The organism is Falsiroseomonas sp. RANM36 (genome assembly GCF_056682175.1).
In genome coordinates this window covers 1,556,595-1,599,647 of sequence record NZ_JBWXTD010000003.1, presented here as the reverse complement: position 1 = coordinate 1,599,647, position 43,053 = coordinate 1,556,595, and the positions used below count along the sequence as shown (strand labels likewise).

The 43,053-nt window shown below is 71.6% G+C and carries 40 protein-coding genes; 11 read left to right on the top strand and 29 right to left on the bottom strand.

Annotated elements, in window-relative coordinates; translation table 11 throughout:
- The 14 genes from hemA to bchF all read right to left on the bottom strand — a co-directional run.
- Nucleotides 1–1,208, bottom strand: a 1,208-nt coding sequence (gene hemA / locus AC1MIR_RS12570; RefSeq protein WP_480028493.1) for a 5-aminolevulinate synthase, incomplete at its 3' end; no start/stop codon positions are given.
- A gap of 121 nt (nt 1,209–1,329) precedes the next feature.
- Nucleotides 1,330–2,124: a putative photosynthetic complex assembly protein PuhE gene (gene puhE / locus AC1MIR_RS12565; RefSeq protein ID WP_480028492.1), complete on the bottom strand. Its 795-nt coding sequence runs from the start codon at nt 2,122–2,124 to the stop codon at nt 1,330–1,332.
- A 15-nt stretch (nt 2,125–2,139) separates the two neighbouring features.
- Nucleotides 2,140–3,216, bottom strand: coding sequence for a magnesium-protoporphyrin IX monomethyl ester (oxidative) cyclase (gene acsF, locus AC1MIR_RS12560; protein ID WP_480028491.1), 1,077 nt, complete (start codon nt 3,214–3,216; stop codon nt 2,140–2,142).
- Complete coding sequence (locus AC1MIR_RS12555; RefSeq protein ID WP_480028490.1) at nt 3,213–3,533, bottom strand: hypothetical protein; 321 nt, start codon at nt 3,531–3,533, stop codon at nt 3,213–3,215. Before AC1MIR_RS12555 ends, acsF begins: the two co-directional genes overlap by 4 nt.
- Nucleotides 3,534–3,537: 4 nt before the next feature.
- Nucleotides 3,538–3,987, bottom strand: coding sequence for a photosynthetic complex assembly protein PuhC (puhC, locus tag AC1MIR_RS12550; RefSeq protein ID WP_480028489.1), 450 nt, complete (start codon nt 3,985–3,987; stop codon nt 3,538–3,540).
- A gap of 3 nt (nt 3,988–3,990) precedes the next feature.
- Nucleotides 3,991–4,665 carry a photosynthetic complex putative assembly protein PuhB gene (puhB, locus tag AC1MIR_RS12545; RefSeq protein ID WP_480028488.1) on the bottom strand — a complete coding sequence of 225 codons (675 nt, stop codon included), beginning with the start codon at nt 4,663–4,665 and terminating at the stop codon, nt 3,991–3,993.
- Nucleotides 4,662–5,447, bottom strand: a complete 786-nt coding sequence (gene puhA / locus AC1MIR_RS12540; RefSeq protein WP_480028487.1) for a photosynthetic reaction center subunit H — start codon at nt 5,445–5,447, stop codon at nt 4,662–4,664. The genes puhB and puhA overlap by 4 nt, the downstream gene beginning before the upstream one ends.
- A 20-nt stretch (nt 5,448–5,467) precedes the next feature.
- Complete coding sequence (locus AC1MIR_RS12535; RefSeq protein ID WP_480028486.1) at nt 5,468–6,904, bottom strand: BCD family MFS transporter; 1,437 nt, start codon at nt 6,902–6,904, stop codon at nt 5,468–5,470.
- The gene (gene bchM / locus AC1MIR_RS12530; RefSeq protein WP_480028485.1) at nt 6,901–7,602 is read right to left on the bottom strand and encodes a magnesium protoporphyrin IX methyltransferase; all 702 of its coding nucleotides are present in this window, start codon (nt 7,600–7,602) and stop codon (nt 6,901–6,903) included. The genes AC1MIR_RS12535 and bchM overlap by 4 nt, the downstream gene beginning before the upstream one ends.
- Nucleotides 7,602–8,513, bottom strand: a complete 912-nt coding sequence (bchL, locus tag AC1MIR_RS12525) for a ferredoxin:protochlorophyllide reductase (ATP-dependent) iron-sulfur ATP-binding protein (protein ID WP_480028484.1) — start codon at nt 8,511–8,513, stop codon at nt 7,602–7,604. Before bchL ends, bchM begins: the two co-directional genes overlap by 1 nt.
- Nucleotides 8,510–12,148, bottom strand: coding sequence for a magnesium chelatase subunit H (locus AC1MIR_RS12520; protein ID WP_480028483.1), 3,639 nt, complete (start codon nt 12,146–12,148; stop codon nt 8,510–8,512). The genes bchL and AC1MIR_RS12520 overlap by 4 nt, the downstream gene beginning before the upstream one ends.
- Nucleotides 12,123–13,706 carry a ferredoxin:protochlorophyllide reductase (ATP-dependent) subunit B gene (gene bchB / locus AC1MIR_RS12515; RefSeq protein WP_480028482.1) on the bottom strand — a complete coding sequence of 528 codons (1,584 nt, stop codon included), beginning with the start codon at nt 13,704–13,706 and terminating at the stop codon, nt 12,123–12,125. The genes AC1MIR_RS12520 and bchB overlap by 26 nt, the downstream gene beginning before the upstream one ends.
- 2 nt (nt 13,707–13,708) lie before the next feature.
- Nucleotides 13,709–15,016, bottom strand: coding sequence for a ferredoxin:protochlorophyllide reductase (ATP-dependent) subunit N (locus AC1MIR_RS12510; RefSeq protein ID WP_480028481.1), 1,308 nt, complete (start codon nt 15,014–15,016; stop codon nt 13,709–13,711).
- Nucleotides 15,013–15,594: a 2-vinyl bacteriochlorophyllide hydratase gene (bchF, locus tag AC1MIR_RS12505; RefSeq protein WP_480028480.1), complete on the bottom strand. Its 582-nt coding sequence runs from the start codon at nt 15,592–15,594 to the stop codon at nt 15,013–15,015. Before bchF ends, AC1MIR_RS12510 begins: the two co-directional genes overlap by 4 nt.
- Nucleotides 15,595–16,026: 432 nt before the next feature.
- Here bchF and AC1MIR_RS12500 point away from each other — a divergent pair, with 432 nt between their 5' ends.
- The 6 genes from AC1MIR_RS12500 to hemC all read left to right on the top strand — a co-directional run bounded on the left by AC1MIR_RS12500 (nt 16,027) and on the right by hemC (nt 22,836).
- Nucleotides 16,027–16,794 (top strand): cobalamin B12-binding domain-containing protein, encoded by a 768-nt coding sequence (locus AC1MIR_RS12500; RefSeq protein WP_480028479.1) that lies wholly within the window; start codon nt 16,027–16,029, stop codon nt 16,792–16,794.
- Between the two features lie 104 nt (nt 16,795–16,898).
- Nucleotides 16,899–18,329 (top strand): transcriptional regulator PpsR, encoded by a 1,431-nt coding sequence (gene ppsR, locus AC1MIR_RS12495; protein WP_480028478.1) that lies wholly within the window; start codon nt 16,899–16,901, stop codon nt 18,327–18,329.
- Nucleotides 18,330–18,335: 6 nt separating this feature from the next.
- Nucleotides 18,336–19,241, top strand: coding sequence for a chlorophyll synthase ChlG (gene chlG, locus AC1MIR_RS12490; protein WP_480028477.1), 906 nt, complete (start codon nt 18,336–18,338; stop codon nt 19,239–19,241).
- Nucleotides 19,238–20,560 (top strand): BCD family MFS transporter, encoded by a 1,323-nt coding sequence (locus AC1MIR_RS12485; RefSeq protein WP_480028476.1) that lies wholly within the window; start codon nt 19,238–19,240, stop codon nt 20,558–20,560. The genes chlG and AC1MIR_RS12485 overlap by 4 nt, the downstream gene beginning before the upstream one ends.
- A gap of 13 nt (nt 20,561–20,573) precedes the next feature.
- Entirely contained in the window at nt 20,574–21,776 is a 1,203-nt protein-coding gene (locus AC1MIR_RS12480; RefSeq protein ID WP_480028475.1) for a geranylgeranyl diphosphate reductase, read from the top strand.
- Between the two features lie 31 nt (nt 21,777–21,807).
- Nucleotides 21,808–22,836, top strand: coding sequence for a hydroxymethylbilane synthase (gene hemC, locus AC1MIR_RS12475; protein ID WP_480028474.1), 1,029 nt, complete (start codon nt 21,808–21,810; stop codon nt 22,834–22,836).
- A 7-nt stretch (nt 22,837–22,843) separates the two neighbouring features.
- Here hemC and AC1MIR_RS12470 read toward each other — a convergent pair whose 3' ends face one another.
- The 11 genes from AC1MIR_RS12470 to AC1MIR_RS12420 form a co-directional block, all read right to left on the bottom strand.
- Nucleotides 22,844–24,166 (bottom strand): sigma-54-dependent transcriptional regulator, encoded by a 1,323-nt coding sequence (locus AC1MIR_RS12470; protein WP_480028473.1) that lies wholly within the window; start codon nt 24,164–24,166, stop codon nt 22,844–22,846.
- Nucleotides 24,163–25,593, bottom strand: a complete 1,431-nt coding sequence (locus AC1MIR_RS12465; RefSeq protein ID WP_480028472.1) for a sensor histidine kinase — start codon at nt 25,591–25,593, stop codon at nt 24,163–24,165. The genes AC1MIR_RS12470 and AC1MIR_RS12465 overlap by 4 nt, the downstream gene beginning before the upstream one ends.
- A gap of 52 nt (nt 25,594–25,645) precedes the next feature.
- Nucleotides 25,646–26,959: a monovalent cation/H(+) antiporter subunit G gene (gene mnhG, locus AC1MIR_RS12460; RefSeq protein ID WP_480028471.1), complete on the bottom strand. Its 1,314-nt coding sequence runs from the start codon at nt 26,957–26,959 to the stop codon at nt 25,646–25,648.
- Nucleotides 26,956–27,252 (bottom strand): MrpF/PhaF family protein, encoded by a 297-nt coding sequence (locus tag AC1MIR_RS12455; RefSeq protein ID WP_480028470.1) that lies wholly within the window; start codon nt 27,250–27,252, stop codon nt 26,956–26,958. The genes mnhG and AC1MIR_RS12455 overlap by 4 nt, the downstream gene beginning before the upstream one ends.
- On the bottom strand, nt 27,249–27,575 hold the full coding sequence (locus tag AC1MIR_RS12450) for a Na+/H+ antiporter subunit E (RefSeq protein ID WP_480028469.1): 327 nt from the start codon (nt 27,573–27,575) through the stop codon (nt 27,249–27,251). Before AC1MIR_RS12450 ends, AC1MIR_RS12455 begins: the two co-directional genes overlap by 4 nt.
- A complete protein-coding gene (locus AC1MIR_RS12445) occupies nt 27,572–29,110 on the bottom strand; it encodes a Na+/H+ antiporter subunit D (RefSeq protein WP_480028468.1) in 1,539 nt (512 codons plus the stop codon). The genes AC1MIR_RS12450 and AC1MIR_RS12445 overlap by 4 nt, the downstream gene beginning before the upstream one ends.
- A complete protein-coding gene (locus AC1MIR_RS12440) occupies nt 29,110–29,556 on the bottom strand; it encodes an NADH-quinone oxidoreductase subunit K (RefSeq protein WP_480028467.1) in 447 nt (148 codons plus the stop codon). Before AC1MIR_RS12440 ends, AC1MIR_RS12445 begins: the two co-directional genes overlap by 1 nt.
- A gap of 4 nt (nt 29,557–29,560) precedes the next feature.
- Entirely contained in the window at nt 29,561–29,977 is a 417-nt protein-coding gene (locus AC1MIR_RS12435; protein ID WP_480028466.1) for an MnhB domain-containing protein, read from the bottom strand.
- A gap of 3 nt (nt 29,978–29,980) precedes the next feature.
- Nucleotides 29,981–32,296 carry a hydrogen gas-evolving membrane-bound hydrogenase subunit E gene (mbhE, locus tag AC1MIR_RS12430; RefSeq protein ID WP_480028465.1) on the bottom strand — a complete coding sequence of 772 codons (2,316 nt, stop codon included), beginning with the start codon at nt 32,294–32,296 and terminating at the stop codon, nt 29,981–29,983.
- A 155-nt stretch (nt 32,297–32,451) separates the two neighbouring features.
- Nucleotides 32,452–33,231, bottom strand: a complete 780-nt coding sequence (eutC, locus tag AC1MIR_RS12425; protein WP_480028464.1) for an ethanolamine ammonia-lyase subunit EutC — start codon at nt 33,229–33,231, stop codon at nt 32,452–32,454.
- Complete coding sequence (locus AC1MIR_RS12420; RefSeq protein ID WP_480028463.1) at nt 33,228–34,589, bottom strand: ethanolamine ammonia-lyase subunit EutB; 1,362 nt, start codon at nt 34,587–34,589, stop codon at nt 33,228–33,230. The genes eutC and AC1MIR_RS12420 overlap by 4 nt, the downstream gene beginning before the upstream one ends.
- Before the next feature lie 83 nt (nt 34,590–34,672).
- On the opposite strand from AC1MIR_RS12420, the gene AC1MIR_RS12415 reads away from it, so the two are divergent.
- From AC1MIR_RS12415 to AC1MIR_RS12405, 3 genes are read left to right on the top strand one after another with little or no spacing between them, the layout of a single operon-like run.
- Complete coding sequence (locus tag AC1MIR_RS12415) at nt 34,673–35,224, top strand: phosphonopyruvate decarboxylase (protein WP_480028462.1); 552 nt, start codon at nt 34,673–34,675, stop codon at nt 35,222–35,224.
- Between the two features lie 5 nt (nt 35,225–35,229).
- Nucleotides 35,230–35,814: a thiamine pyrophosphate-dependent enzyme gene (locus AC1MIR_RS12410; RefSeq protein WP_480028461.1), complete on the top strand. Its 585-nt coding sequence runs from the start codon at nt 35,230–35,232 to the stop codon at nt 35,812–35,814.
- Between the two features lie 10 nt (nt 35,815–35,824).
- Entirely contained in the window at nt 35,825–36,799 is a 975-nt protein-coding gene (locus tag AC1MIR_RS12405; RefSeq protein ID WP_480028460.1) for an NAD(P)-dependent oxidoreductase, read from the top strand.
- Here the strand turns inward: AC1MIR_RS12405 and AC1MIR_RS12400 are convergent.
- Nucleotides 36,796–37,572, bottom strand: coding sequence for an enoyl-CoA hydratase/isomerase family protein (locus tag AC1MIR_RS12400; protein WP_480028459.1), 777 nt, complete (start codon nt 37,570–37,572; stop codon nt 36,796–36,798). The two genes, AC1MIR_RS12405 and AC1MIR_RS12400, sit on opposite strands and share 4 nt — an antisense overlap.
- 78 nt (nt 37,573–37,650) lie before the next feature.
- Here AC1MIR_RS12400 and AC1MIR_RS12395 point away from each other — a divergent pair, with 78 nt between their 5' ends.
- Nucleotides 37,651–38,829, top strand: coding sequence for an enolase C-terminal domain-like protein (locus AC1MIR_RS12395; RefSeq protein WP_480028458.1), 1,179 nt, complete (start codon nt 37,651–37,653; stop codon nt 38,827–38,829).
- Here the strand turns inward: AC1MIR_RS12395 and AC1MIR_RS12390 are convergent.
- A complete protein-coding gene (locus AC1MIR_RS12390; protein WP_480028457.1) occupies nt 38,813–39,871 on the bottom strand; it encodes an alpha/beta fold hydrolase in 1,059 nt (352 codons plus the stop codon). The two genes, AC1MIR_RS12395 and AC1MIR_RS12390, sit on opposite strands and share 17 nt — an antisense overlap.
- Before the next feature lie 25 nt (nt 39,872–39,896).
- On the opposite strand from AC1MIR_RS12390, the gene AC1MIR_RS12385 reads away from it, so the two are divergent.
- On the top strand, nt 39,897–40,802 hold the full coding sequence (locus AC1MIR_RS12385) for an aldose 1-epimerase family protein (protein ID WP_480028456.1): 906 nt from the start codon (nt 39,897–39,899) through the stop codon (nt 40,800–40,802).
- Here AC1MIR_RS12385 and AC1MIR_RS12380 read toward each other — a convergent pair.
- Nucleotides 40,786–42,207, bottom strand: coding sequence for an AMP-binding protein (locus AC1MIR_RS12380; RefSeq protein ID WP_480028455.1), 1,422 nt, complete (start codon nt 42,205–42,207; stop codon nt 40,786–40,788). The genes AC1MIR_RS12385 and AC1MIR_RS12380 overlap by 17 nt on opposite strands.
- The coding region (locus AC1MIR_RS12375; protein ID WP_480028454.1) for an acyl-CoA dehydrogenase family protein at nt 42,207–43,053 on the bottom strand (847 nt) is incomplete at its 5' end. The genes AC1MIR_RS12380 and AC1MIR_RS12375, both read right to left, overlap by 1 nt.

Here is a 43,053-nt window from a genome sequence, read left to right as displayed (position 1 = left end):
GCCGCTGATCCTGCCCATCGCGCCCGACGACCGGGACGCGATCGCCGCCGCGGCCGGGGCGGCGCGCGCCGGCGACATGCTGGTGGCCACCGGCGGCGCCGCCGTCCCGGGCCGCGCGCCACGGTCGGGTAGTTGATGGGCTGGACATAGACGCCGTAGCGGTCGAGCAGGATGTCGCTGATCGCCTTGCACTGCACCGGGTCATAGACCATCACCGGCACGATGTGGCTGGGGTTCGCCAGATGCGGCACCTGGATCGCGTCCAACCGCCGGCGCAAGGTGCGCGCGCGTTCCTGCAGCGCCTCGCGTTCCGCGCCGCTCTGCTTCAGGTGGTTGATGGCGGCGCGGGCGCCGGCCGCGACGGCGGGCGGCAGCGCGGTGGAGAAGATGAAGCCGGAGGCGAAGCTGCGCACGAAGTCGCACATCGCCGTGCTGCCCGCGATGTAGCCCCCGATCACGCCGAAGGCCTTGGCGAGCGTGCCCTCGATGACGGTGACGCGGTGCGCCACGCCGTCGCGTTCCGTGATGCCGCCGCCGCGCGCGCCATAGAGGCCCGTGGCGTGGACCTCGTCGCAATAGGTCATGGCGCCGAATTCGTCGGCCACGTCGCAGATCTCGGCGATCGGGGCGATGTCGCCATCCATGCTGTAGACCGATTCGAAGGCGACGAGCTTCGGCGCATCCGCCGGCAGATCGGCCAGCACGCGGCGCAGGTCGGCCACGTCGTTGTGCAGGAACACGCGCCGCTCCGCCCGGGAGTGGCGCATGCCCTCGATCATCGAGGCGTGGTTCATCTCGTCCGAGACGATGACGCAGCCCGGCATGCGGGATGCTAGGGTCGAGAGCGTCGCCCAGTTGGACATGTAGCCGGAGTTGAACAGCAGTGCCGATTCCGTGCCGTGCAGGTCGGCAAGGTCATGCTCCAGCAGGACATGCTCGTGGTTGGTGCCGGAGATGTTGCGCGTGCCGCCCGCGCCCGCGCCGTAGCGGTCGAGCGCGTCATGCATCGCGGCGAGCACCTTCGGGTGCTGGCCCATGCCGAGATAGTCGTTGCTGCACCAGACCGTGACCTCCCGCGCGCGGCCGGCGTCGTGCCGGATCGCGCGTGGAAAGCTGCCCGCCTGGCGCTCGATGTCGGCGAAGACGCGGTAGCGCCCCTCGCGCCGGAGTCCATCGAGCTGCGCGCGGAAGAAGCTTTCGTAGTTCATCATGGCCCCCAGTCACGAATTGGCGCCGAGCGGCACTGGCCCTGGCGCGCCGGCGCGACGCGGCAGGAAGGCTGGCAGGCGCGCGGCGCGCCGGCGTTGATCGGGATCAAGCGCGATGCACTCACGCCGCGCGGGACGGTTGCGGCCGCCCCTCCCGCGTGCGCGACGCCAGGCCCCAGCGCCAGAGCGCGTCGGCCGGGATTGGCAGCACCATGAACACATGCTCGAGCAGGCCGAGCACGACGAGAGAGGCGAGCAACGTGAAGCCCACCGCCTCGTGCCGCGTCGCATCCGGCGACAGCGCCGCCAGCGCCAGCATGACCGCGGCGATCAGGCCAGCCACGACCGAGAAGGGAAACAGCAGGTTCATCGGACGGCGCGCGAAATAGCTTTCGAGATAGCGGAGATGCTCCGGCAGGAAGGATTCCGAAAGATTCCGCACGCCGAGGAACAGGTTGAGTTTGGCACTCTGTCGCATGGCCCAGAAGGCGAGGAAGGTCCAGGTGCCAATCTGGTTCGGCGCGCCCCATGTCAAGGCCAGGATCGCCGCCGCGATGGCGACGATCGCCAGCTCGTGCCAGAGGATCACGGCCACCGCCGCCCTGAAGCGCGGCCAGCCGCCGAGGTCGGGTGCGATCGCGGTGCGCCGCGGCCCCGTCACCACGCCGGTCAGGAAGGCGATCTCGATCCAGGCCCAGCACAGCACGCCGCAGACGAATCCGAGCCAGGCCGCGGTGACGCCGGTGTCGCGCGCCACGGCATGCAGCCCGAACAGCCCGGCGAGCAGCAGGGTGGTGGCGCCGAGCATGGTCCAGCGGAAGGTCTCGCGCCGCAACCCGTCCAGGTAGATGATCAAGCCGGTGCTCGACCACCAGACCAGGAGGGTGAAGAGGGCGGGAAGCCCGTGCTCGGCCATGTCGGCGCCCCTGCCCTACCAGGCCGGCGAAAGGCGCGCGTCGTCGGGCAGCGCATGCCGCCGCGGACGCATCAGGTAGAGCCGCGCGAAGACCGTGGCCGCCGCGGCGGAAAGGGCCGCCTGCTTGGCCTTGCCGACGACGCCGCCCTGGGCTTTCGCCCGCCCGAGCGCCTCCGCGATGCCGTTCAGCCGCTGCAGGTTGCGCAGGAAGGCGGGGTTGTCCACGTCGAGCGTGTCCGGGAAGACCTGGCGGCAGATCTCTTCCGTGATGCGGAAGACGCGCATGTCGTATTCCGTGGCGTCCATCCCCAGCGCCTTGTGGAATTCCGGCCGTGCATGATCGCGCACATACATGGTGGCGAAGACCGCAAGCTGGAAGAACCGCGCCCAGTAGCGATTGACGCCCTTCACCAGGTCCGGGTTGGCGCGCATCAGCAGGGCGAAGGCCTCGCCGTGACGGAACTCGTCGTTGCACCACTTCTCGAACCACTTGAAGATCGGGTGGATGCGCAGCTCGGGATGCCGCTCGAACTGGCGGAAGATGGTGATGTAGCGCGCGTAGCCGATCTTCTCGGACAGGTAGGTGGCGTAGAAGATGAACTTCGGCTGGAAGTAGTGGTATTTCTTCGCCTTCGTCAGGAAGCCCAGGTCCACGCCGACCTTCATGTCCTTCAGGGTGTCGTTGATGAAGCCGGCATGGCGCGATTCGTCGCGCGCCATCACGCCGAACAGGTCCTTCATGTCCGGGTTCGTCACGCGCTTCTTGATCTCGGCATAGAGCACGCAGCCGGAGAATTCGGCGGTCACGCTGCTGACCAGGAACTCGACGAATTCCTTCTGCAGCGGCACGGGCAGGCTCTCGATGTCGAATTCGTCGAACTCGGCCGTGCGGATGAAGTGGCCCTTGTTCGGATCGGCGTGGAACTCGGCCATCAGCTTGTCCCACTGCTCGCGCACCGGCTCGACGCTGATCGCGTCCATCGCGGCGAAGTCCGTGGTGTAGAAGCGCGGCGAGAGGACCGTCTCGGTCAGCGCCATCTTCGTGGTCTCGGAGGAGGAGGACGGGCGGCCCGCCGGCGTCATCGCGTTCATGCCGCGACCTCCTTCGGCTCGAAGCCGCAGTGATAGAGCTCGGTGATCTCGAACAGCGCCGACCAGCGGGTCCAGAACCGTTCCAGCGGGCCGGCCAGATAGACGGTGGCGGTGGTGGCGAAGGCGAGCTTCTCGCCGAAGTCGATATGGTCGGGTGCGCCGTGCACCAGCACGCGGTCCCCGGGCCGCAACTCGATCCCTTCCGGGATGGCGTTGGCGAAGAAGTAATCCGCCGTCCGCTCGATCTCCACTGTGCAAGGCACCTCGACGGTCTTTCCGCCGAAGATCGCCCGGCCCACTCCCCAGTGGTCCGTCATGGCTTCACTCCTCGGTTGCCAAGAGTTTCAGGAATGCCTCCGCATTGGTCCTGCCGAAGGCGTGCAGCTCCATCGTGTTGCCGTTCGCCGTGTCCAGCAGCGTGATGCGGCCGTCCGGCCAGGTGCTGAGGCGGAAGGGCAGGTCGGGACCGAGCCCGGCGATCCGGCGCTGCCGCCCGAGCCCGCGCATCGCGCCGCGCACGAAGCCCTCGCTGCCGCCCGGCAGCACCTCGATCACGGCGCCGGTGCGCGCATCGCTAACCACCACCGCGCCGTCGTCGCGATCGGCGAAGCGCAGGTCGCGCGTCGCGACCGGCCTTTCGCCCGTCACCGCAGGGTTCACCGGCGCCTGGTGCCCGAGCGAGGCGAGCAGCAGCGTGCCGCCCACCACGGCAACCGCTGCCAGCAGCATGCCGCGGGGCAGGAAGGCCGGGCGGGAGAGCGCCTGTGCCATGGCCTAGGCCATCGCCTCGGCCGGGCGGTCCGCCGCCTGGCCCGCCTTCCGGCCGGCGATCGGGCGCACCGGCATCGCCGCCGCGGAGGCCAGCGCCCGGCCCAGGATCTGGGCCACGCTGTCCGGCTGCGGTACGGCCCGCAGCATGGGCTGCGGCCGCATCACGCGGAAGGAACGGGTGTGCGGCCACAGCGCCAGCCAGGAGATGCGGTGCGGCGGCATCACCTGAAGCAGGATGTCGCCGGTGCCGTCCGCATGCTGGGCAAGGCCGGCGCTGCCGATCACGGCGAAGGGGATGTTGATCGTCATCGGCAGCGCGACGCCGGTGCGCACTACGATCCGCCGCGTGGTCACGGTGTAGATCGTGCTGCGCGCCGAGAACCAGGCGTAGGCGGCCAGCAACGCGATCGGCACGGCGCCCAGCAGCAGGATGAAGCCCATCCCCTGCGCGGCCTCGGCCATGCCTGCGCCGTCGGCCGATTGCAGCGCCGCGCGCCAGACGGCGAGCACCGCGAAGTAGATCGCGAGCGCGCGGAGATGCATGGCGCGGCGGGCAAGGCCGCGCCAGCTCGGGCTGCCTTGCCAGAGGATCGCTTCGCCGTCCGGCAGCGGCCCGGGCAGGCCGGGCACCGGCTCGCTGTCGTGCTCGCTGAAGGTGGGGCGAGGCGACGTGCTCATGCCAGCGGCTCGGCGCGCTCGGGCGTGGCGTAGAGCTCGCCGCCGCCGAAGTAGCCGCTGATGCGGTCCTCCTCGCGGAGCGTCACGCGCTCGGGGTGGGCGGTGGTCGGCGCCGCGGCGATCTGCGCGCAGGTCGCGGTGTCGCACTTCACCGGGCCGTCGCCCCACCAATGCACCAGGCCGAGCGGGATCAGCACGCGCTTGCCGCTGCCCACCACCTCCACCTCGACGTAGCGGAGCAGCACGTCGGACTTGTCCACCCAGAGATCCACCACCGTGCCGGCGATCCTGCCATCCAGGCCGAAGACCGGCCGGCCGCGGATCTCGGGATCGTCCTCGGCGATGTGCCAGCCCGGCGCGGCGCGCAGCGGCACGATCTTCGGCTCCTGCGTGTCCCAGGTGATGTCGGGCGTATCGGCGCGGAGCGAATAGGACGCGGCCCCGATGCCGGCCTGCATCGGTTCCGCCGTCGCGATCTGGGACGCGCCGGGGAACGGATCATAGGCCGTCATCAGCGGGTCCATGTCCCGCTCCTCCCTCGGGCCGGGCGCCATCACGTCGTGATGGCCGTGGGCCATGATGAACCGCTTCGGCTCCGGCGTCGCGGGGAACCCCTCGATCGGGGCGCGCAGCGGGCGGCCCGCCCGGTCGGAGATGAGCGGGTATCCCTCGCGCTTGCCCTCGCGGTGCAGCCAGAGCACCAGCAACAGAAAGAAGGCGAAGAAGAGATACAGCGAGAGTGCCGCAAGGTCTTGGAAGACCGATGTCGGGGCTGTCGTCATGGCGGACCTCCGTTGATCCTTCAGATCTGGGCGGACCCGGCGAGGCCGGATCCCGGATGCGGACGGGCGCTGACGCCCGTGCCGCGCACGAGCGGGCCGACCACGGCCACGGTGAGGAACAGAAGCAGGATCTCGATGCCATAGACGGCGAGGTAGCCGGTTGCCGGGCCGGCCATCGCCTCGCCCAGCGCACCCTGCAGCGCCAGGCCGTTCAGCACGTCGCGCAGGATGCCGCCCGACGCGATCGCAAGCCCCGCGGCCGTCGCCTGCACCGCGCCCCAGACGCCCAGAGCGAGGCCGATCTGGTTGGGGGGCGCGAAGCGCATGCAGGCCGTGAGCGTGGCGTGAGAAAACAGGCCGCCGCCCAGGCCGATCGCGAGCGCTCCGAGCGCGAAGGCGACAACCGACATGAGCGGGGCCGACACCATGACGAGGCCGAAGGCGAAGCAGCCGAGCAGCGCGCCATAGGCGGCTAGGCGATGCGCATCCGCGCCCCGGCCGAGCCAGCGCGCGCCGGCGACGAAGCCGATGGCGCCGCCGCCCGCCATCAGCGCCGTCAGGCCCGTGGTCGCACCGACGCCGAGGCCCAGGATCTGCCCGCCATAGGGCTCGAGCAGGACGTCCTGCATCGCGAAGCCGGCGAAGCCAAGCCCGGCGGCCAGAAGGCGGCGGCCCCAGGGGCCGGTGGCGCGCAGCGCACGCAGGCTCTCGGCGAATCCCGGCTCGCCTTCCTGCAGGCCTTGCGTCCGCTCCGGATTGCGCGGCTCCTGCTTCCACATCGCGATGAAGTTGATCACCAGCGTCGCCGCGGCGCAGCCCTGGATCACCTGGATCAGGCGCAACTGGCTGAAATTCGCCAGCAGCAGCCCGAACAGCACCGCCGCGACGACCATGCCCAGCAGCAGCATCAGCGACAGCACCGCCACGACATTGGGCTGCGCCTTCTTGGGCGACAGGTCGCAGGCCAGGGCGAGGCCCACCGTCTGCACGGTGTGCATGCCCGCGCCGACGCAGAGGAAGGCGACCGCGGCGGCAAGCTGTCCGGCCCAGGGCGGCGCCCAGGTGTCGCCGGAGAGCACGATCAGCGCGAAGGGCATCATCGCCAGGCCCGAGAACTGGGCGATCGTGCCGAACCAGATGTACGGCACGCGTCGCCAACCCAGAACGGATCGGTAGTTGTCCGACTTGAAGCCGATGAGCGCACGCAACGGCGCGAAGACAAGCGGCAGCGCCAGCATCGAGGCGACGAGGCCCGCCGGCACCTGCAGCTCCACGATCATCACGCGGTTCAGCGTGCCGATCAGCAGGACCGCCATCATCCCGCAGGAGACCTGGAACAGCGACAGCCGCAGCAGGCGCGACCAGGGCAATTCGTTCGAGACCGCGTCCGCGAAGGGCAGCATCTCGCTGCCGACCTTGGTCCAGATCCGCGCAAGCTTCGCCTCGACCCGGTTCATCGCCGGCACAGCTCCATCGCATGGGAGGTGTAGAAGCCGGTGGCGACGCGCCGGTCCCGGCCCGCCGCCCAGCCGCCGAGCGCCGGCTCGGCCGCAACCAGCCGGCGCAGGGCAGCCTCCGCCACCGGCACGATAGCCGGCGCGCGGTCACCGCGCGGGAAGAAGCGCCCCGCGGCGTGCATCGCCGCCAGCAGCGGCGTGCGCGGCGCGAAGGTGAAGAGCATCGAGCCCGAAACGCGTGCCGCCAGCCCGGCCAGCACGCGGACCGTGTCCTCCGGCCGATAGTGGATCAGGCTGTCCATCGCGACCATATGGTCGAAGCGTCCCAGCGCGGGATCGAGCAGGTCTCCGGTGCGGAAGTCGATCCGGTCCGCGACGCCGGCAGTCGCCGCACGGTTGCGCGCGAGTTCCACGAGCGCTGGGGCGATGTCCACCGCCAGCACCTCCGCCCCGCGCTGCGCGGCCTCGATGGAGAGCGCGCCGGTGCCGCAGCCGGCATCCAGGAGCCGGAGGCCACGCAGATCCGTGGGCAGCCACGACAGCAGCGCGCCGCGCATGGAATCGCGCCCCGCCCGCACCGTGGCGCGGATGCCGCTGACCGGCGCATCGGAGGTCAGCTTCTCCCACGCCCGCATCGCGGTGCGGTCGAAATACTCGTGCAGTTCGCCTCGGCGAGTCTCGTAGGTGAGGGTCGGCATCAGTCGAACCCCAGCAGGTCGAAGATCTCGCGATCCTTCAGCGGTGCTGCCTCGAGCGGCTGGACACCGGCGAGCAGCGAAGCGGCGAGACGGAGATACTCGTCCTGGGCCGCCCTCACATCCGGGATCGTGTCGTCCATCTGGAACAGGCTCTTCTTCGCCAGGCGCGAGCGCCGAATCACGTCGAGATCCGGAAAATGCGCCAGCGTCTTCATGCCGGACACGGCGTTGAACTTCTCGATCTGGTCGGTTTCCCTGGACCGGTTGGCGATGACGCCACCGAGCCGGACGCCGTAGTTCGCCGACTTCGCCTTGATCGCCGCGACGATGCGGTTCATCGCGAAGATGCTGTCGAAGTCGTTGGCCGCAACGATCAGGCCGCGGTCGGCATGCAGCAGCGGCGCCGCGAAGCCGCCGCAGACCACATCGCCCAGCACGTCGAAGATGACGATGTCCGTCTCCTCGAGCAGGTGGTGCTCCTTCAGGAGCTTCACCGTCTGCCCGACCACGTAGCCGCCGCAGCCCGTGCCGGCCGGCGGGCCGCCGGCCTCGATGCAGAGCACGCCGTTGTAGCCCTCGAACACGAAGTCCTCGGCGCGCAGCTCCTCGGCGTGGAAGCCGACGGAATCCAGCACGTCGATGACCGTCGGGATCATCCTGCCGGTGAGGGTGAAGGTGCTGTCGTGCTTGGGATCGCAACCGATCTGCAGCACCCGCTTGCCGAGCCTGGAGAAGGCGACGGACAGGTTCGAACTGGTGGTGGACTTGCCGATTCCGCCCTTGCCGTAGATGGCGAAGACGGTCGCGCCCTCGATCTTCGCGACGGCGTCCGTGTGCACCTGCACGCTGCCGTCGCCATCGCCGAGGCGCGAAAGGCTGGAACCCGGCGGCGGTCTCATGATCACGGTCACGCGGCCATCTCCACTGTTATTCCCTCGAGCCGGTCCTCGAGCTCCTCGCCGGCGCGGCGCAGCGCCTCGATCGTATCCTCGCTCGGCTGCCAGTAACTGCGCTCATGGGCCTCGATCAGGCGGTTCGCGATGCGCACGGAGGCCGTCGGGTTGAGCTTCGCGAGCCGCGCCCGCATCTCGGGATCCAGCATGTAGGTCTGCGCCAGCTGCTGGTAGATCCAGGGCGCGACCTGGCCGGTGGTCGCCGACCAGCCCATGGTGTTGGTCACCTGCGCCTCGATCTGGCGGACGCCTTCGTAGCCATGCGCGAGCAGCGCCTCGAACCACTTCGGATTGAGGGCGCGGGTGCGGGTCTCCAGCGCGACCTGCTCGGCCACGGTGCGGATCGTGCCTTCCCCGCGCGTCTGGTCGCCGACATAGACCGCCGCCTCCGCGCCGTTGCGCGCACGACGCACGGCGCGGCTGATGCCGCCCAACGTGTCGAAATACTGGTCGATGGTGGTCAGCCCGACCTCGACGCTGTCGAGGTTCTGGTAGGTGACCTCGACGCTGCCGAGCAGGTGACCCAGCACCTGGTCCTGCCGCGCCGGCTTGCCGTCCACGCCATAGGCGAAGCCCTTGCGCCGGACATAGGTCTCGGCCAATTCGTCCTCGTCGGTCCAGACGCCGGCGTCGATCATGCCGTTGACGTTGGCGCCATAGGCGCCCTCGGCATTGCCGAAGACGCGCAGCGCCGCCTGCTCGAGCCCGCCGCCATGGCGCGCCTGGAAGTCGAGCGCGTGATTGCGGATGTAGTTCAGCTCCGCCGGCTCCTCGGCCTGCGCGGCCAGCAGCGCGGCCTCGGCCAGCAGCTTCGTCTGCAGCGGCAGCAGATCGCGGAAGATTCCGGACAGCGTGACCATCACGTCGATCCGCGGGCGGCCGAGCCTCTCGAGCGGGATCAGCTTCGCACCGCAGACACGGCCGTAGCTGTCGTGCCGCGGCTCCGCGCCCATCAGCCAAAGAGCCTGCGCGATGGGGCCACCTTCGGTCTTCAGGTTGTCGGTGCCCCAGAGGACGATCGCCACCGTCTCCGGCAGTGCGCGGCCACCTTCGGCATGCCGGGCGAGCAGCCGGTCGGCCTGGCGCGCGCCGTCCTGGACGGCGAAGGCGGAGGGAATTTTGAAGGGGTCGAAGCCGTGCAGGTTGCGGCCCGTGGGCAGCACGGCGGTGGTGCGGAGCAGGTCGCCGCCCGGAGCGGGACGGATATAACCGGCATCGAGTGCGTGCAGGATCGCGGGCAGTTCTGGATCGGTCGCGAGCAGGCCCTCCAGCCGCGCGCGTTCGGCGGCGTCGGTGACGCCCGCGGCATCCAGCGTCTGCGCGCGCTGTTCCGGCGTCAGCACGCCGCCGATCACATGAAGGCCGTGGGGGATGAGGGTGTATTCCAGTTCCAGCAGCGCGTCGGTGAGCGCGACGACGCGCCCTTCCAGCTCGGCCGCCGTCCAGCCGGGCTCCGCCGGCGCCAGGTCCACCGCGGCCGCCTGCGCCTGCACCAGCTCCGCCAGCGAATCGCGCACGGCCGGGTCGCAATCGGGATCGAGGCCACGCCAACGGTCGAGCGACGCCTTGAGGTCCAGCAGGCCGCGATAGAGCCCGGCATTCGCCACGGGCGGCGTCAGGTAGGAGATCAGCGCCGCGCCCGCGCGCCGCTTCGCCAGCATCCCCTCGGAGGGGTTGTTGGAGGCATAGAGGTAGAAGTTCGGCAGTTCGCCGATCAGCCGGTCCGGCCAGCACTCGGCGGAGAGGCCGGCCTGCTTGCCCGGCATGAACTCCAGCGCGCCATGGGTGCCGAAATGCAGCACGGCATGGGCGCCGAAATCCTCGCGGATCCATCGGTAGAAGGCGCTGAAGGCGTGGGTCGGCGCGAAGCCACGCTCGAAGAGCAGGCGCATCGGGTCGCCTTCCCAGCCGAAGCCGGGCTGGATGCCGATGAAGACATTGCCGAACTGCGCACCCAGCACATGGATGCTCGCGCCGTCCGATTGCGCACGGCCCGGCGAGGGCCCCCATTGCCGCTCGATCTCGGCCAGGTGGCGCTCCCGCCGCACATGGTCGTCGGCGCCGATCCGCGCGGCAACATTCGCGATCGCGCCGAACTGCGCGGCGTTGCCGTGCAGCACACGCTCGCGCAGCGCCTCCACGCTCGGCGGCACTTCGACCTCGTAGCCGGCCTCGGCCATGGCGCGGAGCGTGTTGTGCAGCGATTCGAACACGCCGAGATAGGCGGCGGTGCCGATGTTCCCGGCATTCGGCGGGAAGCTGAACAACACCATGGCCACCTTGCGTTCGCGCCGTTCCGCACGCCGCAGCGCGACCAGGCGCGCCACGCGCTCCGCCAGGCGGTCCGCCCGCTCCGGATGCACGCGCATGTCGCGCTGGCAGGAGACGCCGTCGCAGCCGGGGCAGGTCTTGCCCTGCGCATCGGCGCCGCAGCGCCCGCCATAGGTCATCGGCCAGATGCCGCCATCGAGCTCGGGGATGGCGACCATCATCGTCGCCTCCACCGGCAGCAGGCCGCGCGGATCGGCCTGCCACTGGCGCATCGTCTGGAATTCGAGCGGATGCGCGGCGATGTAGGGCACGTCGAGCCGCGCCAGCAGTTCCTCGGCCGCGTGGCTGTCGTTGTAGGCGGGGCCGCCGACCAGCGAGAAGCCGGTGAGGGAGACGACCGCATCCACCGCCGGCGCGCCGTCCTTCATGAAGAAGCGCTCGACGGCAGGGCGATTGTCGAGGCCGGAAGCGAAGGCGGGGACCACCCGCAGCCCGCGCGCTTCCAGCGCCGCGATCACCCCGTCGTAATGCGCCGCGTTCCCCGCCAGGACGTAGCTGCGCATGATCAGCAGGCCGACGGTGCCGCCAGCACCGGCGGGGTCGGGCAGCTGCTCGACCCGCTCCGCGACACGCGCGGCCATCGCCGGATGATAGAGGCCGACCTCCGGGTAGTGCTCCGGCGGCGCGACCTTCAGCGAGCCGGCCAGGGCACGGCGCGGTCCCGCGGCGTAGCGGTTCACCAGCAGGCGCACCATGTTGGCCAGGTTGGCACGGCTGCCGGCCAGCCAGTACTGCAGCGACAGGAAATAGGCCCGCACATCCTGCGCCGTGCCGGGAATGAAGCGCAGCAGGCGCGGCAATTCGCGCAGCATGCGCATCTGCCCCTGGCCGGAGGACCCGGCGCCCTTCTTCGACCCGCGCAGCTTCTTGAGCAGACCCATCACGCCGGTGGCCTCGGCGCCCATGTCGAACCGACCGAGCCGCGTCAGCTTCATCACCTCGCCGGCCGACAGCATGCACACCATCGCGTCGCAGGCGTTGCGGCGCGCGGCGAGCGCCGGCAGCACGGCCGCGATGTGCTCCTCGAGGAAGAGCATCGCCGCGACCACGATGTCGGCCTGGGCGATGTCCTCGTGGCAGGCGGCGAGCGCCGCGGGATCGCCGGCCCAGCGGTCGGCCGCGTGCACCACGAGCTGCAGCCCCGGCATCTCGCGCGCCAGATCGCCGCGCGCCTGCAGCATCGCGCCGGCGAGGTGGCTGTCCATCGTGACGATCGCCACGCGGACCACGGGCGCCTCAGCGGGCGTAATGGGCCTTGGCATCGTACAACGTCTCGAGGGTGATCACGCCGATGCCGCGCTCTGCGGCGAAGCGCTCGGTGTTCCGGCGGGCCTTGCCCCGCACGAAGAACGGGATCTTCTTCAGCTCCTGCTCTGCATCCGCGCCCCAGCTGATAGGGTCGCCCGCGACGGCGTGGGGAGTCACCGCCGCGGGCGCGGGCACGGACGGCGCGGCGGGCGCCCTCCCGTTGCCCAGCTCGTCCGGCGCCGGCGCGCCCGCACCGAGGTGCGAGGGCGCAGCGCCGTCATGGAATTCGAAGTCGTCGCGGAACATCGTCAGCAGATGCTCCTCGAGGCCCATCATCAGGGGATGCACCCAGGTGTCGAACAGCACGTTCGCACCCTCGATGCCCATCTGCGGCGAGTGCCGCGCCGGGAAGTCCTGCACATGGACCGGCGCCGAGATCACCGCGCAGGGGATGCCGAGCCGCTTGGCGACATGGCGCTCCATCTGCGTGCCGAGCACGAGCTCCGGCTGCGCCGCGGCGATCGCCGCCTCCACATCCAGGTAGTCGTCGGTGACCAGCGCCTCCAGGTTCAGGGCCTTCGCCGCCTCCCGCACTTCGCGGCCGAATTCGCGGCTGTAGGTGCCGAGGCCGACCACCTCGAAGGCGAGCTCCTTCGCGGCGACCTGCGCGGCGGCGATGGCGTGCGTGGCGTCGCCGAAGATGAAGACGCGCTTGCCGGTGAGGTAGGTGCTGTCCACCGAGCGCGAGTACCAGGGCATGCGCAGCGTTGCGTCGTCCGCAGGGGCCGGAAGACCCGCCAGCGCCGCAACCTCCGCGCAGAAGCGGCGTGTCGCGCCGACGCCGATCGGCGCCGTCGTCGTGCAAGGCTGGCCGAAGCTGCGCTTCAGCCAGGACGCCGCCTGGCCCGCGATCTCGGGATACAGCACCACGTTGAAGTCGGCCTCGCCGAGGCGCGCGAGGTCGGCCGGGCTGGCGCCGAGCGGCGCGACGACGCCGACCTCGACACCCATCGCCTCCAGCAGATTGCGGATTTCCGTGACGTCGTCGCGGTGACGGAAGCCGAGCGCCGTGGGCCCCAGGATGTTGGCGCGGCGGCCGGGCGGCCGCTTGGTGCCGGGGGGCGGCGCATGCGGACCGGCCAGGGCGCGGACGAGCTGGTAGAAGGTCTCGGAGGCGCCCCAGTTCTCCTTGCGCTGATAGGCCGGCAGTTCCAGCGGCACGACGGGAATGGGCAGGCCGAGCGTCTTCGCCAACCCGCCCGGATCGTCCTGGATCAGCTCCGCCGTGCAGGAGGCCCCGACCAGCATGGCCTGCGGCCGGAAGCGCTCATACGCCTCCCGCACCGCGGTCTTGAACAGCTCCGCCGTGTCGCCGCCGAGGTCGCGCGCCTGGAAGGTGGTGTAGGTGACCGGCGGACGCGCCGCGCGCCGCTCGATCATCGTGAACAGCAGGTCGGCATAGGTGTCGCCCTGCGGGGCATGCAGCACGTAGTGGACGTCGCGCATCGCGGTGGCGATGCGCATCGCGCCGACATGGGGCGGACCTTCGTAGGTCCAGACGGCGAGCTGCATGGCTACAGCTCCAGCCTGGCGCGCCGGTCCAGCGGCCGCGCGAAGAGGCCGGCAAGGTCGCCGGCCTGCTCGTAGCCCTGGATCGGCGTGAAGACGAGCTCGATGGACCACTTCGTGGCCATGCCCTCGGCTTCCAGCGGGTTGGCGAGGCCGAGGCCGCAGACCGTCAGGTCCGGCGCCTCGGCGCGGCAGCGGTCGAGCTGGCGCTCCACGTCCTGCCCCTCGGAGAGACGCGTGGCGGCCGGCAGCAGCGCAAGCTCCTCCGCCATGATGTCGCGATGCAGATACGGCGTGCCCACCTCGGTCGGCACCATGTCCAGTTCGCGCGCCAGGAACCGCGCCAGCGGGATCTCCAGCTGGCTGTCGGGGAAGAAGAAGATGCGCTTGCCCGCCAGCGCGTCGCGATGGCGCGTCAGCGCGGCGCGGCCGCGCGCCTCGCCGGGGGCCAGCGCCTCGGCCATGCGGGCCTGCGGGCAGCCCCACTCCGCCGCTGCCGCGCGCAGCCAGGCGCTCGTGCCTTCGACGCCGAGCGGGAACGGTGCGGCGATGCGCCTGGCGCCACGCGCCTCGAGCGCGCGCAGCGTATCGCCGAGGAAGGGCTGCGCCAGCAGGATCCGCGTGCCCGGCCCGATCGGCGGCAGTTCCGCGGCGCGGCGGCCTGGCAGGAAGCGCACCGGCCCGACACCGAGGGCGGCGAAGTGGCGGAGCATCTGGTCCTCCACCACCTCGGCCAGCGCGCCCACCACCAGCAGGGATCGCGCGGTGCCCGGCTCGGCCGGCATCTCCGGCACGAGGGAGGCGAGGCAGGCATCCTCGCCCTGGGTGAAGGTGGTCTCGATGCCGCTGCCGGAATAGCTGAGCACACGGACCTTCGGCAGGAACCGGCGCGACAGGCGCTGCGCGGCGCGCGAGAGATCGAGCTTGATCACCTCGGACGGGCAGGAGCCGACCAGGAAGAGCATGCGGATGTCGGGCCGCCGCTCGATCAGCCGGGCCACCACGCGGTCGAGTTCGTCGTTGCAGTCGGCGAGGCCCGCGAGGTCGCGCTCGTCGATGATGGCGGTGGCGAAGCGCGGCTCGGCGAAGATCATCACGCCGGCGGCGGATTGCAGGAGATGCGCGCAGGTGCGGCTGCCGACGACGAGGAAGAAGGCGTCCTGGATCTTGCGATGCAGCCAGACGATGCCGGTGAGGCCGCAGAAGACCTCGTGCTGGCCCCGCTCCCGCAGCACCGGGCGTCCCTGCTCGCGCAGCGGATGCTGCGACGCGCAGCCGGCGGCGGCAACGGGGTCAGACGCGGCGATGCTCATGTGGCATGCATTCCGTCGAGCGACAGCATGCGCGCTTCCTGCCGGCGTGCGGCACGCAGCTTCATCACGAACTGCGCGGCGTTGACGACGTAGGCGACATAGGCGGCCAGGGCGAGCAGCATCTGGCCCTGGCCGTCGCCGAACCCGGCGAACACGGCCAGCAGGTAGGCGGTGTGCAGCGCCAGCACGAGCATGCTGAACACGTCCTCCCAGAAGAAGGCAGGCGCGAACAGCCAGCGGCCGAACACCTCCTTCTCCCAGATGCAGCCGGTGATCATGATCGTGTAGAGCACCAGCGTCTTCACCACGACCGAGGCGGTCGCCGTGGCCAGGCCATCGCCGGTGGCGAGGTAGCGCAGAACGAGGCCGAGGCTGACGAGGAAGACGACGAACTGCAGCGGCGCCAGCACGCCCTGCACCAGGGTCCAGGGGGAGGCATCGCGGCGGCGGCGCTCCTCCGGCGTGTAGAGGGCCTGCCCGGACTGTCCGGTGCGCAGGCTGCGGCGCCCCGACGTGGCGCCCCAGGGCGCGCTGTCCAGGGCGTCGATCAGGCCGCGGAGGCGGGAAGTTGTAAGCATTGCTTGACAACCCTCGGTCAATGGCGGTCCGCTGTGGGTCGCGCGGGTCACGCCGCCGCCTTGGGCGGCAGACCGCGGAAGTTCCTTCTGAGAGGCCGCCCGATTTCGGCAGCGATGGCAGGGCACTTCCGCATGTTTCTCCCCACGTCGCGCTTCGTAGAGGAAGGCTAGAGACTGAGCGCCGCGGGTGTCAAGCTTCATTGACGTAAATCGGGATTGACATTCCGACCCATGGTCGTGACAGTCATCAGGGAGAGGGCAATGACCTCGAAACCCATGGCTGCTGGAGCGCCACTGGTGGAGATGAGCGAGAGCGGAGCTCACAGCGTGGCCGCGGTGCCGTCCGGCTTCTCACCGGCGGCACCCATCGTCGTGCAGCCCGCCCCCGGCGGCGCCCTGCGCGGCGCTTCCGGGAGCGCGGAACGGCGGCACGTGGCCTGGCTGGCCAAGGCCCTGGAGTCGGAAGTCATCCCGCGGCTGGTGCTGGCGCGGCATGTGGGTGCCGATGGCGCGGAGCGGGACGACGGCCCCGGCCCCTCGAGCGAAGACATCGAGGAGCTCGCGCGCATCGCCATTACCGGCGAACTCGCCGCCGCCACGGCCTTCGTCGCCCGCATGCGCGCGCGCGACCTGTCGCTGCCCCGCATCTATCTCGAGCTTCTGGCGCCGACCGCCCGCCGGCTGGGCGACATGTGGCTGGAGGATCGCTGCGACTTCACCGGCGTGACGGTCGGCCTGTGTTGCCTGCAGCAATTGGTGCTCGAGCACAGCCACTCCTTCGAGCCGCGCCCCGGCCGGTATGGCAGCGTGCGGCGGATCCTGCTCGCCGCGGTGCCGGGCGAGCAGCACAGCCTCGGCCTGCTCATCGTGGGCGAGTTCTTCCGCCGCCAGGGCTGGGAAGTGGTCAGCGGCACCGGCGCATCGACGCGGGAACTGGTCGCGACGACGCGCAAGCAATGGTTCAGCATGGTCGGGTTCTCCCTCACCTGCGAGAGCAGGGTGGAGGCGCTGGCGACGCTGATCCGCGACATCCGGCGCGCGACGCGCAATCCCAATCTCGGCGTCATGGTCGGCGGGCTTCCCTTCTCCGAGCGGCCTGAGCTCGCGGCGCTGGTGGGCGCCGACGCCACGGCGACGGACGGGCAGCAGGCGGTGCTGAAGGCGGAGACGCTGCTGGCGCTGCTGACCCAGGACAGTTGAGACGACACGTAACGGATTCGACTCGGCTTCTTTTTCTTGTTCTGCGTGACGACCAGGAGGACGGGTTGCAGAGGGGTCCCCCGGCATGAAGGACGGGATGCGGTGTGAAGGCATTCAAAGCCCCCAAGACGTCGGTCGGACACCTCGATGCCGAGGCGGTGTCGGGGCTGGTCGTCGCCTCTGCGGACGTTGCTCTCGTGCTGGATGAGGCGGGTGCGATCCGCGATGTCGGCTTCGGCAGCGACGAGCTGGCGAGCGACCTCGGCAATGGCGGGGCTTGGCTCGGGCGCGCCTGGATCGACACGGTCAGCCGCGACAGCCGCGGCAAGGTCGAGGCAATGCTCGACCCGGCCACGTCGCCGGACGCGCCGCGCTGGCGCCATGTGAACCACGTGCTCGCCGAAGGCGCGACGGTGCCGATCCTCTGCTCGGTCGCCCCGCGCGGCCGCGCGGGGCGGCGCGTGGTGTTCGGGCGGGACCTGCGCCCGCTGTCGCAGCTGCAGCAGCGCCTGGTGGAAGTGCAGCAGTCCCTGGAGCGCGATTACTCGCGGCTGCGCCAGGCCGAGACCCGCTACCGGCTGCTGTTCCAGATGTCGGTGGACCCGCTGCTCGTGCTCGATTCCGAGTCGCTGCGCGTGCTGGAGGCCAACCCGGCGGCGCAGCGCCTGTTCGCGCGCGCCGCCCGGCGGCTGCCCGGCCGGCCGCTGCCCGATCTCTTCGCCGCCGGCGATCGCGCGGCGTTGCAGGCGCTGCTCTCCACGCTGCGCAGCGCCGGCCGCGCCGACGATCTGCGCGCCCAGCTTTCGGAGGACGGGCCGGAGGTCACGGTTTCCGCCGCCACCTTCCGCCAGGAAGGCAGCATCCTCTTTCTCGTCCGCCTCGAAAGCGCGCCGGGGACGGTGGCGGGCGGCAACGAGCCCGGGCTCGGCGCGAAGCTCCTGAAGGTGATCGACGGCGTGCCCGACGCCTTCGTGGTGACCGACCAGGACGCGCTCATCATCAGCGCGAACGCGGCCTTCCTCGACATGGTGCAGGTCACCGCGGAGGACCAGGCGCGCGGCGTTTCGCTGGAACGCTGGCTCGGCCGGCAGGGCGTGGAGCTCGAAGTGCTGCTCGCCACGCTGCGCAGCCGCGGCTCCGTCCGCCTTTTCGGCACGACGCTGCGCGGCGAGCTCGGCGCGGTGACGGAGGCCGAGGTCTCCGCCGTCGCGGTCCTGCATGGCGGCGAGCCCTGCTATGGCTTCCTCGTACGCGACATAGGGCCGCGCACGAAGCCGACGCGGCGCATCGGGAACGGCGCCACGCGCTCGGTCGAGCAGCTGACGGAGCTGATCGGCCGCGTGCCGCTCAAGGACCTGGTGCGGGAAGCGACGGACGCGATCGAGCGCCTGTGCATCGAGGCCGCGCTCGACCTGACCGGCGACAACCGGGCCTCGGCGGCGGAGATGCTCGGGCTCAGCCGGCAGAGCCTCTATGTGAAGCTGCGGCGCTACGGCCTCGGCGATCTCGGCGCCGACGACGCGGTGGAGGGCTGAGCCGCCATGTCGGGCCAGGCAGGAACCGCAGCACGCGCAACGCCCCGCACGCGACCCTCGCCGGCCGTGGTCCTGGAGCTGCTGAAGCCGGTCACCTGGTTCCCGCCGATGTTCGCCTTCGCCTGCGGCGTGGTCGCATCCGGCGCCTCCCTTGCGGAACGCTGGCCCTTCGCGCTGCTCGGCGTGATCCTGGCCGGGCCGCTGGTCTGCGGCATGAGCCAGGCGGTGAACGACTGGTTCGACCGGCATGTGGACGCTGTGAACGAGCCGCATCGCCCGATCCCCTCGGGCCGCATGCCGGGCCGCTGGGGGCTCTATGTCGCGATCGGCTGGACCGGCGTCTCCCTGGCGGTGGGCGCGCTGCTCGGGCCGTGGGGGTTCGCGGCGACGGTGCTGGCCTGCAGCCTCGCCTGGATCTACAGCGCGCCGCCGCTCCGGCTGAAGCGCAGCGGCATCTGGGGTCCGCTGGCCTGCGGGCTGAGCTACGAATCGCTGCCCTGGATCACCGGCGCGGCGGTGCTCTCCGGCATGGCGCCCGATCCGCGCGTGGTAGCCGTCGCGGTGCTCTACGGCCTTGCGGCGCACGGCATCATGACCATCAACGACTTCAAGTCCATCGAGGGCGACCGGCGATTCGGGCTGCGCTCGCTGCCGGTCATGCTCGGGCCGCGGCGTGCAGCGCTGGCGGCCTGCTGGATCATGGCGGTGCCGCAGATGGTGGTGATCGCGCTGCTGCTGGCCTGGGGCCATCCGGTCGCGGCCGGGATCGTCGCCGTCGTGCTGGCGCTGCAGGGCCTCTCGATGCGCAAGTGGCTGACCGACCCGCGGGGCCTGGCGCCCTGGTACAACGGCGCCGGCGTGACGCTGTTCGTCACCGGCATGATGACCTGCTCGGTGGCGCTGGCGCCATGACGACGCAAGCGCCCCTCGGCTGGCTCGGCATCCTGCGCCTCGGGCTGGTGCAGACCTCGCTCGGCGCCGTGGTGGTGCTGACCACGGCGGCACTGAACCGCGTCATGGTGGTGGAGCACGCGCTGCCGGCGATGCTGCCGGGCGCGCTGGTCGCGCTGCACTATGCCGTGCAGATGATGCGGCCGCGCCTCGGCCATGGCTCGGACCAGGGCGGGCGGCGCACGCCCTGGATCGTCGGCGGCATGGCGGTGCTCGGTCTTGGCGGCGTGCTGGCGGCGGCGGCGACGGCCTGGATGGGCACGGCGCTGGTCCCCGGCATCCTGCTCGCGGTGCTGGGCTTCCTGCTGGTCGGGCTCGGCGTCGGTGCGGCGGGAACGTCCCTGCTGGTGCTGCTGGCGTCGCGCGTGGCGCCGGCGCGCAAGCCGGCGGCGGCGTCGATCGTGTGGATCATGATGATCGCGGGCTTCGTGGTGACGACGGCGACCACCGGCCGCCTGCTCGATCCCTATACGCCGGAGCGGCTGATCACGGTGACGGCGGCGGTCTCCGTCATCGCCTTCCTGGTCAGCATCCTCGCCGTGGCGGGGATCGAGGGGTGCGGCCAGGTCGCGCGCGCGGAGCGCGCGGCGCCCACCGCCTTCCGCACGGCGCTCGCGGAAGTCTGGTCGGAGCCGGCGGCACGGCACTTCACCGTCTTCGTCTTCGTCTCGATGCTGGCCTACAGCGCGCAGGACCTGATCCTGGAGCCCTTCGCCGGCGCCGTCTTCGGCATGACGCTCGGCGAGTCCACGCGGCTGTCCTCGGTGCAGCATGGCGGCGTGCTGGCCGGCATGATCGCCATCGCGATCCTCGGCAGCCTGGCGAAGGGCGGGATCCGCATGCTGCGCGGCTGGATCCTGGGCGGCTGCCTGGTGGCCTGCGCCGTGCTGCTCGCCCTCGCCTTTGCCGGCGTGGGCGGCGGCGACTTCCCGCTGCGGCTCGCCTTCTTCGCGCTCGGCGTGGCGAACGGGTTGTTCGCCGCCGCCGCAATCGCCGCGATGATGCAGCTCGTCGCGCAGGGGCGGCGCGGGCGCGAGGGCGTGCGCATGGGCATGTTCGGCGCGGCCCAGGCGATCGCCTTCGGCCTCGGCGGCTTCCTCGGCACGGTGGTGCTGGATCTCGGGCGGCTCGCCACGGGCAGCATCGCCGGCGGATTCAGCGTGGTGTTCCTCTCGGACGCCGCGCTGTTCCTCGCAGCCGCGCTGATGGCGCTGCGCATCGGCCAGGACGTGGCCGTGCGCCGTGACGATTTCGGCCGGGCCGCGGCGGCCTCACCCTAGGAGCAGACGAAGGATGCAGGACGAGACCTTCGATGTCGTGGTGGTGGGAGGCGGACCTTCCGGCGCGACGGCGGCGCATGACCTGGCGCGCAAAGGCCGCAGCGTGCTGCTGCTGGACAAGGCGGGGCGCATCAAGCCCTGCGGCGGCGCGATCCCGCCGCGGCTGATCCGCGACTTCGACATCCCGGCGCATCTGCTGGTGGCGCGCATCACCTCGGCGCGGATGGTCTCGCCGGCCGAGAAGGAAGTGGACATGCCGATCGACACCGGCGGCTTCGTCGGCATGGTGGACCGGGAGGATTTCGACGAGTTTCTCCGCGTCCGCGCCGCAGAGGCGGGCGCGGCGCGCGCCACCGGCAGCTTCGAGACCCTTGCGCGCGATCCGGATGGCGTCGCGGTGGTGGAGTATCGGCCCAAGGGCGCCCCCGACTCCGCGCCGCTCGCGCGCGTGCGCGCCCGACTCGTCATCGGCGCCGATGGCGCGCGCAGCCAGGTCGGCAAGCAGGCCGTGCCGGGCGCGGACAAGGTGAAGTGCGTCTTCGCCTATCACGAGATCGTCGAGGCGCCGCAGCAGGGCGAGGTCTCGAAATACGATGCCGACCGCTGCGACGTGTACTACCAGGGCAAGCTCTCGCCCGACTTCTACGCCTGGATCTTCCCGCATGGGGAGAAGGTGAGCATCGGCACCGGCTCGATGCACAAAGGCTTCTCGCTGCGCGGCTCGGTCGCGGAGCTGCGGCGCGCGACCGGCTTCGACAAGCTGAGGACAATCCGCCACGAGGGCGCGCCGATCCCGCTGAAGCCGCTGAAGAAGTGGGACAACGGGCGGGACGTGCTGCTGGCCGGCGATGCCGCCGGCGTGGTCGCGCCGGCTTCCGGCGAGGGCATCTACTACGCGATGCTCGGCGGGCGTCTCGCCGCGGAAGCCGCCGAGGCATTCTGCGCCTCCGGCAATCCCGCGGCGCTCGGCCTGGCGCGCAAGCGCTTCATGAAGCAGCACGGCCGCGTCTTCTGGATCCTCGGGATCATGCAGTATTTCTGGTACTCTTCGGACAGGCGCCGCGAGAAGTTCGTCAAGATCTGCGAGGACAAGGACGTCCAGCGCCTGACCTGGCAGAGCTACATGAACAAGGAACTCGTGCGCCGCGATCCGCTGGCGCATGTGCGGATCTTCTTCAAGGACCTTGCCCACCTGTTCGGCTTCGCCCGTGCATGAGCCGCGTGTGGACCGCTGGAGTGACTGACTGATGCGACTCTCCTCCCTCGATGCCGCCCTCGATGTCCGCTCGGCCGGCGGCGGTTCGCCGCATCGCCGCGGCACGACGCGCGCCCTGCCGTTGCGCGTCGGCACGCGCGGCTCGCCGCTGGCGCTGTGGCAGACGCGACACTTCCTCGGCCTGATCCAGCGCGTCTGCCCGTTGCTGCGCGAGGTCAACGCCTTCGAGGAGCATGTGATCGCGACCTCCGGCGACAAGATCCAGGACAAGCGGCTCGCCGACATCGGCGGCAAGGGGCTGTTCGCGAAGGAGATCCACGAGGCGCTGGCCGATGGCCGCATCGACTTCGCCGTGCACAGCCTGAAGGATCTGGAGACCGAATTGCCGCCCGGCATCGTGCTGGCCTGCACGCTACGGCGCGAGGATCCCCGCGATGCCATCGTGCTCGGCCCCGAATGCCACGCGCCGCATGCCGAGGATCCCTTCGCCTGCCTGCCGCGCGGCGCGCTGGTCGGCACGGCCTCCGTCCGGCGCCAGAGCCAGCTGCTGCATGCGCGGCCCGACCTGCAGGTGGAGATGATCCGCGGCAATGTCGGCTCGCGCCTCGCCAAGGTGCGCGGCGAGGGCGGGCCGCAGGCCTCGCTGCTCGCCTTCGCCGGGCTGCGGCGCCTGGAGATGGCGCATGAAGCCGGCAGCGTGCTCGATCCCGAGGTGATGGTCCCCGCCGCGTGCCAGGGCATCGTCGGCGTGACGGTGCGCGCCGACGACGTGGAGCTGCGCGAGCTGCTCTCGATCATCGAGGATGCCGAGGCCGCGGTGGCGAGCCGTGCGGAGCGCGCGTTGCTGTCGGAACTCGACGGCTCCTGCCGCACGCCGATCGGCGGGCATGCGCGGCTGCAGGCCGACGGCAGCGTGGAGCTGACCGGCCTCGTCGCGCGCGCCGACGGCTCCTTCCTGCTGAAGCGGCGGTTGAACGGCGCCGCGGCCGATGCCGCGCGGCTGGGTCGCGAACTGGGCGACAGCCTGCGCGCGGACTCGCCCGCCGACATCTTCGGGTAGCCCGGCTTCAGCCTTCCTCGCCGAGCCCGAGTTCCCGCATCCGCTTCCACAGCGTGGTGCGGGAGATGCCAAGCAGCTGGGCCGCGGCTCCGCGGCTGCCGCCGGAACGGCGCAGCGCATCGCGGATCGCCGCGCGCGCGGCATCGCCCAGCGCGGTGTCCAGGGTCCCGGGTGCTGCGGCGGGGGGCGGCTCCAGCGCCGCTTCGGGAAACAGGTCGGCCGCCGTGACCTCCTCGCCCTCGGCCAGCGCGACCGCCCGCTCGATCCGGTTGCGCAGCTCGCGGATGTTGCCGGGCCAGTCATGCTCGGCCAGCGCCGCAAGCGCCCCCAGCGCCAGCCGCCGCGGGCCGAGGCCGAAGCGCGACACCGCCTCGGCCAGCAGGCGCTCCGCCAGCACGGGCAGATCCTCGGGCCGGCGCCGCAGCGGCGGCACCGCCACCCCGATCACGTTGAGCCGGAAGAACAGGTCCTCGCGGAAGGCGCCGGCCCGCACGCGTTCCGCCAGGTCGGCATGGGTGGCGCAGACGATCCGCGCCGCGAAGGGCCGCTCCGCCGCGCCGCCCACCGGCAGGAAGCTGCGCTCCTGCACAAGGCGCAGCAGCTTCGCCTGCAGGTCGGCCGCGAGTTCCGCCACCTCGTCCAGCAACAGCGTGCCACCGCCCGCGCGCTCCGCCAGCCCGACATTGCGCGCGACCGCGCCGGTGAAGGCGCCGCGCTCATGGCCGAACAGCGTGCTCTCCGCCAGTTCCGCCGGGATCGCGGCGCAGTTCACCGCGACGAAGGGTTCTGCCGCACGCGGCGAGGCGGCGTGCAGGAAGCGCGCCGCCACCTCCTTGCCCACGCCCGTCTCGCCGGTCAGCACGACCGGCACATCGACCCGCGCCGCCTTGCGCAGCGTGGCTTCCACCGCGCGCATGGCGGGCGAGACGCCGAGCGGCGGCGCCTCCCCCTCGCGTTGCGGGTCGGCCTCCAGCGCCGCACGCAGCGCGACCATCAGCCGGTCCACATCCACGGGCTTGGTCAGGTAGTCGCGCGCGCCGGCGCGGACCAGGCGCACCGCCTGCGCCACCTCGCCGAAGGCGGTCATGAAGAAGGCCGGCAGGGCGCCGTATTCCGCGAGAAGGCGCCGATACACCTCCTCGCCCGACATGTCCGGCAGGCGGATGTCGCTGAGCACCGCGTCGGGCGCCAGCGCCGCCGCCTCCCGCAGCGCCGCCGCCCCGGTTTCGGCCAGGCGCGGACGGTAGCCTTCCAGCCGCAGGCGCTGCATCAACGCGGGGCCGAGCACCGGGTCGTCCTCGACCACCAGCACCACCTTCGGCGCGCTCATGCCGCGGCACCCGCATGGGCCAGGGGGATCGCCAGCCGGATCAGCGTGCCGCCGCCCGGCCGCTCCGCCACCGAGGCTCGCGCATCGAGATTGCCGAGCAGCCCGACCACCACGCCAAGGCCGAGCCGGCGCGAGCCCGGCGGTGCTTCGCCCTGCCCGGCCAACCGCGCGGCCTCCGCCGCGCCGAGTCCCGGGCCGGCATCGGCGATCTCGCAGGCCAGCGCATCCGCTTCGAGCCATGCGCGGAACCCGACCGCACCGCCACGCGGCGTCGCCTCGCAGGCGTTCAGCAGCAGGTTGAGCAGAACCTGCCGCACGCCGCCGGCGCCCACGGCGATCTCGCCCTCCGGCAGGTCCAGTGTGAAATCCAGGCCGACGCCGCCGCGCGCCGCCGCGGGGCGCACCAGCTGCGCCAGGTCATCGAGATCCGCGCGGGTCAGGCGCCTGTCGTCCTCAGACCGGTAGAGGTTCAGCGTCGTCGTCACGATGCGGTCCAGCGTGCCGATGCCGCGGTCGAGGAAGCCCAGCGCCTCCTCCCGCACCGTCGCGTCCTCGCCGAAGCGACGCAGGGTGGAGACGGCGGTGGAGAGCCCGCCGAGCGGGTTGCGCACCTCATGCGCGATCGTGGCGGCAAGCCTGCCGAGCGCCGCCGCCTGCTCCCGGTCCGCCAGCTCGTTGGCCAGCCGCTCGCGCTCGCGCACGCCGTCCACCATGCGGTTGTAGGCCCGCAGCACGGCGGCGCTGCGCGCATCGGCGCCGGCCACCACGGCATCGGAGAGGGGCAGCGGCGCGCGGCGCGCGCCTTCAGACAGCGCTGCGACCAGCGCGCGCAGGGGGCGCCCCACGCGGCCCAGCACCAGCCAGGTCAACGCAGCGAAGATCCCGGCCAGCGCCAGGTCCACCAGCACGACGGTCCAGGAAAGGCGGCTGCGTGATTCGAGCAGCGGCCCGATGTCGAGCGCGGCGACGATGCGGCCCGCGCCGTTCACGCTGCGCGCGGCCCAGGCGGTGCCTGCCTCCTCGTCCATGCGCCAGCCATTCTCCGGCAGGCCGGCCGCGACCTCCTCCGGCAGGGCGTTATCGCCGTGGCGGGCGAGCAGCGTGCCGTCGGGGCCGAAGGCAAAGAGGCCCCGTTCCGTCACGCCGCGCTGCTCGGCGAAGGCGCGGGCGAAGCGTTGCGCGACATAGGCGCCGTCGCCCGCCTCCAGCCCGGCGCGCACGCTGGCGGCGATGCCGTCAAGATAGACCTTGCCCAGCTGCTCCAGCTGCCTGTCGGCCTGCCGGTTCGTGACCAGCAGCGCGACCTGGGTGGTGCCCACCGCCACAGCGAACACCAGCGCGCCCGCCGCCGCGGGCAGGCGCAGCGCGGGCGGCAGCACGGCAGGCCGGCGCGGGGCGCCTTCGGCAAGGGGTCGGTCGGCAGTCATCGCCGGCTCATATGGGGTCGCGAATCCCCGCGCCCCTACCGGCCGCTCCGCCTCACGGCAAGAGGATGAGGGGCACCGTGTCGGCCGTGGTCTCGAAGGCGCAGTTGCGGATGCTGTCGAAGAAGCCGCCATGCCGGTTCGACAGCCGCGACATCACCGCCGCGTCGTAGCGGGACAGCAGCCGGCGCAGCTCCTCCTGCTCGAAGTCGAGGTCGAGCGAGGCGAGCACGGTCACCTTGCGACCATGCGCGCGCAGCAGCTCCGCCTGGGCGGACACCATCTCGGCGACGCCTGGCCGATCCTCGCCGACCGGCAGGATGGCGACCGGCGCGCCCTGCCAGAGGCCGGTGCGCAGCAGACCCGCCGCCAGCGCGCCGCAGGCGGGTGAGCTGCCGACCAGCAGCAGCACCGCGCGGACATCCGCCGGCCGCCGCGCGACGCGCAGCACCGGCGCGCCGCGCGCCCGCGCCAGGGACGCCGCGATCTCCATGCCCGGCTCCGCTTCCGCGCCATGTGGGCCGGCGCCGGCGGGCAGCACCACCAGGTCCTGCCCGGCCAGCAAGCGGGCCAGGGCGCTGGCCTCCGTCTCCTCATGGCGGGCGACGATGTCGAGATCCGACGATCCGGCCGCGAGGGACTGGAACTCGTCCAACGCGGCGGCGCAGTTCTGCCGGATGCGGGCGCGGCTGCTGGACGCGAGCCAGCTCGACCAGAAGGCGCCGCCGACCGGCAGCGGGCCGCGCCAGGCCCGCGGCTCCAGCCCCGCGCCGGAGAGGCCGGTGAGCTGCGCGCCGGTGCCGCGCGCCATGTCGAGCGCGGCCTCGGTGGCCTCGCGCTGGGCGGCGCCGCCGACGAGGCAGCAGAGGATGCGGCGGATCGCCGCGGGATCGGCGGCGGGTGCGCCGCGGCGGGCCGGATCGGCCGGCCGCCGGAACTCCGGGATCGCGGTCATGGCGTTGTCCTTCGGCAGGAGGTCGCGCGGGATTGAGCGCCGCCGCGCGGTGCGGGCGGGGTCGATGTCGAAGACGCCGCGGTCGAGCACGCCCGCGAGCGCATCGGCGACCGAGGCGGCGCCGAGCGGCGCGCCGGCGACATAGGCGGCGCGGCCCAGCGCGTGGGAGGCGATGGGCGCGGTCAGCACGAGGAAGGCGACGGCGGCGATCGCGGTGAGGATCGCGGCCGGCGTGCCGAGCGCGAGGCCGGCGCCGAGCAGCAGCAGCCCCGCCCCGCCCACGCCCGCCTTCGCCGCCGCGTGCATGCGGCTGAAGGGATCCGGCAACCGCGCGATGCCGAGCGCGGCCAGCGCCACGATGGAGGCGCCAGCGATCAGCAGGATGGCGGCCAGCATGTCGAGCACGGCGCTCATTCGGCCGGCTCCGTCGCGGGCTTCACGCTGGCGCGCTCGAGCAGCCGCGCGAAGGCGACCGCGGCGAGGAAGCCGACCAGCGCAATGCCGAGCGCGATGTCGAGGAAGGCGGCATGGCCGGCGAGCAGCGCCGTCAGCGCGGCGAGACAGACGCCGAGCAGGCCGAGCATGTCGGTGGCGATGGCGCGATCGGCCGAGGACGGGCCGGCGACCAGCCGCCATGCCACCGGCACGAGGCCGAGCGCGACGATCAGCGCGGCGGCCTTCGCCGCCCAGACGACGAGTTCGCTCATGGCAGCACCTCCCTTGCGCGCGCCTCCAGGGTGGACTTCATCCCCTCGATCGCCGCCTCATGGTCCGGCGCATGCAGCACATGGACGTAGAGCGTGCGGCCATCGGCCGAGACGTCGAGGCTGGTGGTGCCGGGCGTCAACGTGACCATGTCGGCGAAGAGCACGGTGCCCGCGGGCGAGCGCACATCGAGCGGCACGGCGAGGATCGCCGGGCGCAGCTGCCCGGTCGGGCCGAGCACGGCGCGGATCGTCGCCCAGGTGGACTTGGCGAGCTCCGCGACGAAGGTGGCCGCCACGCGCAGCCAGGCGAAGGCGCGCCTCATCGCACGGCCTCCGCAAGCTGCACCGGCGGCGCGCCGAGCACCGCGGCGATGTAGGCCTCGCGGTCCAGCAGCGCCTCGGCCGCGGCGAGGGAGAAGGCGGCGAAGGGCTCGGTCCAGAGGCCGATGGTCAGCGTGACCGCGCAGAGCGCGACGATGGGCGCGAAGGTGGCGAAGCGTTGCATGCGGCCCCACTCGCCCGGCGCCGGCTGATGCGCCGCGGCCTCGGCCGGCGCCGCCTTCCAGAAGGCCTCGTTCCAGATCTTCACCATGGAGTAGAGCGTCAGCAGCCCGACCGCGAGCGCGACGGAGGCAAGCAGCCAGGCCTCCGCCTCGAAGCCCGAGCGGATGACGACGAGCTTGCCCCAGAAGCCGGAGAGCGGCGGGATGCCGGCGAGCGAGAGCGCGGGGATCAGGAACATCAGGCCGAGCAGCGGGCGCGTGGCCCAGAGCCCGCCGAGCTTCGCCAGCGCGAAGGAGCCGCCGACCTTCTGCATCGCGCCGGCGACCAGGAACAGGTTCGCCTTCACCACGATGTGGTGGACGATGTAGAGCACCGCGCCGGCGAGCGCGAGCGGCGTCATCAGCGCGACGCCGACCAGCATGTAGCCGATCTGGCTGATGATGTGGAAACTCAGGATGCGCCGCACGTCGTAATGCGCCGCGGCGCCGAGCACGCCGACCACCATGGTCAGCATCGCGACCGCGCCGATGATCGGGCCGAACAGCGCCTGGTCATGCGCGAAGACCAGCGTGAAGACGCGGATGATCGCGTAGACGCCGACCTTGGTCAGCAGCGCGGCGAAGATCGCCGCCACCGGCATGGAAGCCGTGTGGTAGGCGGCGGGCAGCCAGTTGAACAGCGGGAAGACCGCGGCCTTCGCGCCGAAGGAGATCAGCAGCAGCACCGCCGCCGCCGCCAGCGCGCCCTGGTTCTCAACCTGCGGCGCGACGCGCGCGAGGTCGGCGAGGTTCAGCGTGCCCGTAAGGCCGTAGACCAGCCCGACCGCGAGCAGGAAGAAGGTGGTGCCGACCAGGTTCAGCATCACGTAGCGCAGGCCGCCATCCAGCTGCTCGCGCGTGCGGTCCAGCACGAGCAGGCCGAAGGAGGCGATCAGCATCACCTCGAACCAGACATAGAGGTTGAACAGGTCGCCGGTGGAGAAGGCGCCCGCGACGCCCATGACCAGTGCATGGAACAGCGGCTGGAAGCCGGCGCGGTCGCGCTCCGTCGCGCCCGGGCCCATCGCATAGACCGCAACCGCGAGCGCCATCAGCCCGGTGATCACGAGCATGGCGGCGGAGAGCGGATCCACGACCAGCGTGATGCCGAAGGGCGCCGGCCAGTTGCCCATCTGCCCCACCACCATGCCGCCCGTCACCACCTCCGCCAGCAGGGCGAGGGTGGAGAGGAACAGCAGCGCGGCGGCGGCCACGCCGATACGGCGCTGCGCCTCGGGCCGCTGCCACAGCAGCGCGGTGATCGCGCAGGCGGCGAGCGGGATCAGGATGGGGGCGACGAGAAGAAGCTGCCGCATCACACCACCTCCCGCAGCGCGGCGGGGGCCGGCACCGGGCGCGGACGGGCGGGCGGCGGCGGCGGCGCAGGCTCGGCCTGCGGCGTCGAGGCCGACAGCGGCGGCTCGGCCTCCTGCATGTCCTCGGACAGCACGCTGCCGAATTCGGCATGGGCGCGGCGCAGCAGCACCAGCGCGAAGGAGGCGAGGCCGAAGCCGATGACGATGGCGGTCAGCACCAGCGCCTGCGGCAGCGGGTTCGCCGCCCCGGCCTCCAGCGCCTGCGCGCCCGGCGCGACCAGCGGGGGCGCCATCGTGCCGATGCGGCCGGCGGCGAAGATCGTCAGGTTCGCGGCGGTGCCGAGCAGCACGAAGCCGAGCAGCCCGCGCGGCAGGTCGCGCGCCATCAGCAGATAGGCGGCCGCGGCGACGAGCACGCCGATGGCGAGGGGAAGGGCGATCTCCATCGGATCAGTCCTCGTCCACCAGGGCGAAGACCATCGCCGTGATCGTGCCGATCACGGTGAGATAGACGCCGACATCGAAGAGCAGCGCCGTGCCGAGCGGCAGCTTGAAGCCGACGTCCGGGAACCACCAGCGATGCGTCAGGTAGCCCGCAGCGGGATCGATCCAGGCGAGCAGGCCGCTGCCCGCTGCAAGCAGCAGGCCGATGCCGCACCAGCCGGCAGGCGGCACGCGCATCACGCGCAGCGCCGCCTCCCGCCCGCGGGAGATGACGAAGAACACCAGGCCCGCGGAGGCGACGAGGCCGCCGACGAATCCGCCGCCAGGTTCGTTGTGGCCGCGGATCAGCAGGTAGACCGACACCGCCGCCGGCAGCCACAGCAGCAGCGGCGCGGAGACGCGGAGGATCAGGGAGGCGTCCATCTCTCAGCTCCCCACCCGGGCGCCGCGGCCGGAGGCCCGCAGCAGCGCGATCACCGAGAAGGCGGCGATGGCGAGCACCGCGATCTCGCCCAGCGTGTCGAGTGCGCGGAAATCCACCAGGATCACGTTCACCACGTTGCGGCCATGGCCGCCGGGCACGCTCTCCGCGCCGAACCACGCGCCGAGGCGCGGATCGAAGGGCGCGGCGAGCACCGCGAGCAGCACGAGTGCGACCGAGAGGCCGAGCGCGCCCGCCACCGCCGCATCGGTGGTGCGCTGGCGCGCGGTGCGGATGTCGCGCGCGCGCAGCGGCAGGCGGATCAGCACCGTCGCCAGGATGACGATCAGCAACACCTCCACGGTGAACTGCGTCAGCGCCACGTCCGGCGCGCCGAAGGTGAGGAACACCAGCGCCGTGCCGAAACCGACCAGGCCGGTCGCCATCACCGCCGCCAGCGTGCCGCGCGCGACCGCGGCCGCGATGGCGCCGAGCGCGATCGGCAGGAAGGCGAGCGCGCGGAAATCGAGCGGCGCGGCCTCCGGCAGGTCCAGGCCGCCACGCGCCACCAGCACGGCCAGCGGACCGAGGGCGGCGACGAGCAGCAGCACCTGCATGTAGCCGCGCAGGCTGCCATGCTGGACGAGACGCGTCGTGCCCTCGGCCGTCGCCACCAGGCCGGCCAGGGCGCGGTCATAGAGGCGCGCGGTGTCGAAGCGGTCGAAGGCGGCGGCGCGGCGCAGGCGCGGCATCAGGCGCTCCCAGCCGAGCAGCAGCAGCAGGCCGAGCGCGATGGTGGCCACGCTGAGCGCCAGCACGGGCGTGAAGCCGTGCCAGAGCTTGAGTGGCACCGCGGCCGGCGCGCCGAGCATCGCCGCGACCGCGCCATCCACCAGCCAGGCGCCGACAAGGGAGGGTGCTGCGCCGGCCAGCAGGCCGAGCCCGGCCAGCAGGATCGGGCCGGCCAGCATGGATTTCGGCGGATCATGCGGCGCCTGGGGCGTCGGGCGCAGCGGGCCGAAGAAGAGCCTCCAGGAGAGCAGGCCGGCGATGGCCACCATCGCGGCGTTCACCAGGAAGCCGATGCTGGCGAAGAGCCCCGCGGCGCCGCCGGTGGCGAGCTTCGCCTCGTAGATGATCTCCTTGGCGACGAAGCCCACGAAGGGCGGCAGGCCGGCCATGGACAGCGCGGCGAGCACGGCGGCCAGTGCCGTCAGCGGCATGGCGCGGCGCAGCCCGCCGAGTGCAGCGGCATCGCGCGTGCCGGTCTCGTGGTCCACGATGCCGGCGACCAGGAACAGCGCCGCCTTGTAGAGCGCATGCACCAACAGGAAGGTGACCGCCGCGGTCGCCGAGAGCGCCGGCGCCAGGCCGATCAGCATGGTGAGCGAGCCGAGCGCGGTGACGGTGGTCCAGGCCAGCACGCGCTTCAGGTCGCTCTCGCGCAGCGCGTAGATCGCGCCGACGGCGGTGGTGAGCAGGCCGGCGGTGGTCAGCAGCTCCTGCCACAGCGCCTCGTGCTGATAGACCGGATTGAGCCGCGCCATCAGGTAGATGCCGAGCTTCACCATGGTGGCGGAATGCAGATAGGCGCTGACCGGCGTGGGCGCGGCCATGGCGTTCGGCAGCCAGAACTGGAAGGGGAACTGCGCCGACTTGGTGAAGCAGCCGAGGATGACCAGCAGCATCGCCGGGATGGCGGCGGGATGCGCCAGCACCGCCTCGCGCGCCGCGATGATGCCGGAGAGGCTGGTGGTGCCGGCGGCGATCGCGACCAGGATCAGGCCCGCGAGCAGCGCCAGGCCGCCGCCGCCGGTGACCATCAGCGCCTGCAGCGCGGCCTTCCGCGCGCCGGGCTTCTCGTGATCGTAGGCGACGAGGAAGAAGGAGGCGAGGCTCGTCAACTCCCAGAAGACGAAGAGCGTCACGACATCGTCCGCCGTCACGGCGCCGAGCATCGCGACCATGAAGATCAGCAGCAGCGTGACCAGGCGCGGCAGGCGGGGGTCGCCCTTCAGGTAACGGCTGGCATAGAGCAGCACGAGTGCGCCGATGCCGGTGATGAGCAGCACGAAGACGAGCGAAAGGCCATCGAGCCGCAGCCCGCCCACGACGCCGAGGGACGGCACGGACCAGAAGCCGAACCGCAGGTCGGTGGCCTCCGTCACGCCCGGCGCGGCGAGCAGGTAGAGCAGGAAGGCGAGCGCGGCGACGGCGGCGCCGGCCTGCGCCACGCCGCGCTTCATCGTGGTGGCCGCAACGGCGCCTGCCAGGCCGAGGCCGAGCGGAAAGCCGAGCGCAAGGGACGGGGCGATGCTCATCGCCACACCATGTTTCAAGAGACGTGCCAGGCCGCGCGGCGTGCCGGACGACGTGAAATCAACGGTTTGGCAATCCGGACCGATCCAAGCGCGTTCAGCGGCGCGAACGCGCGAACGCCCCGATGTTCGCGTTCGCGAACATCCGGAGCGACAGGCTAGGGCGTGCCGCCGATCCGATCCTGCGGCTGCGGCGCGACCGGCAGGGCAGCCGGCTCCTCGTCCTTCAGCGCCACGCCGGTCTGGCCGAGCCGGCGGGCGGCATCGAGCAGCCACAGCAGCTTGCGCGCGGCGGCCTCGGGCGGCAGGCCCTCGGGGCGGATGTTGCTGATGCAGTTCCGCTCCGCATCGGTGCGGCCGCGGCGCGGCGCCCAGGTGAGGTAGCAGCCGAGGCTGTCCGTGGCGGAGAGGCCTGGCCGCTCGCCGATCAGCACGGCGACCGCGGCGGCCTGCAGCGCCTCGCCGATTGCGTCGCCAAGCGCCACGCGCGCCTGGGTCGCGATCACCACGGGCGCCACCGGCCAGCCCGCCGCGCGAAGGCCCGGCAGCAGCGCGGCGAGCAGCGGCGGCGCATGCGCCTGCACCCCGGTGGCGCAGAGCCCGTCGGCCAGCACGATCGCGACGCTGCCGGGCATCGCGGCTTCGGACAGCCCCGCCGCCTCGCCATCCGCCAGGCGCCGCCCGAGATCGGGACGCAGCAGGTAGCTGCGGCGATCGGGTGCCGCGCTCGCCACGCGGCGCACGGGAACGCCCAAGGCGCCGACCGCGCCTTCGAGCGCCGGCGCGTCGAGGGCGGACCACACGGCATCGCGCGCCCGTGCATGCGCTTCCTGGAAATCGAGATGCGCCGCGGTCGGCAGCGCATTCCCGGCGCGGCCGAGCGCGACGCGCGCCGGGGTGAAGCGGCGCAGGTCGCGCCACAGCACGGGCGTGCTCATCGCAGCAACTCCGTCATCGGCGCCGGCAGCGCCTCCGGCGTGCGGTCCGCGATGCCCATGCGTTCCAGCCAGGCGGCGAATTCCGGCGCAGGGCGCTTTCCCAGCGCCGCGCGCGCATAAAGCCCGTCATGGAAGGAGGTGGACTGGTAGGCGAGCATCACGTCATCCGCGCCCGCCACGCCCATGACGTATGTCACACCGGCGACGCCGAGCAGCGTGAGCAGCGCGTCCATGTCGTCCTGGTCGGCCTCGGCGTGGTTGGTGTAGCAAACATCGACGCCCATCGGCAGGCCGAGCAGCTTGCCGCAAAAGTGGTCCTCGAGGCCCGCGCGGGTGATCTGCTTGCCGTCGAACAGGTATTCCGGGCCGATGAAGCCGACCACGCTGTTCACCAGCAGAGGCGAGAAGGCGCGGGCCACCGCATAGGCCCGCGCCTCGATCGTCTGCTGGTCGCAGCCGTGATGCGCCTCCGCGGAGAGTGCGCTGCCCTGGCCGGTCTCGAAATACATCAGGTCGTCGCCGAGCGTGCCGCGCTTCAAGGCCAGCGCGGCCTCCCGCGCCTCCCTCAGAAGTGCCAGCGAGACGCCAAAACTCTCGTTGGTCTTCTGCGTGCCGCCGATGGATTGGAACACCAGATCCACCGGCGCGCCGCGCTCGATCGCGAGCAGCGTGGTGGTGACATGCGCCAGCACGCAGGTCTGCGTGGGAATGTCGAAGCGGGCGCGCACGCCGTCCAGCATCGCCAGCAGGCGACAGATGTTGTCCACGTTGTCGGTCGCCGGGTTCACGCCGATCACCGCATCGCCGGCGCCGAGCAGAAGCCCGTCCAGGATCTGCGCGGCGACGCCCTTCGGATCGTCCACCGGGTCGTTGGGCTGCAACCGGATCGAGAGCGTGCCGGGCAGGCCGATGGTGTTGCGGAAGCGGGTGGTCACGCGGCACTTCGCGGCGATGGTGACCAGGTCCTGCAGCCGGCAGATCTTGCTGACGGCCGCGACCATTTCGGGCGTCAGGCCCGGCGCGAGGGCCGTCAGCGCGGCGCTGTCCGCCTCGGCCAGCAGCCAGTCGCGGAAGCCGCCGACGGTCAGGTGCGCCACCGGCGCGAAGGCGGCGGCGTCATGGCCGTCCTGGATCAGCCGCGTGACTTCGTCGGCCTCGTAGGGGACGACGGCCTCCGAAAGAAAATGACGCAGCGGCAGCTCGGCCAGGGCGCGCTGCGCCGCGCCGCGCTCCGCCGCGCTCTCCGCAGCCACGCCGGCCAGCACGTCGCCGGAGCGCAAGGGCGTGGCCCGCGCCAGCAGGGAGCGGAGGTCGGGGAAGACGTGGCGGGTGCCGCCCACCGTGTGCGCGAAGCCCATGCCGCCACAGATGCCACCGGCCGCCCCGTCTTGCCAGCCCGCACGGCACCGCCCAAGGATGCGCCCGCTTCGGGAGGACCGGGATGGACCGCGACGCGCTGGAAATGCGCCCCGATGCGGCGGCCGATTGGCCGGACCGCATCTTCGATGTTTTCAAGGCCCACGGCATCACGCAGGTGGCGCTGGTGCCGGATGCCGGCCATGCAAGGCTGATCCGCCGCTGCCTCGCCGACCCGGCCATGACCGTCGTGACCCTCACCACCGAGGAGGAGGGGGTGGCGATGCTGGTCGGGTCCTGGCTCGGGGGCGCGAAGGGCGTGCTGCTGATGCAGTCTTCCGGCGTCGGCAACTGCATCAACATGCTCTCGCTGCCGGTGCTGCACCGCGCGCCGCTGCCGATGATCGTGACGATGCGCGGCGACTTCGGGGAGTTCAACCCGGCGCAGATCCCGATGGGCAACGCCGTGCAGCCGACGCTGGAAGCGATGGGCACGCTGGTGCGCCGCGCGGACGTGCCGCAGGACGTGCCGGCGGTGGTGGATGCGGTGATCCGCCTGGCCTTCAACACCTACCGCCCGACCGCGGCGCTGCTCGGGCAGCGGCTGATCGGCGCAAAAACCTTCGGCAAGGATTGAGGGCGATGCTCGACCGACGCGACGTGGTGCGGGCGCTGCTCAAGGATCGCGGCGACCTGCTGGTGGTGGCGGGGCTCGGCGCCTCGGCCTGGGACATCACGGAAGCGGGCGATTGCCCGCAGAATTTTCCGTTGTGGGGCGGCATGGGCGGGGCGGCGGTGCTCGGCCTCGGGCTGGCGCTGGCGCAGCCGCAGCGTCGCGTGCTGGTGATCACCGGCGATGGCGAGATGCTGATGGGCCTCGGCGCACTCTGCACCATCGCGGTGAAGAAGCCGGCCAATCTTTCGGTCGTGGTGCTCGACAACGAGCATTACAGCGAGACCGGCGGGCAGGAGACGGCGACGCGCCACGGCGTGGACCTGGCCGCCATCGCGCGCGGCGCCGGCATCGCGGATTCGCGCGTTGTGCATGGCGCGCAGGAGCTCGCGCCGCTGCGCCAGGCTATCCATGCGACGACAGCGCCACTGTTTGCCAACGTCAAGGTCGCGCCAGGCAATCACCCGCTGGTGCTGCCGCCACGCGAGGGCGCCTATCTCACCGCGCGCTTCCGCGAGGCCGTGCTCGGGCCTGCCGCGCATCACCAGCTCTGAAGGCCGCCGCATGCCGCATGTGATCTGCTCGCACCCGATCCACCCGGATGCGGAGGCAGTGATCCGCGCCACGCCCGGCTTCACGCTGGAGACGCTGACGGACCGCAGCCTTGCCGGTCTGGCGGCACGCCTGCCGGCCGCCGACGCGCTGATCCTGCGCACCATCCGCGTGGACGAGGATTTTCTTTCGCACTGTGCGCGCCTGCAAATCCTGGCGCGTCACGGCGTCGGCTACGACATCATCGACGTGCCCGCGCTCACGCGCCGAAAGATCCCGCTGACGATCACGCCGGAGGCGAATGCGGTCAGCGTGGCGGAGCACGCGCTGATGCTCATGCTCGCCAGCATGCGCAAGCTGCGCGGCTATGATGCGAATGTGCGCGGCTTCGTCTGGGGCGGGCAGGCCGCCCTGCCGAGCTTCGAGCTCGCCGGGAAGACCGTTCTGGTCTTCGGCTTCGGCCGCATCGGCACGCGCGTCGCGCGGCTCTGCCAGGCCTTCGGCATGCGCGTGCTGGTGCGCGATCCCTACATGCCGAAGGGCACGATCCGCGGCGCGGGCTACGAGCCGGTGGAGGACCTCGTCGTGGCGGCAGCCGAGGCCGACATCGTCACGTTGCACTGCCCTTCGAACGCGGAAACCCGCGGCATGGTGGATGCGGGCTTCCTGCGCGGCATGAAGCGCGGCGCGGTGCTGGTGAACACCGCGCGCGGCACGCTGGTGGAGGAAGCTGCGCTCGCCGCGGCGCTGACCGAGGGCCATCTCTCCGCCGCCGGCCTCGACGTGTTCGAGGAGGAGCCGGTGGAGACGCCGATCGCGCTGCTCTCCGCGCCCAACCTGATCCTGACGCCGCATGTCGCGGCCAGCACGCAGGAAGGGCTGCGGCGCATGGCGCTGGAAAGCGCCGCGGCGGTGCTGGGCTACTTCACCGGGACGCTCGATCCCGACGTGGTGGTCAACAAGGAGATGCTGGGCCGGAACGCCTAGTTCCCGGTCCAGTTCGGCGCGCGCTTCTCCAGGAAGGCCGTCACGCCTTCCCGAAAATCCTGGCTGCCGAAGCACAGGGTGACGAGGTCGTCGCCATGGATCGCGCCGGCGGCCTGGCGCAGGCGCTTCAGCGCGAACTTCGTGGCCGTCAGCGTTCGCGGCGCCAAACCCGCGATGTGATTGGCGAGTTCCATCGCGCGCGCTTCCAGCGCCTCCGGCGTCTCCAGCAGCTCGGAGACGAGGCCGGCCTTCAGCGCCTCGTCCGCCTCGACCAGGCGCGCCGTGAAGACCAGCTCCTTCACGCGCGCCGGTCCGATCAGCGCGGCGAAGCGGGAATAATTCGCCATCGAGAGACAGTTGCCGAGGGTGCGCGCAATGGGCAGCCCGAAGCGCGCATTGGCCGCGGCGATGCGCAGGTCGCAGACGCCGGCGATACCGAGCCCGCCGCCGGTGCAGGCGCCGGCGATGGCCGCGATCACCGGCTTCGGGCAATCCTCGATGGCCGACAGCACGCGGTCGATCCGCGCCTCGTAGTCCAGCGCATCCTGGCCGGTGCGGAACTCCTTGAACTGGCTGATGTCGGTGCCGGCCGCGAAGGCCTTGCCGCCGGCGCCGGTGATGACCCAGGCGCGGATGGCCGGGTTCTCCGCCACCGCCTTCGCCTGCTCGAACAGGCCTTCGTACATGGCGAAGGTCATGGCGTTGCGCGCCTGGGGGCGGTTCAGCGTGGTCCAGGCCACGGGGCCGCGCGTTTCGTGCAGGATGTCGCTCATCGGTGTCTCCTCGGCGACCTCTTGTGCGGCCGGCGGGGCCGGGGCGACAAGGGGGGCGGAAAGCCAGGACAGGACCGCATGCGCATCGTCAGCGTGAAGCAGGGGGTCGCCCCGATCAGCAGCGCCATCGCCAACGCCTATATCGACTTCTCGAAGATGACGGCGTCCATCGTCGCCGTGACGGTGGAGGGGGATGGCAGGCGCGCCACCGGCTACGGCTTCAACTCCAACGGCCGCTACGCGCAGCCCGGCCTGCTGGCGGAACGCTTCGTGCCACGCCTGACCGAGGCGACGGAAGCGCAGGTCACCGACCCGCAGGGAAGGCTCGACCCCGCCGGCGCCTGGGCCGCGATGATGAAGAACGAGAAGCCGGGCGGTCATGGGGAGCGCAGCGTGGCCGTCGGCGTGCTGGACATGGCGCTGTGGGACGCGGCGGCGAAGCTGGAGGGCGTGCCGCTCTGGCGCCTGCTGGCGGATCGCCACAATGGCGGCCAGGCCGACGAGGCGGCGTGGGTCTATGCGGCCGGCGGCTACTACTATCCCGGCAAGGGCGTGGACCAGCTGGTCGAGGAGATGAGGCGCTACCTCGGCATGGGCTATTCCACCGTGAAGATGAAGATCGGCGGCGCGCCCGGCACCGGCCTGAAGGAAGCGCTGGCCGAGGATCTTTCCCGCATCGAGGCCGTGCTGAAGCTGTTGGGCGGCGACGGCCAGAAACTCTGCGTGGACGTGAATGGCCGCTTCGGCCTGCATGCCGCGCTCACCTACGCCGCGGCGCTGCGCCCCTTCAACCTGCGCTGGTACGAGGAGCCGCTGGACCCGCTGGACTACAGCACCCATGCGACGCTCGCCGAGCACTATGGGCCGCCGATCGCGACGGGCGAGAACCTGTTCTCCATGCTGGATGCGCGCAACCTGATCCGGCATGGCGGTCTGCGGCCGGATCGCGACATCCTGCAATTCGACCCAGCGCTGTCCTACGGCCTGGTCGAGTATCTGCGCACGCTGCAGATGCTGGTGGAGCATGGCTGGTCGCCACGGCGCTGCGTACCGCATGGCGGGCACCAGTTCGCGCTGAACATCGCCGTCGGCCTCGGCCTCGGCGGCAACGAAAGCTATCCGGAGGTTTTTGCGCCGTTCGGCGGCTTCGCGGACGACGTTCCGGTGCGGGACAGCCGCGTGAAGATGCCGGACATCCCGGGCATCGGCTTCGAGGCGAAGAACGCGCTCTTCGCCGTGCTCAGGACCCTGGATTGACGGCCGGCACGGGCAGGCTCTGCCCGGCCAGCCACGGCGCGACGTTGTCGTCGGCGCGCGACGGCAGCGGCGCCTGGGGCGCGGCGAGGAAGGCGATCAGGTCGTCCACCACCGTGGCGCGCTCGCGGCCGGCCAGCAGCAGGTGGTATCCGCCCGCATAGACGCCGAGACGGATCGGCGCGCCAGGCGGAAGGCGCGACAGCGCCGCGCGGCTCGCGAAGTTCGGCACCACCGTGTCCTGCGCGCCGATCAGCATCAGCGTCGGCACGTGCTGCCCACTTGCGGTGCGGCAGCACAGCGGCAAGGCGGCCACCGCTTCGTCCATCAGGTCCACGAGGCCCACTGCGGAATCCACCCGCGTGTTGCGGATCACCAGCGGATCGCGGCCGAGGCGGCGAAGGGCCACGGGATTGTCGCTCGCCACCACGCCGCTGACACCGCCCTGGAAAGGCACAGCCGGAATGGTTCGCGAAACCAGCCACAACCCGCCGCGCATGAAGGGGTTCATCGCCAGCCGCGACCACATCGCCGGCGTCAGCAGCACATAGCCGTCCACCGGCGGCGGCGGCGTGCCGGCGGCCGCGAGGATCGCAACCGAGGCGCCCATGCTCTCGCCGAGCAGATACAGCGGCAGGCCCGGATGGCGCCGGCGGAGCAGCCGCGCGGCATTCGCCGCATCCGCGGCCAGCGTCTCGGCGCCCGCCCAGTAGCCGCGGTTCGGCGCCCGGCCGAAGCCGCGCTGGTCATAGGCATAGACCAGCAGGCCGGCGCCGGTCAGCGCCGCGATGCTGTCGGTCAGGAAGTTGCCGGAATGGTCGTTGAAGCCATGCAGCGCCAGCAAGACCGCGCGCGGCGGGCCTTCCGGCGCGAAGCGGCGCAGCGGCAGGGCGGCGCCGTCCGGGGCGATGATGGCGTCTTCCCGCAGGCCGGGCGCGGTGGTGGCGGGGCCCGCCGGCAGCACCACCGGCGAGCACCCGGCCGCCAGCAGCAGGGCCAGCAGCAGCGTCGCGCCTTGGCGGAGGGCCGGGCGCAGGCTAGGCACTCTCCACGGGATTGCGAGGCGAGCCATGAGACGAGAGATACAGCCCGCGCGGGAAGGTCAAGACGGAACCGTCGAGATCGGCACCGGCGCATTGATCGCCCGCGTGAAGCCGCTGGGGGCGGAGCTGTGCAGCCTGCGCGATGCCGCCGGCCAGGAATTCCTCTGGCAGGCCGGCGAGGCATGGCCGCGCCACGCGCCAATCCTGTTCCCGATCGTCGGCCGGCTGCATGACGACGTGCTGCGACTGGGCGAGCAGCGCCATCACATCGGCCAGCATGGTTTCGCGCGCGATCTGCCTTTCGAGCTTGTGGAGCGCGACCCGGCCGCCTGCCGCTTCCTGCTGCGCGACAACCCGGTCACGCACGCCGCCTATCCCTTTCCCTTCCAACTGGAGGTTTCCTACGCGGCGCATGAGGCGAGTCTCGCCATCGGCTACACCGTGATCAATCCGGGCGAGGCGCTGCTGCCCTTCTGCGTCGGCGCGCATCCGGCATTCTGCTGGCCGCTGCCGGGCGCCGGACCGAAGGCGGCGCATCGGCTGGAATTCGAGCAGGAGGAGAGCGGGCCGGTGCATCGCCCCGGCAGCCTCGGCCTTCTCGATCCCATGCCGCAGCCTTTTCCGGCGCAGGGCCGCACGCTGCCGCTGGAGGATGCGCTGTTCGCGGACGGCGCGCTCGTGCTGCTGGCGCCGGCCAGCCGGCATGTGCGCTTCACGGCACCCGGCGCACCGGGCCTGGAGGTGGCGTGGCAGGGTTTTGCGCAGCTCGGCATCTGGATGAAGCCGGGCGCCGAGTTCCTGTGCATCGAGCCCTGGGCGGGGCATGCGGACTTCGCCGGGCAGCCGACCGACTTCCGCCGCAAGCCCGCGATCCAGGTGCTGGAGCCCGGCGAAAGCCGCAGCTTCCATCACCGGATCAGCCTGCTCGGCTGACCATCGCGCGTAGCGCCGCAACCGCCACCTTGCCGAGCGCCGTGCGCGGCAACGCGTCCACGATGATGACCGCGCGCGGATGCTTGAAGCGCGCGATGCGCCCTTCGAAATGCGCCAGCACGCGCGCAGCGTCGAAGTCTTCTGTCGCCGGCACGACGACGGCGACCGGCACCTCGCCCCATTTCGGGTCAGGTCGGCCGACCACGGCGCATTCCGCCACGCCGGGCGCCGTGGCCAGCACGCGCTCGACCTCGGCGGGATAGATGTTCTCGCCGCCGGAGATGATCACATGCTTCAGGCGATCGGTGAACCACCAGCCGCCTTGCTCGTCGATGCGCCCGATGTCGCCAGTGGGGAACCAGCCGTCGCGCAGCGCGTCGTCGCGCTTCCAATAGCCGCGCAGCAAAGCGGGACCGCGGACCTCGATCTCACCGTTCGGCGCCAGGCGGCATTCGGCATGCATGGCGGGGCGGCCGATGGAGCCGGGCGCGGCGAGCGCCTCGGCGCGCGTCTGCAGGATGGCGATGGGGCAGGTTTCCGTCGCGCCATACACCTGCTGCACCGGCACACCCTTCGCGTGAAACGCCTCGATCAGCGGAACCGGCACATCGGAGGATCCGGCGCCGACCGCGCGCAGCGAGGAGAGATCCGCGGACGCCCAGCGCGCATGCGCCACCAGCGCCTGCATCACCGCGGGCACCACAAGCGAGAGCGTCGGCCGCCGCTGCTCGACCGCATCGAAGAAGGCGCCTGGATCGAAGCGCGGATGGAGGATCACCTCCGCGCCCGCATAGAGCGCAGGCGTAGTCTGGATATTGAGGCCGCCGACATGGAACAGCGGCAGCACGGTCAGCACGCGGTCCGCGGAGGTGAGGTCGAATCCATGCAGCGCGTTCAGCGCATTGAACAGCAGCGCGCGCTGGTCCAGCAGCGCGCCCTTCGGGCGGCCCGTGGTGCCGGAGGTGTAGACGAGCAGCAGCGGGTCCTCCTCGTCGCCGACAGGGATCGCCGGCTCACGGCTGCCGAGCGCGGTCGCATCCGCCACCGCGCAGCCATCTGGCGCCGATGCCTGCGCGGCGCGCAGCATCTCCGGCGTGGCGCAGAGCAGGCGCGTGCCGGAATCAGCCAGGATGAACTGCCATTCCGGCGCGGCAAGCCGCCAGTTCAACGGCACCTGGATCGCGCCGAGTCGCGCGCAGGCGAACAGCAGCACGAGCTGCGACGGGTGATTGTGGCCTAGGAAGCCGACGCGGTCGCCATGCCCGACGCCCCGCGCGGACAGGGCGGCCGCCGCGTCCTCCACCATGCGTGCGAAGCTGAGCCAGGTGATGGCCTGGCCTTCGAAGCGCAGCGCGACGCGATCCGGCGCGTGGTCCGCGTGGCGTTCGGGCCAGCGCCAGAGCATCAGTCCGTCTCGCCCTTCTCGTACAGCGCCTCCCGCCCGATCCGGTCGAGGCAGAGCTCCGCGGTCCAGGGCAGCATCAACGCGCCGCAGCGGCTGTCGCGGTAGATGCGCTCCAGCGGCAGCGACTTCAGCATGGACTGGCCGCCGCATGTGCGGATGGCGAGCGTCGCGATGGCGTTGGCGTTCTCCATGACCGTGTGCTGCGCGGCCAGCGCGCGCAGCATCTGCTCCTTCGTCGGGTCGGGACCGGCTTCGGTGATCGCCTGGAACCACAGCGCCTTGGTGGCTTCCAGCATCACGCGCATCTGCGCCACCGCGATCTGCTTGGTGGGATACATGCGCCGCTTCACCGGCGGCGTGCCCGGCTGCTCCCCGCGCAGATAGCGCACGCAGAAATCATAGGCCGCCTGCGCCAGGCCCATATAGGTCGGCGACAGCGTCAGGAACATGTGCGGCCAGCGCGAGGCCGCCTGGAAATAGAGGCCGGGCGGCATCAGCGCCGCGTCCTCCGGCACGAAGACGTCTTGGAACAGCAGGTTGCGCGAGACGGTGCCGCGCATGCCGAGCGGATCCCACTCGCCCTCCACCGTCACGCCCGGCGCCGTCGCCGGCACGCCGAGATACAGCGTGTCGCGGCGCGAGAGTTTCTCGTCGCCGTGCTGCTCGGTGCAGAGGATGCCGTAGTAGTCGGCATGGCCCGCCAGGCTGGCAAAGATCTTCTTGCCGTTGACCAGGAAGCCGCCATCCACGCGGCGTGCGGTGGTGCCGAAGGCGGCGGCACCGGCCGCCGGCCCCCCCCCCCCCCCCCACCGCCGCGGCGAGGTAAGGGCCCCCCCCCCCGGGGGG

What these genes read in the sequence shown, in the direction of transcription:
- puhE (WP_480028492.1), bottom strand. Translation starts at nt 2,124, where the DNA reads ATGGCCGAGCACGGGCTTCCCGCCCTCTTCACCCTCCTGGTCTGGTGG.
- acsF (WP_480028491.1), bottom strand. Translation starts at nt 3,216, where the DNA reads ATGAACGCGATGACGCCGGCGGGCCGCCCGTCCTCCTCCTCCGAGACC.
- AC1MIR_RS12555 (WP_480028490.1), bottom strand. Translation starts at nt 3,533, where the DNA reads ATGACGGACCACTGGGGAGTGGGCCGGGCGATCTTCGGCGGAAAGACC.
- puhC (WP_480028489.1), bottom strand. Translation starts at nt 3,987, where the DNA reads ATGGCACAGGCGCTCTCCCGCCCGGCCTTCCTGCCCCGCGGCATGCTG.
- puhB (WP_480028488.1), bottom strand. Translation starts at nt 4,665, where the DNA reads ATGAGCACGTCGCCTCGCCCCACCTTCAGCGAGCACGACAGCGAGCCG.
- puhA (WP_480028487.1), bottom strand. Translation starts at nt 5,447, where the DNA reads ATGACGACAGCCCCGACATCGGTCTTCCAAGACCTTGCGGCACTCTCG.
- AC1MIR_RS12535 (WP_480028486.1), bottom strand. Translation starts at nt 6,904, where the DNA reads ATGAACCGGGTCGAGGCGAAGCTTGCGCGGATCTGGACCAAGGTCGGC.
- bchM (WP_480028485.1), bottom strand. Translation starts at nt 7,602, where the DNA reads ATGCCGACCCTCACCTACGAGACTCGCCGAGGCGAACTGCACGAGTAT.
- AC1MIR_RS12520 (WP_480028483.1), bottom strand. Translation starts at nt 12,148, where the DNA reads ATGCCAAGGCCCATTACGCCCGCTGAGGCGCCCGTGGTCCGCGTGGCG.
- bchB (WP_480028482.1), bottom strand. Translation starts at nt 13,706, where the DNA reads ATGCAGCTCGCCGTCTGGACCTACGAAGGTCCGCCCCATGTCGGCGCG.
- AC1MIR_RS12510 (WP_480028481.1), bottom strand. Translation starts at nt 15,016, where the DNA reads ATGAGCATCGCCGCGTCTGACCCCGTTGCCGCCGCCGGCTGCGCGTCG.
- bchF (WP_480028480.1), bottom strand. Translation starts at nt 15,594, where the DNA reads ATGCTTACAACTTCCCGCCTCCGCGGCCTGATCGACGCCCTGGACAGC.
- chlG (WP_480028477.1), top strand. Translation starts at nt 18,336, where the DNA reads ATGTCGGGCCAGGCAGGAACCGCAGCACGCGCAACGCCCCGCACGCGA.
- AC1MIR_RS12485 (WP_480028476.1), top strand. Translation starts at nt 19,238, where the DNA reads ATGACGACGCAAGCGCCCCTCGGCTGGCTCGGCATCCTGCGCCTCGGG.
- AC1MIR_RS12480 (WP_480028475.1), top strand. Translation starts at nt 20,574, where the DNA reads ATGCAGGACGAGACCTTCGATGTCGTGGTGGTGGGAGGCGGACCTTCC.
- hemC (WP_480028474.1), top strand. Translation starts at nt 21,808, where the DNA reads ATGCGACTCTCCTCCCTCGATGCCGCCCTCGATGTCCGCTCGGCCGGC.
- AC1MIR_RS12470 (WP_480028473.1), bottom strand. Translation starts at nt 24,166, where the DNA reads ATGAGCGCGCCGAAGGTGGTGCTGGTGGTCGAGGACGACCCGGTGCTC.
- AC1MIR_RS12465 (WP_480028472.1), bottom strand. Translation starts at nt 25,593, where the DNA reads ATGACTGCCGACCGACCCCTTGCCGAAGGCGCCCCGCGCCGGCCTGCC.
- mnhG (WP_480028471.1), bottom strand. Translation starts at nt 26,959, where the DNA reads ATGAGCGCCGTGCTCGACATGCTGGCCGCCATCCTGCTGATCGCTGGC.
- AC1MIR_RS12455 (WP_480028470.1), bottom strand. Translation starts at nt 27,252, where the DNA reads ATGAGCGAACTCGTCGTCTGGGCGGCGAAGGCCGCCGCGCTGATCGTC.
- AC1MIR_RS12450 (WP_480028469.1), bottom strand. Translation starts at nt 27,575, where the DNA reads ATGAGGCGCGCCTTCGCCTGGCTGCGCGTGGCGGCCACCTTCGTCGCG.
- AC1MIR_RS12445 (WP_480028468.1), bottom strand. Translation starts at nt 29,110, where the DNA reads ATGCGGCAGCTTCTTCTCGTCGCCCCCATCCTGATCCCGCTCGCCGCC.
- AC1MIR_RS12440 (WP_480028467.1), bottom strand. Translation starts at nt 29,556, where the DNA reads ATGGAGATCGCCCTTCCCCTCGCCATCGGCGTGCTCGTCGCCGCGGCC.
- AC1MIR_RS12435 (WP_480028466.1), bottom strand. Translation starts at nt 29,977, where the DNA reads ATGGACGCCTCCCTGATCCTCCGCGTCTCCGCGCCGCTGCTGCTGTGG.
- mbhE (WP_480028465.1), bottom strand. Translation starts at nt 32,296, where the DNA reads ATGAGCATCGCCCCGTCCCTTGCGCTCGGCTTTCCGCTCGGCCTCGGC.
- eutC (WP_480028464.1), bottom strand. Translation starts at nt 33,231, where the DNA reads ATGAGCACGCCCGTGCTGTGGCGCGACCTGCGCCGCTTCACCCCGGCG.
- AC1MIR_RS12420 (WP_480028463.1), bottom strand. Translation starts at nt 34,589, where the DNA reads ATGGGCTTCGCGCACACGGTGGGCGGCACCCGCCACGTCTTCCCCGAC.
- AC1MIR_RS12415 (WP_480028462.1), top strand. Translation starts at nt 34,673, where the DNA reads ATGGACCGCGACGCGCTGGAAATGCGCCCCGATGCGGCGGCCGATTGG.
- AC1MIR_RS12410 (WP_480028461.1), top strand. Translation starts at nt 35,230, where the DNA reads ATGCTCGACCGACGCGACGTGGTGCGGGCGCTGCTCAAGGATCGCGGC.
- AC1MIR_RS12405 (WP_480028460.1), top strand. Translation starts at nt 35,825, where the DNA reads ATGCCGCATGTGATCTGCTCGCACCCGATCCACCCGGATGCGGAGGCA.
- AC1MIR_RS12400 (WP_480028459.1), bottom strand. Translation starts at nt 37,572, where the DNA reads ATGAGCGACATCCTGCACGAAACGCGCGGCCCCGTGGCCTGGACCACG.
- AC1MIR_RS12395 (WP_480028458.1), top strand. Translation starts at nt 37,651, where the DNA reads ATGCGCATCGTCAGCGTGAAGCAGGGGGTCGCCCCGATCAGCAGCGCC.
- AC1MIR_RS12385 (WP_480028456.1), top strand. Translation starts at nt 39,897, where the DNA reads ATGAGACGAGAGATACAGCCCGCGCGGGAAGGTCAAGACGGAACCGTC.
- AC1MIR_RS12380 (WP_480028455.1), bottom strand. Translation starts at nt 42,207, where the DNA reads ATGCTCTGGCGCTGGCCCGAACGCCACGCGGACCACGCGCCGGATCGC.